Origin of the sequence: Micromonospora sp. MP36, from assembly GCF_008119785.1 — a bacterium.
Taxonomy (GTDB): domain Bacteria; phylum Actinomycetota; class Actinomycetes; order Mycobacteriales; family Micromonosporaceae; genus Micromonospora.
This window is the reverse complement of the sequence record NZ_VSFA01000063.1, coordinates 1-40,881: the sequence shown is the minus strand read 5'-3', so window position 1 is coordinate 40,881 and position 40,881 is coordinate 1. Positions and strand designations below refer to the sequence as shown.

The window sequence follows — 40,881 nt, the reverse complement described above, 5'->3', positions numbered from 1 at the left end:
ATGTGGTGTCGGGGTTGTTCCCGGCGGGTGTGGTGGAGGCGATGTTCTCCGCGTATGTGGGGTTGTTGTCGCGTCTGGTGGCGGGGGATTGGTCGGCTCCGGTGGGTGGTTTGTTGCCGGAGGGTCAGCGTCGGGTGCGGGAGTTGGTGAACGCGACCGAGGGCGTGGTGTCGGGTCGGCTTCTGCATGAGGGGTTCTTCGCTCGTGCGGTGCAGGCTCCGGATCGCCCGGCGGTGTTGTGGGAGTCGGGCTGCCTGTCCTATGGAGAGCTGCGAGCTTCGGCGCTGCGGGTGGCGGGGGCGCTGGTCGCCGCGGGGGTAACCCCGGGAGACACGGTGGCGGTGACCTTGCCGAAGGGCCCGGAGCAGGTGGTCGCGGTACTGGGGGTGCTGGCCGCCGGCGGGGTGTACGTGCCGGTGGGCGTCGACCAGCCACCCGTACGTAGGGAGCGCATCCTCGCCGGGGCACGAGCCGGCTGGGTCCTCACCGATGAGGCCGGCGTCGGCTGGTCATGGCCGGACGGGGTGTCGGTGTTGCCGATCGACCGGGCGGCCGGGAGCCCGCCGTTGGCCGAGCCGGTCCGCGTGGACGACCAGGCGACCGCGTACGTGATTTTCACGTCGGGGTCGACGGGGGAGCCGAAGGGTGTGCAGGTGTCGCATCGGGCGGCGGTGAACACGGTGGAGGATGTGAGTGCCCGGTTCGGGGTGGGGCCGCAGGATCGGGTGTTGGCGGTGTCGGCACTGGATTTCGATCTGTCGGTGTACGACGTATTCGGCCTGTTGGCGGCTGGTGGGGCTCTGGTGGTGGTGCCGGAGTCGGGTCGGCGGGATCCGCTGGTGTGGTTGGGGTTGGCGCGGGCGCATCGGGTGACGGTGTGGAACTCGGTGCCGGCGTTGTTGGACATGGCGTTGACCGCGGCGGGTGAGCAGGGCCTGGGTGAGGGTCTGCGGTTGGTGCTCGTCTCGGGTGACTGGGTGGGTTTGGATCTGCCGGGCCGGGTGCGGGCGGTGGCGCCGGGGTGCCGGTTCGTGGCTCTGGGTGGGGCGACGGAAGCGGCGATCTGGTCGAACGCCTGCGAGGTGGATGAGGTTCCGGCGCAGTGGCGGTCGGTGCCGTATGGGCGGCCGTTGCGGAATCAGCGGTATCGGGTGGTGGATGCCCGAGGCCGGGATTGCCCGGACTGGGTGCCGGGGGAGTTGTGGATCGGTGGATTGGGGGTGGCCGAGGGGTACCGGGGTGCGCCGGAGTTGACGGCACAGCGGTTCGTCGTCCGTGACGGTGTGCGCTGGTATCGGACGGGGGATCTGGGCCGGTACTGGCCGGACGGGACGTTGGAGTTCCTGGGCCGGCGGGATCATCAGGTGAAGATTCGCGGGCACCGGATCGAACTCGGCGAGATCGAAACCGCCCTCACCCAACACCCGCAGGTGTCCCGGGCCGTCGCCGTCCGGCTCGACCTCAGCCCGGCCCGACTCGCCGCCGCCGTGGTGCCCACCGACGGCGCCGACCTCGGCGGTTCGGACGCGCTGACCGTGCTCCGGGAGTGGCTCGCCGACCGGCTGCCCTCGTACATGCTGCCCGACGCGGTGCTGGTGACCGCGGCGCTGCCGCTGACCGCCAACGGCAAGGTCGACCAGGCCGCCCTCACCCGCACGCTCACCGCCACCGTCACCGACCAGGCCGGAGAGTACGAGCCACCACGTGGCGAGATGGAACAGACCGTCGCCCGGCTCTGGGCCGAACTGTTGGAGGCCGAGCGGATCGGCCGCAACGACAGCTTCTTCGCCCTCGGCGGAGACAGCCTGCTCGCCACCCGGCTGATCACCCAGCTGCGGGCCGAGGGCCTGCACGGCGCCGAACTCAGCGCCCTGTTCGCCAATCCGGTGCTGTCCGCCTTCGCCGCCGGGCTCACCCCCGGCCGGGCCGGCGCCGATCCGGAGCAGCCCCGGCTCACCCCCGACCCCGAGCACCGGTACGACCCGTTCCCGCCGACGGACGTGCAGCGCGCGTACTGGATGGGACGCAACGAGGAGTTCACCCTCGGCGGGGTCGGCTGCCACTTCTACACCGAGCTGGACGGCGCACACGTCGACCTCGACCGGCTGGAGGAGGCCTGGAACCAGCTCATCGCCCGGCACGAGATGCTCCGCGCGGTCTTCGACGACGACGGCCGGCAGCGGATCCTGCCCGAGGTGCCCCGGCTGCGAATCCCCGTCACCGACGCCGCCCCCGGCGCCGAGCGGGAAGCCCTGGCCGGGCTGCGCGAGGCCATGTCGCACCAGCTCGTCTCCGCGACCGAGTGGCCGCTGTTCGACGTACGGGCGGTCCGCTACGGCGACCGGGTTCGCATCGGCGTCAGCCTCGACAACATCATCCTGGACGCGCTCAGCTCGATGATCGTCTTCCGGGAGCTGGAGCTGCTCTACGACGACCTCGACGCTGCGCTGCCACCGGTCGGCATGTCCTTCCGCGACTACGTCACCAGCGTCCGGCCGGCGCCGGCCGCGCTCGCCAGAGCACGGGAGTACTGGCGCAACCGCCTCGAGGACCTGCCTCCGGCACCGGCGTTGCCGACCGCCGTCGAGCCGGCCCGGCTCGGCCGGCCCACCTTCGAACGGCACGAGCACCGGCTCAGCCCCCAGGAGTGGGCGGCCCTGGCCGACGCCGCCCGCCGGCACGACCTGACCCCGTCCACCGTGCTCGCCACCGCCTTCGCCGAGGTGCTCTCCGCCTGGAGCGGGCAGCAGGAGCTGACCGTCAACCTCACCCTCTTCGACCGGCGCGACGTGCACCCGGACATCAACAACGTACTCGGAGACTTCACCTCGCTGCTGCTCGTGGCGTACCGGGCCCGGCCGGGGGAGAGCTTCCTGGAGACGGCCCGCCGCCTGCAGGAGCAGGTGTGGCGCGACCTGGAGCACAGCGAGGTCTCCGCAGTGGAGATCCTGCGCGAGTTGGCCCGCCGGCAGGGCTCCGCGGAGGTCTCCATGCCGGTGGTGTTCACCAGCACCCTCGGGGTGACCGAGCGGGCCGCGGTCGGCAGCCCCCACCCGTACGCCGAGCGGGTCTGGGGCATCTCCCAGACGCCGCAGGTGTGGCTGGACCATCAGGTGGTCGAGTTGGGTGGTGGGTTGTTGCTGAATTGGGATGTGGTGTCGGGGTTGTTCCCGGCGGGTGTGGTGGAGGCGATGTTCTCCGCGTATGTGGGGTTGTTGTCGCGTCTGGTGGCGGGGGATTGGTCGGCTCCGGTGGGTGGTTTGTTGCCGGAGGGTCAGCGTCGGGTGCGGGAGTTGGTGAACGCGACCGAGGGCGTGGTGTCGGGTCGGCTTCTGCATGAGGGGTTCTTCGCTCGTGCGGTGCAGGCTCCGGATCGCCCGGCGGTGTTGTGGGAGTCCGGGTGCCTGTCCTATGGGGAGTTGGCCGACGCTGCCCTGAGAGTGGCGGGCGCGTTGGCCCGTGCCGGGCTCACCCCCGGGGACGTGGTGGCCGTGACCTTGCCGAAGGGCCCGGAGCAGGTGGTCGCGGTACTGGGGGTGCTGGCCGCCGGCGGGGTGTACGTGCCGGTGGGCGTCGACCAGCCACCCGTACGTAGGGAGCGCATCCTCGCCGGGGCACGAGCCGGCTGGGTCCTCACCGATGAGGCCGGCGTCGGCTGGTCATGGCCGGACGGGGTGTCGGTGTTGCCGATCGACCGGGCGGCCGGGAGCCCGCCGTTGGCCGAGCCGGTCCGCGTGGACGACCAGGCGACCGCGTACGTGATTTTCACGTCGGGGTCGACGGGGGAGCCGAAGGGTGTGCAGGTGTCGCATCGGGCGGCGGTGAACACGGTGGAGGATGTGAGTGCCCGGTTCGGGGTGGGGCCGCAGGATCGGGTGTTGGCGGTGTCGGCACTGGATTTCGATCTGTCGGTGTACGACGTATTCGGCCTGTTGGCGGCTGGTGGGGCTCTGGTGGTGGTGCCGGAGTCGGGTCGGCGGGATCCGCTGGTGTGGTTGGGGTTGGCGCGGGCGCATCGGGTGACGGTGTGGAACTCGGTGCCGGCGTTGTTGGACATGGCGTTGACCGCGGCGGGTGAGCAGGGCCTGGGTGAGGGTCTGCGGTTGGTGCTCGTCTCGGGTGACTGGGTGGGTTTGGATCTGCCGGGCCGGGTGCGGGCGGTGGCGCCGGGGTGCCGGTTCGTGGCTCTGGGTGGGGCGACGGAAGCGGCGATCTGGTCGAACGCCTGCGAGGTGGATGAGGTTCCGGCGCAGTGGCGGTCGGTGCCGTATGGGCGGCCGTTGCGGAATCAGCGGTATCGGGTGGTGGATGCCCGAGGCCGGGATTGCCCGGACTGGGTGCCGGGGGAGTTGTGGATCGGTGGATTGGGGGTGGCCGAGGGGTACCGGGGTGCGCCGGAGTTGACGGCACAGCGGTTCGTCGTCCGTGACGGTGTGCGCTGGTATCGGACGGGGGATCTGGGCCGGTACTGGCCGGACGGGACGTTGGAGTTCCTGGGCCGGCGGGATCATCAGGTGAAGATTCGCGGGCACCGGATCGAACTCGGCGAGATCGAAACCGCCCTCACCCAACACCCGGACATCGCCGACGCCACCGTGGTCACCGCCGGGGAGAACCGGCAACGCCTCGCGGCCTTCGTCATCCCGGCCGCCGCGCAGGTCGACCTCGAGGCGCTCGGGCCGTTCCTGGCCGACCGGCTGCCGGCGCACGCCCTACCGGCCACCATCGAACCGCTGCCCCGCTGGCCGCTGACCGCCAACGGCAAGGTCGACCGGGCGGAGCTGACCCGACGCGCCGACGAGACCGCCGCGGCCGCCGCGACGGACGACGACGGGCAGCTGCGCGGCGACATCGAGGTGACCCTGGCCAAGATCTGGGCCGAGCTGCTGGACCTGCCCACCGTCGGCCGCGGGCAGAACTTCTTCGCCCTGGGCGGCGACAGCGTCCTGGCCACCCGGCTCGTCGCCCAGGTACGCGACCTGCTCGGCGTCGAGCTGTCCATGCGCCAGGTCTTCGACAGTCCCACCGTCGCCGGGCTCGCCGAGCGGATCGCCGAGCGCCAGGCGGGCGACGACGCATTCGAGGAGGGTGTGCTGTGAGCGTGGCATCGCTGATCGACGAACTGCGCGACGCTGGGATCGAGCTCTGGGAGGAGGACGGCCAGCTGCGGTTCCGCGCTCCGAAGGGCGCGCTGACCCCGCAGCGCCGCGACGCCGTGCGGGAGCACCGGGAGGAGATCCTCGCCCACCTGCGCGCCCGGGCCGTCACCCTCACCCCCGACCCGGACGGCCGGTACCAGCCGTTCCCGCTGACCGACGTGCAGGCCGCCTACCTGGTCGGCCGCCACGACGCGTACGGCTCGGGCGGCACGGCCTGCCAGGTGTACGGCGAGCTTAGCTACCCGGACCTCGACCCGGGCCGGCTGGAGCGGGCCTGGAACACGCTGATCGCCCGGCACGACATGCTCCGCGCCACGGTGCACCCCGAGGGCCACCAGCAGGTCGCCGCCGAGGTCCCGCACTACGCCATTCCCGTCACGGACCTGCGCGACGGCGACGACGACCAACTCGCCGCGGCCGTCGACGCGGTCCGCGCCGAGCTGAGCCACCAGGAGTACGAGCCGGCCCGGTGGCCGCTGTTCGAGCTGCGCGTGACCCGAGGCGCCCGGCGCAGCGTGCTGCACGTCTCGGTCGACTTCCTCATCGCCGACTACCTCAGCATCCAGCGCCTGCTCGTGGAGCTGCACCAGCTCTACGCCGACCCCGCCGCCGTACTGCCCCCACTGGACATCACCTTCCGCGACTACGTGCTCGCCGAGCGGCGGCTCCGCGACGGTGGGCGCTACGAGCGGGACCGGGCGTACTGGTGGAACCGGCTCGACGAGCTGCCGCCCGCCCCGGAGCTGCCCACCCGGCCGGAGGCGGCGAGTGGCCGCTTCGAGCGCCGCCAGTCCATGCTGGACCCGGCGGCCTGGGCCGCATTCCGCCGGCACGCGGCCAGCCGGGGGCTCACCCCGTCCGCGGCGGTGCTCGCCGCGTACGCCGAAGTGATCGGCCGGTGGAGCCGGCAGCCGCAGTTCACCCTCAACCTCACCCTGCTCAACCGGCAACAGCTGCACGAGCAGGTCGAGCACCTGGTCGGCGACTTCACCACGGTCAGCCTGCTCGCCTGCGACACCACGCCCGACGCGCCGTTCCACCGGCGGGCGGCGGCGCTCGCCGCGCAGCTCTTCGACGACATGGACCACCGGCTTTGCTCCGGCGTCACCGTGCTGCGCGAGCTGGCCCGCCGCCGGGGCCGCGAGGCGGCGCTGATGCCGGTGGTCTTCACCAGCACCATCGGCCTCGGCGAGGCCGACGGCGGCGAGTTCGAATACGGCATCAGCCAGACCCCGCAGGTCTGGATCGACTGCCAGGCCGTGGAGCGCGCCGGAGGGCTGGTGCTGACCTGGGACGTCCGGGAGGGCGTCTTCCCGCCCGGCCTGGTGGCCGACGCCTTCGCCGCGCTGACCCGGCTGCTCGCCGACCTCGCCGCCGGCGAGGCCGCCTGGGACGCCGACAGCCCCGTGCCGCTGCACCCCGAACAGCAGCGCCGCCGACAGTCCGCCAACGACACCGACGGGCCGCTGCCCGACGGGCTGCTGCACGCCCCCGTGCTGGCGCAGGCCGCGCGTACCCCGGGCCGCCTCGCGGTGCGCGACGCCCGGGTCGCGCTGACCTACGGCGAGCTGGCCGCGCGGGCCGGCGCGGTGGCCGCGGCGCTGCGCGCGGCCGGCTGCGCGCCCGGCGACCGGGTGGCCGTGGTCATGGACAAGGGCGCGGAACAGGTCGTCGCGGTGCTCGGCGCGCTCTCGGCGGGCGCCGTCTACGTGCCGATCGACACCGTCCAACCGCCTGCGCGGCGGGCCGGCATCATCGCCGACGCCGGCATCCGGCACGTGCTCACCCAGCCGTGGCTGGCCGACGGGCCCTGGCCCGACGTCGTCACCGCCCACCCGGTCGACGCCACCGCCTCCCTCGATGCCGCCGCCGCGGTCGACCCGGGCGAGGCGGCGGCGGCCCCTCCGGGCGTCGGGCCGGACGACCCCGCGTACGTCATCTACACCTCCGGCTCCACCGGCACCCCGAAGGGCGTCGTGATCAGCCACCGGGGGGCGTTGAACACCATCGTCGACATCAACGACCGCTTCCGGGTGGGCGCCGCCGACGGGGTGCTCGGCCTGGCCAACCTCGGTTTCGACCTGTCGGTCTACGACATCTTCGGCCTGCTCGCCGTCGGTGGCGCGCTGGTGCTGCCCGACCCGGCCCGGCGCGGCGACCCGTCGCACTGGGCCGACCTGGTCGCTCGGCACGAGGTCACGGTCTGGAACTCGGTGCCGGCGCAGCTGCAGATGCTCACGCACTACCTCGACGGCGAGCCGGAGGTGTCGCTTCCCACGCTGCGGCTCGCGCTGCTGTCTGGGGACTGGATCCCGGTCCCGCTGCCGGACGCCATCCGGGCCCGGGTGCCCGGACTGGAGGTGGTCAGCCTCGGCGGCGCGACGGAGGCGTCGATCTGGTCCATCCACCACCGCATCGGCGACGTCGACCGGAACCGGCCGAGCATCCCGTACGGCACGCCCCTGACCAACCAGCGGTTCCACGTGCTGGACCACGCCGGGCGGCCCTGCCCGGAGTGGGTGCCCGGTGAGCTGTACATCGGCGGGGCCGGGCTGGCCCTCGGCTACCTCGGCGACCCCTCCCGCACCGCCGAGCGTTTCGTCACCCACCCGGTGACCGGCGAGCGGCTCTACCGCACCGGCGACCTCGGCCGGTACTGGCCCGACGGGTCGCTGGAGTTCCTCGGCCGGGAGGACAACCAGGTCAAGATCCGGGGACACCGGATCGAGCTGGCCGAGATCGAGACGGCGCTGCGCGCCCACCCGGCGGTCGCCGACGCGGTGTGCGAGGCGGTCGGCGAGCGGCTGACCGACCGGCGGCTGGCCGCCTTCGTGCAGCCGGAGCGGATCGCCCCGGACCCGGCCGACGCCGAGTGGGCACGGGACGTGGTCACCGCCGCCCGGGCCGCCGGGGAGCAGGCCCGGTCCGGGGTGGACCCGCGGCGCTTCGTCGAGTTCGCCGGCCTGCTGGACACCGCCGCCCTGGCCTCGATGGCCGCGACCCTGCACCGGCACGGCCTGTTCACCACGCCCGGCGCCGCGCACGACCTGGCCGAGGTGATCGCCGCGACCGGCGCCGCCGAGCAGCTCCACCGGCTGCTGCGGCGCTGGCTGGCTGCGCTGACCGCGGAGGGGCACCTGACCCGCGACGGCGACAGGTACACCGCCACCCGCTCCTTCGACCCGGCCTGGGCCGAGCAGGCGTGGCAGGCGGTCCGCGCGGCCGGCGCGGACGTCGACCAGGCCCCGGTGCTGACCCGGTACTTCGCCGAGAGCGCCGCGCGCCACGGCGAGCTGCTCCGCGACGAGATCGACCCGCTGCGAGCCCTGTTCCCCGAGGGCAGCCTGGACATCGCGGTCTCGGCCTACCGGGACAGCGCGATCAACCGCTACGTCAACGCCGCCGCGACGGAGACGGTCCGCGCGGTGGCCCGGGCGCACGCCGGCCCGGCACCGCTGCGGCTGCTGGAGATCGGCGCCGGGGTGGGCGGGGTCAGCCAGGACGTGATCCCGGCCCTGCGCGGCCTGCCGGTGGAGTACCTGTTCACCGACGTCACGCCGTTCTTCCTGAACGAGGCGCAAGCCCGGTTCGCCGGCGACGACTGGGTCACCTTCGCGCTGTTCGACATGAACCAGGACTACCGCGCCCAGGGTTTGGCGCCCAACTCGCTGGACGTGGTGCTGTGCAACAACGCGCTGCACTACGCCCGCCACCTGCCCCGGCTGTTCGACCGGCTCCGCGAACTGCTCCGGCCCGGCGGCTGGCTGGTCTTCATCGACCAGACCCGAGACAACTACCAGATCATGTCCTCGATGGAGTTCGTCGAGGCGCAGGCGGACTTCGAGGACGAGCGGCGGGGCCGGGCCGAGACGTTCCTGCCCCGGGCGGACTGGCTGCGGCTGCTCGCCGACGCCGACGCCGAGCTGGTCGGCTGCCTGCCGGCACCGGACGACGTGTTCGCCCCGCTGGGCCAGGCGGTCTTCGTGGCCCGGTTCAAGCGGGACCGCAGCCGCATCGACCTCGACGACCTGGGCCGGCACCTGGCCGAGCGGCTGCCCGAGTACATGCTGCCCAGCCAGGTGCAGCAGGTGGACGCGCTGCCGTTGACCGGCAACGGCAAGATCGACCGGGCGGCCCTGCGCGGCTGGCTGCCGCGGGAGGCCGACACCGGCGCCGGCGGCGACGAGCCGCGCGACGAGCTGGAGCAGCGGCTCGCCGCGCTCTGGGCCGAGCTGTTGCAGCGTCCCCGGGTCGGCCGTAACCAGGACTTCTTCCAGTCCGGGGGCGATTCGCTGCTGGTCAGCCAGCTCGCCACCCGGCTGCGCGAGCGGGTGCCCGAGGCGTCCCGCTACTACTTCGACAGCCTGCTGCGGCAGATCCTGCGCGAGCCGACGGTCGCCGCGCTGGCCGAGTTCCTGCGCCGGCCGGTCCCGCAGGGCAGCACCGGCGAGGCCCCGGCCACCCCGGCATCGCCGCTGGTCCCGCTCGGCGGCGACGGGGACGGGCCTTCGTGGGTGCTGGTGCACGATGCCACCGGGACGATGGCCCCGTTCGTGGCCCTGGCCCGGGAGCTGGCCGGCACCGGGCCGGCCTTCGGGCTCGCGGTGACCAAGGTGGACGCGTACCTAGAGGTCGACCGCGCGACCCTCGTCGAGCAGCTCGCGGCCCGGTACGCCGACCTGCTGCTCGCGCACGACCGGCCGGTGCACCTGATCGGGTACGGCAGCGGCGGGCCGCTCGCCGTCGAGGTGGCCCGCAACCTCCTCGAGAGCGGGCACCCGCCGGCCGGGCTGACCCTGCTCGACGGGTACCCGCTGCCGATCCGGGTGACCGACGACCTGCTCGTGGAGTACGAGTTTGCCCGGGTCATGGGCGTCGACCCAGCCCGGCTGGGCTTCACCTCCGACGTCGACGCCGTGCGGCGGGCGATCCGCGCCGCGCTGCCGGACGGCACCGCCGAACTGCCCGCCGGGGCGATCGCCGGGCTGGACGGCAACGCCGCGACCCTGGACGACGACGGGGTGCGCGAGGTCGCCGCGACGTTCCGCAAGCTGGCCGAGGTACCCCAGCCGGAGCGGCTGGGCGCGCTGGCCCGGGCCCTCACGCACACCCGACCGGACCTCGACGCGGAGGGTTTCGTCGGCGCCCAGTACCGGGTCTTCCGGCACAGCCTCGCCGCGTTCGGCGCGCTCGACCCGCAGCCCTACCTGGGGGATCTGACCCTGCTACGGACCACCGCCGGCGACGGCCCGCTGCTCGCCGACGCCCCGGAGACGGCCTGGCGCGACCTGTGCCTGGGCGAGGTGACCGTCGGGGAGATCCCGGGCGAGCACTTCGACTGCCTGCGGGAGCCACACACCGCGGCGGTGGCGCGGGCGCTGCGCGCGGCGGCCCGAGCCGGCGCGGGCCACCCGACCGGTGCGGCGACCCCCGAGGGGGCCCGGTGAGCGGCCGGTCACCGGTGACGGTGGTCGGCGCCACCGGCGCGGTGGGACGCGCCGCCGCCGGATTCCTGCACCGGGCCGGCCTACCGCTGCGGCTGGTCGGGCGCCGGCAGGCGGCGCTGCGGTCGCTGGCCGGGAAACTGGCCGGGCCGGCATACGGGCCGGGGGCCGCGACGGGGAATGGGCCTGCGAGCGGACCGGCGCCCGGGCCGGGGGCCGGGCCTGCCGCCATGCCGGTGGCGGTGGCGGTGGCCGACGTGACCGACTCCGACGCGCTGGCCGGGGCCTGCGCGGGCAGCGGCATCGTGGTCAACTGCGCGGGTCCGGCCACGGCGGTCGGGCCCCGGGTGGCCGTCGCCGCCGACGCGGCCGGGGCCCACTACGTCGACGCGGCCGGGGACGACCTGCTCGACGGGCAGCTGGCGGCGGCCGGGCTGCCCGGCCCAGGGCGGGTGGCGGTGCTGGCCGCCGGGATGAGCCCCGGCCTGACCGGGCTGCTGCCGCGCCTGCTCGCCGGGCCGCCGTTCACCCGGGTCGAGCGGCTGACCGGGTACGCCGGCGGGCGGGACCGGTTCACCCCGGCCGCCGCCACCGACTACCTGGCCAGCCTGACCGACGGGTACGGCCTCGCCGGGGCCGCCTGGCGCGACGGCCGGGTGGTGGCCGGCGCGCTGACCCCCCGGCTCGACGAGCCCGCGCCGTTCTTCCCCGGCCTGGTCAGCGCCTTCCCCTACCTGAGCGGGGAGCTGCGCCGCGCCGCCGCGGACCTGGTGCTGGTCGAGGCGAGCTGGTTCAACGTCTTCGACGGCGAGCACACCCTGGCGCTGCTGGGCCGGCTGCGGACCGGCACCGGCGACGGCACCGGCACCGGCGTCGAGCCCGGCGAGGCAGCCCGGCAGCTCTGCCACGCCGCCGAGCTGGACGCCGCCGGGCTGCGCTCGTACCAGCTGTTCGTGCTGGAGCTGACCGGGGTGACTGACGCCGGGCCGCTGACCCGGACGCTGGTCGCCCGCGCCCCGGACGCGTACCTGCTCAGCGGCGCGGTCGCGGCGCTGGCGGCGCTCGCCGTCGCCGACGGCGAGCTGCCGCCCGGCCGGCACCGCGCGGACGCGGTGCTGCCGCCCGAGCGCACGGTGCGCCGCCTGGGGGACTGGGGCGCGCTGCTGTCGGTGGACGTGTCCGACGTGGCGGTCGCCGCGGCGGCCGAGGTGGAGGAGGGGGTGCTGTGAGCGTGACGACGCGGCCGGCCGGGCCGCGCGGCGGCGGGGACCGGTGGCGGGTGGTGGTGGCCGGCAGCAGGTTCGGCCGGATCTACCTGGCCGGGATCGCCCAGGCCGCCGACCGCTACGAGCTGGCCGGGGTGCTGGCCCGGGGCGGCGAACGGTCCCGCGCCGTCGCCGAGCACTACCGGGTGCCGCTGCTGACCGGCGTCGACGACCTGCCCGACGGCGTCGACATCGCCTGCGTGGTGGTCGGCACGGCGATCAACGGCGGCCCCGGGGCGCAGCTGGCCGAGGCGCTGCTCGACCGGGGTGTGCACGTGCTCCAGGAACATCCCGTGCACCCCGACGAGCTGGCTCGCTGCCTGCGCCAGGCCCGGCGGGCCGGGGTGGCGTACCAGCTCAACACCCACTACCCGCACGTGGCGCCGGTGCGCCGGTTCCTCGACGCGGCGGCCCGGCTGGTGGCCGCCGGCCAGCGTCCCCTGTTCGTCGACGCGATGGCCGGCATCCAGGTCACCTTCAGCCTGCTGGACATCGTCGGCCGGGTGGTCGGCCGGCTGCGCCCGGCCGGGTTCGCCGACCCGGTGGCGCTGCCCGAGGCGGTGCGCCGGATGTCCGAGGTGGACGTGCCGTACCGCAGCCTGGACGGCGTGGTCGGCGGGGTGCCGGTGACCCTGCGGGTGCAGAACCAGCTCGACCCCGCCGACCCGGACAACCACGCCCACCTGCTGCACCGGGTGACGGTGGGCTTCCCCGGCGGCCTGCTGACCCTGACCGGTACGCACGGGCCGGTGCTCTGGTCGCCACGGGCGCACCTGCCCCGATCCGCCGCCAGCCTGGTCGACCTGGCCGCCGCGCCCGAGGACTACCTGGACCTGCCGAGCACCGCGCCGCTCGGCCCGGCGGTCGCCGAGAGCTACCGCGAGATCGTCGGCGGCCTCTGGCCGCAGGCGGTGGCGCGGGCGCTGGACGAGCTGGTCCGGGTCGCCGCCGGCGAGCGAGACGGGCAGGCCGAGGGCCAGTACCACCTCGGCGTCTGCCGGCTCTGGCAAGAGGTGACCCGCCGGCTTGGCCCGCCCGAGCTGCGGGAACGCCCCGAGCCGCGCCCGCTCGCCCTCACCCAGTTGGCCGAACGACAGGAGGTCTCCGCATGAAGCAGTACGGCCCCGGTGGGCTGCTGCGGTGTTTCGACCCGCGTCCGTTGCCGGGATTCCGGCTGGTCTGCTTCCCGCACGCCGGTGGCACAGCTGCCTTCTTCCGCCGCTGGAACGCCGCCCTGCCCGCGTCCGCCGAGCTGTACGCGGCGCAGTACCCGGGCCGGGAGGACCGGCTCGGCGACCCGATCCCGCAGACGCTGGGCGAGCTGGCCGACGCGGCCGCCGAGGCGCTCGTCCCGCTGTCGAACGCCGGGCTGATCCTTTTCGGACACAGCATGGGTGCGGCGCTGGCGTACGAGGTGGCGCAGCGGCTGGAGCGGGCCGGGCGGCGGCCGGAGTTGCTCGTGGTGTCGGGCCGGCCGGCGCCGCACCGGCAGCGGGTGGAGACGGTCCACGTGGGCGGGGACGAGGCGATCCTGGCGGACCTGCGCCGCCTCGGCGGCACCGCCGGGACGGTGCTGGACGACCCGGCGCTGCGGGAACTGGTGCTGCCCAGCCTGCGCGCCGACTACCGGCTGATCGAGAACTACTGGCCGTCCGACCCGCTGCCCACGCTGGGTTGTGCCGTGGCCGGGTTCAGCGCGGCCGACGACACCGAGGCCAGCGACGAGGAGATGCGCGCCTGGGCCGACGTCACCACCGGCCGCTTCGACAGCCGGGTGTTCCCGGGCGACCACTTCTACCTGCGCGACGCCGGCCCGGCGGTGGTCGGCGACATGCTGCGGTTGCTGGGGCACGCGGCGAGCGTCTCGGCCGGCTGGCCGTCGACGCCGTGACGAGCGCCGGTGCCGTGCCGGCGCCGGCCGCCGGGCAGCACACCGAGGCGGCCGGCGCTAGGGGCCGTCAGTCGGATTCGAGGCGGAGGAGTTGGTAGTGCAGGTCACCCTGCGGTGCGGCGCAGCGCACGGCCCGCTGCACGCGTACCCGCCAGCCGTGCCGGTCGGCCAGCTCGGCCAGCCGGTCGGCGTTGCCCAGGTCGGTGAAGCCGAGCAGCAGCTGGCCGCCCGGGTGCAGGCGCTCCCGGGCCCCGGCGAGGTAGCCCTCGTGCGCCCGGTAGCCCGGGTCGAACAGGGCCCGATGCAGGTGATCGCCGTCGGGGGCCGGTTCGTCCGTGTCGACGAAGTTGGAGTTCCAGAAGATGACGTCGAAGTGCTCGCCGGCCGGGATGGGCGCGAAGAGGTCGCCCTGGTAGACGGTGACCCGGTCAGCCACGCCGTGCCGGGCCGCGTTGCGCCGGGTGTTGTCGACCGCCACCGGGCTGAGATCGGTCGCCACCACGGAGGCGCAGCCGTGCCGGGCGGCCAGCACCGACAGGTAGCCGGTGCCGCTGCCGATCTCGCAGAAGGAGCCGCCGACCGGGTAGGGCACCCACTCGGCGTAGAGGGCGGCGGACTGGGTCAGGTGCGGGGCGAAGACCCCGGGCAGCAGGTCCCACTCCAGGTCCAGCAGCCGGAACGTAGTGGGCGAGTCGACCGCGCGGTGCCGCTCGACGAGGCTCGCCGCGGCGAGGGTGGAGGTGCTCATCGGATGGCATCCCTTCGATGGGAGACAGTGCCGGATTGAACAACAGCAGAAGCTAACATATGCCCATAGATTAATCAAATGACGCGAAGCGTGCAATCCAGACTGGAGGGACGGATGACCAACGACCTCGCCAAGACGCGGGCCCGGTACCGCCGCGACGGTCTCGCCCCGAGCCAGGCCGACCCGGACCCGGTCGCGCAGTTCCGCCGGTGGCAGGCCGAGTGGGCAGCCACGAACCCGTACGACCCCGCCGCGGCCGTGCTCGCCACGGTCGCCCCCGACGGCCAGCCCGCCGCCCGACTGGTCGACGTGGTCCGGGTCGACCACGGCTTCGTCTTCCTCACCCGCTACGACAGCCGCAAAGGGCTGGAACTGACCGTCAACCCCCGGGCCGCGCTCTGCTTCGGCTGGCTCGAGGCCGACCGGCAGGTCCGCGTCGAGGGCGACACCGAGCACCTCGACGAGGTGGCCGCCGACAGCTTCTTCGGCCGGCTGCCACGCCCGGTCCAGCTACTGGCCCGCGCCTCCGACCAGTCGGCGACGGTCGACGGCCCGGAGGTCGTCCGCGAGCGGATCGCCGCGCTGGAACGCCGCTACGCCGGCCAGGAGGTGCCGCGCGGGCGGGACTGGGGCGGCTACCGCCTGCTCCCGCGCCGGATGGAGTTCTGGCAGGGCCGCGTCGACGGGGTGCCCGACCGGCTGCGCTACCAGCGCCGCGACGACGGGAGATGGGACCTGGAACGGCTGACCCCCTGACCACCCTCACCGACCCGCCCGAACGAAAGGAGGACGACGTGCTGGAGGGCTGCGTACCCTGGCCCGAGGACCTGGCCGCCCGGTACCGGGCCGCCGGACACTGGCGGGGCGAGCCGCTCGGCGCCCTGCTGCGCGCGGCGGCGCGGGCACACGGCCCGCGTACCGCGCTGGTCGCCGGGGAGACCCGGCTCACCTACGCCGAACTGGACGAGCAGGCCGACCGAGTCGCCGCCGGCCTGCGCCGGCAGGGCATCCGCCCCGGCGAACGCGTGGTGCTGCACCTGCCCAACGTGCCCGAGTTGGTGGTGCTCTGCTTCGCGCTGTTCCGGCTCGGCGCGCTGCCCGTGTTCGCCCTGCCCGCCCACCGTAGGGCCGAGGTGGAGTACCTCTGCCGCACCGGGCAGGCGGCGGCGTACGTCATCCCCGACGTCGCCGGCGGCTTCGACCACCGCGCGCTCGCCGCGCAGCTACGCGCCGAACTGCCCACGCTGCGCACGGTCGTCGTGGTCGGCGACGCCGGCAACACCGACGGGTTCGTCCGGTACGCGGAGCTCACCGAGGCCGAGCCCACCCGGCTACCCGACCCGGACCCCACCGACGTCGCGCTGTTCCTGCTCTCCGGCGGCACCACCGGGGTGCCCAAACTGATCCCGCGCACCCACGACGACTACTGGTACAACATCCGGCTCAGCGCCGCCAACGCGGGGCTGGACGCCGACACCGTCTACCTGGCCGTGCTCCCGGTGGCGCACAACTACGCCCTCGCCTGCCCCGGGGTGCTCGGCACCCTGTCCGTCGGCGGGCGGGTGGTCCTCTGCCCGAACGGCAGCCCCGACGAGGCGTTCCCGCTGATCGCCGCCGAACGGGTCACCGTCACCGGGCTGGTCCCGCCGCTCGGGCTGATCTGGGCCGACGCAGCCGCCACCCGGCCCGCCGACCTGAGCAGCCTGCGCCTGGTCCAGGTCGGCGGCAGCCACGTCACCCCCGAAGCAGCCCGCCGCATGGCGACCGCCCTCGGCTGCCGGCTCCAGCAGTCCTTCGGCATGGCCGAGGGCCTGCTCAGCCAGAGCCGGCTCGACGACCCGGACGAGCTGCTCCTGACCGCCCAGGGTAAACCGCTCTCACCCGACGACGAGATCCGCATCGTGGACGCGGAGGACCAGACCGTCCCCGACGGCGAGACCGGCGAGCTGCTGGTCCGCGGCCCGTACACGTTCCGGGGCTACTACCGGGCACCCGACCACAACGCCCGCGCCTTCACCGCCGACGGCTTCTTCCGCACCGGCGACCTCGCCCGGCAGCTGCCCAGCGGGCACCTGATCATCACCGGCCGGCGCAAGGACGTGATCAACCGGGGCGGCGAGAAGGTCTCGGCCGAGGAGGTCGAGAACCACGTCCTCGCCCACCCTGCGGTGGCGCAGGCCGCCCTGGTAGCGATGCCCGACCGGCTGCTCGGGGAGCGCAGCTGCCTGTTCGTGGTGCCCCGCGGCGAGGCGCCCCGGCTCGGGCAGCTGACCGCATTCCTGCGCGAACGCGGGCTGGCCGCGTACAAGCTGCCCGACCGGCTCCGGGTGCTCGACGCGCTGCCACAGACCGCGGTGGGCAAGGTGGACAAGGCCCGCCTGCGCGAGGAGGCCGCACAAGCGGCCACGCCCTCCGCCCGTACCGTCGGGGCCCGGTCGTGACCGCGCCCCCGGCACCGGTCCTGGTGGTCGGCGCGGGGCCGGTCGGGCTGGCCGCGGCCCTGGCGCTGCGCTCGCGGGGCCTGCCCGCGACGGTGCTAGAGGCCGACCCGGCCGACCGGGTCCGCCCCGGCAGCCGGGCCCTGTACGTGCACGGCGAGACCCTGCACCGGCTGGAACGCGTCGCGCCCGGCCTCGGCACCGAGCTGGCCCGGCACGGGTTGGTCTGGCACACCCGGTCCACCCGGTACGCCGGCCGCGAGGTGTTCCGGCGCAGCTACCCGCCCCGGCACGGGCCGGGCCTGCCCCCGTTCACCAGCCTCCGGCAGGTCGACACCGAGCGGCTGCTCCGGGACGCGGCCAAACGCCTCGACGTGCGCATCCACTGGGACGCCGCCGTCGAAGCGGTCCACGTCGACCCGGACGGCGTCCGGCTGACCACCGCCGACGGCCACACGTTCCGGGCGGCCTACGTCATCGCCGCCGACGGGGCCCGCTCGACCTTCCGCCGAGCCCTGGACATCCCGATCGTCGGCCACCGCTCGCCCCGCTTCCACGTCGTGGTCGACGTCGAGCAGGACCCCGACCGGCCGTACCCCGCCGAGCGCGTGTTCCACTACCACCACCCCGGGATGGGCGGCCGGCACGTACTGGTCATCCCCTTCGCCGGCGGGGTACAGGTCGACCTGCAGTGCCGGGCCGGCGACACGGAGGAGGCCATCGCCGCCCCCGAGCGGGTCCGGCAGTGGCTGCCGCGGGTGCTCGACCCCGGTGCGCCGGAGCGGATCCTCTGGGTGTCGCACTACCACTTCCAGCAGCGGGTCGCGCCGACGTTCACCGACCCGCACCGGCGGGTGCTGCTCGCCGGGGAGGCCGCCCACCTCTTCGCGCCCTTCGGCGCGCGGGGGATGAACAGCGGCATCGCCGACGCCGACGAGGCCGCCGGAGCGGTCGCCGCCGCGCTCCCCGACCCGGCCGGCGCGGCCGCCGCCATCGACCGGTACGACGCGACACGACGCGGAGCGGCCGAACGCAACCGGACCGCCGCCGGCCGAGCCCTGGCCCACCAGCAGGCCGGCTCCGCCGGACGCCTGCGGCAACGGCTCGCGGCCGCCGTCGCCCCGGTCGTGCCCGCCGCCGGCCGCTGGCTCGACGAGGCACCGTACGGCCCGCGCCGTACCGGCGCCTCCGGACGTTACTGAACCGAGAGGAGTGATCGACATGACCGACGACGTGAAGGCCCGCTACCGGCGGTACCTGGAGCAGGCGTGGACGGCCGAGGGCGACCGGCTCGACGCGCTCGCCGCCGAGCTGGTCACCCCGGACTTCGTCATCCACCAGGCCCGCACCGACGGCGCGCCGGCCGAGCAGGTCCGCGGCCCGGCGGCGCTGACCAAACTGATCCGGGAGAGCTGTTCTCTGTTCCGGGACGTGTCCACCGTCATCGAGGTCGGCCCGATCGTCGACGGGGACCTGGTCGCCGCGCACTGGCGGTTCCACGGCACGTATGCGGGCGGGATGCCAGGCGCCACGGCCGAGCCGGGAACGAAGGTCCAGTTCGCCGGCACCGACATTCTGCGCAGCAGCGGCGACCGGTTCGCCGAGTACTGGGTGGTCTCGGAGGGGATGAGCCTGATGGCCCAACTCGGCGTCGGCCAGGGCTGACCGCGCCCCGGAGCCGGCAGTTTCCCGGGCGGGCCCGGGCCGGACCAGCCCGGACCCGCCCAGCCGGCGGATCAGCCGGCCAGCAGCGCGGTGACCTCGCGGGCGCAGCCCCAGGAGAGGGTGACCCCGACCGCGCCGTGGCCGTAGTTGTGCACGCACCGGGCCCCGCCGAGCGGCTCCTCCTCGAGCCGCACCGAGGGGCGCACCGGCCGGAAACCCACCTCGTGGCGCAGCACCCGTGCCCCGGCGAGCCGCGGCTCGACCCCGGCGCAGCGGGCCAGGATCCGCTCCGCCACCGCCGGGTCCGGACTCGGGTCCCGGTCGTCCGGCAGGGCCACCCCGCCCAGCACCACCCGGTCGCCGTGCGGGAAGAAGCCACACCAGAAGTCGCCGACGCCGCCCTCGTAGAAGAACTCCGTCAGGCCGGGGTTGGCGACCACCACGTGCTGCCCCTTCACCGGGCGGACGCTGTCGTCGCCGGTCAGCTCGGCGGCGCCCACGCCGGCGCAGTTGACCACCGCCGGCGCCTCGGCCGCGGCCTCGGCCAGCCTGCGCACCGGCCGCAGCTCCACCCGCCCGCCGGCCGCGGCCAACCGTGCCGCCAGGTACGCCAGGTAGCGCGGCATGTCGGCGAAGGGCAACTCCGCCCAGAACCCGCTGCGGTAGCCGGCCCGCTCCTGTTCGGTGCACAGGGCGAAGCCGGGCAGCCCGGCCGCCCATGGCGGCGGCGCGTCGCCCAGGTCGCTCACCAGCCGGCCGCGCACGAGGTGCACCCCGGAGCCCGGATCCTCGGCGAGCGCGGCGAACTCGGTCTCGCCGACGCGGCCCCAGCGGGTAGCCGGGTCGTCCGGACCGGTGATCGTCGGCCCGCACATCGCACCCGCCACCGCCGAGGTGGTCCGCTCGACCGGGTCAGCGGTGCGGACCAGCACCGCCATGCCGGCCTCGGCCAGGCAGACGGCGGTGGTGAGGCCGATGACGCCGCCACCGACGACCACGACGTCCGGGCGGGGCGTACGTTGCGTCAGATCACCCATCGGGACAGTGCAGCACAGCCGGACACGGTACGCGATGGCAGCGCCGAGCACACCGGCTACGCCGATCGGAGCGTGGACGCCGTGGTCTCGGTCAACAACGTGATGCTCTGGGACGAGCAGGCCGGCCCCGCTGAGGTGTACCGCGTGCTGCGGCCCGGCGGGCGGCTGGCGATTACGGTGCACCGCCACGTGCTGCACACCTCACCCGAGCAGTTGGCCAATGATGTGGAGCGGGCCGGGTTCAGCGACGTCAGCCTCCAGCTCCGTCCGAGGCGTATGAACAGCCCTGCGACCGATCTGGTCGCCCGCCGGCCCGCCGGCTGACCCGCCACCCTGGCTCGAACGTCGCTGGGGGTGAACGGACGGTAGGCGGATTCGCCTCGGTCTCCTGGCCGGCACAGTAGCTCGCCCCGGCTGCGCGGATCCGTCAGCGGTGCGCTGTTGGCGACGTGGTCAGGCGTCAGCAGGCCCCGGACCAGGGCTATTTCCGTCGAAGGGCTAGCGATAGGTGGAAATATTTGACAAGCTGATCTTCACCTGCGTGATCGCGTCATGTGGCGACACGTCCGACGTGAGGGAGCGCCGTGCGTACACCTTCTCGAATCCGATCACTCGCCGTCGCCGGTGCGGCGGTCCTCCTTGCCCTTATGGCGTCTCCTGCCGAGGCGCACGAGCCGTGGGACGACGGTTCCGTTCCGCCGCCCCCGCCGAGCAGCCCGGCCGACGGCTACAGCAAGAACATGCACCTGCTCTCCACCGACGCGCACACCGGTGGCGTCAACTCCGACCTCGCCTTCTCCGGCAACCTCGTCTACGCCGGCCACTACGGCGGCTTCCGCATCATCGACATCTCCGAGCCCGGCGCCCCGGTTGCGCTGGCCGACGTGCACTGCAACGGCCCGCAGGGCGACGTCTCGGTCTGGGGTGACCTGCTGTTCCTGTCCGTGGACACGCCGCAGAGCACGCCAGGCTGCGAAGGGTCCCGCAACGTCACCGCGTCCACCCCGGGCGCCTGGGAAGGGGTACGCGTCTTCGACGTCAGCGACCCGAGGGCGCCGCGGTTTCTGCAGGCGATCCGGACCGACTGCGGCTCGCACACCCACACCCTCGTGCCCCGTGAGGATGGTGGCACGTACATCTACGTCGCGTCGTACCCGCTGAGCGCCAGCAACATCGGGCCGGACTGTCAGGCCCCGTTTGAGCGGGTCTCGGTGATTGACGTACCGGGTGGCGACGCCGCCGCCGGCCTCGCCGCGAAGGTTGTCGCCGAGCCCACCGTCAAGGGGATCGACCTCATGGCCGGCGCGTCCGGCGACTTTTTCGCCTGCCACGACATCCAGGTCCTGACCCCGCGCAAGCTCGCTGCCGCGGCCTGCCTGTCGCAGGGGCAGCTTTGGGACATCGGGAACCCGCTGGCGCCCCGGGTGATCGCCAACGTGGACACGCCGGACGTGGACATCTGGCACAGTGCGGCGTTCACCCACGACGGGAAGTACGTCACCTTCGGCGACGAGTACTTCGGGCCCGCGCAGGAACCGTACGGGGCGCTCTGGACCTACGCCGTCGATGACCTCAGCACGCCGCTGAGCCACCTGCGCATCCCACGCGCCGAGCCGAACACCTACCACAACTTCAACTACGTGCCCGTCGCCGGACGGAACATCCTCGTCTCCTCCGCGTACGGCTCGGGAACCTCGGTGGTCGACCTGACCGACCCGCGCAACCCGAAGGAGATCGGCTACTACGACATGCAGTCCAACCAGTGGTCGACCTACTGGTACAACGGCCTGATCGTCGCCAACGACATCTCCCGCGGCGTGGACGTAATCCGGTACAGCGGCCCGGAGACGGCCGGCGCCAAGAAGCTGCCGATGCTCAACCCGCAGACCCAAACGTTCCTGTTCCGCTGACCATGCTGTAGAAAGCGGGCGGGCGCCGACGGCGCCCGCCCGTTCCGCCGCCTAGGGGATCACCGCCAGATCACGGCCAAGGGGGCCGGGCTCGGCCTGTCCATCGTCCGGTCGGTGGCGGCCACCCACGGTGGGTGGGCCACCGCGACCGCCCGGGAAGACGGCGGCCTCGTCGTCACAGTCACGCTCCCGGCCGGGCCGGATGACGACGGCCTTCGCCGATGAGTACGTACACCCCCTGCCGCAGCCGTGCGGCTCCAGACCGAGGGCGGATCACCATCGGCGGTGTCACCGCCGGGTGATGTAGAAGTGCATGTCGGTGTAGTCGAAGGTGATGGCGAACGGCTTGAAGAACTTATGGGTGAAGTTCGCGATGATGTCAAACCCGAACAGGGCGGACTGACCGGGGCCCGGGAAGCCCGGCCAGGTGGTTGTCACCGCCATTCCGCTTACCTCATGTCCGACCGCCTTCCCGAGGCTGATCCGGTCCGGGGTGATCGGATAGATGGTGCTCCCGTTGAACTCCTGCGGATGGGCGTAGTCCACCTCGATGCCCGCCCGCTCAGCTATCTCCACGGTCGTGTCGACGCCATAGAGCGTGCCGCCCGTGTCCAGGGTGACGATCCGCGGCCCGTAGTCACCCAGGCTGCCCAGCGTGCATGGGTAGTGATCACCCGCCAACCACAGCGGCAACCTGTCAAGCCCCGGATGCCCAACCTGGGCTCGGAAATCACGCAGCTGGGTTGCGGTCTTGCGCCGCAGCACCAGCGCGCGGTTGGCGTAGTCCATCGTGGAGAGCGCGTGGTAGAGCAACGTCGTGCCGATCACGCCCGCCGCCTGCGAGCCGTCGGGAAGGGGCGGCCGCTGGGCGTCGATCCACTGCACCGGGATGTTGCGGAATTCAATGTCCCCGAGCCGGAACGAGTCCATGACGCCCAGGTAGATGGTAACCGGTCCGTTGCTGGCCACCCCTGAGGTGGTGGCCACCGCCCGAAGTCCCGCCTCCTCCGCCACGTCCTGGGACAGGTCGAGCGTCGCATAGGTGTCGAGATAGAACCGCTTGGGATTTCCGCCGTTGACGGAAGCTTGGATGTGCGGCAAGGGGTCGACACCCAGGAACGGGACGCGGGTGCGCTGCGCGCCGCGCACCTGCCACGGCGCGTCGGGCAGATGGGCGTACAACTCGGCAAACGCCTCGTCACGCGGCCGGCCCGTGCTCCGCAACAGCGGGATGGCGCGGGCATGCTGATCCTGGCGAACGAAACACTCCGCGAGCCGCTGCCGTGCGGCAATATCGTCGGGAGCCGAGCTGACAGCCTGGGACAGGTACGTCTCGGCATCGGCGAACCGGTTGGACAGGAGGGCGATGTACCCACGCTGCGCCAGCGCATGCGCATTCCCGGGGTCCTCCCGCAGCAGTCGCGTGTAGCCCCGATCCGCCTCGTCGAACAGGCCCGCCCTGAAGAGTTCGTCGGGGTCGGCACCCGCCGACGGCGGGGTCGAAGCCGGCGCGGCGGAGGCGCCGTCCCAGCCGCCCAGCATGGGAAGAACCGCGACGGCGCCGGCGGTCAGGCCCGCCCGACGCAGAAACGCGCGCCGGCCGACGTTTCCGGGATTACTCCCGTTCACCATGGCAATACTCCTTACGTTGGCGCTGGGTGGTGCCGTAATGGCTCCGGTCGGTCGAGGGAGATACAACCCGGTCGCCTGTTTCCCCGGCGTTTCGTGCCCGGCCGACGCATGCTCATCGTCGGCGAGCAACATCTCCGTCGCGCCCTCGATCAGTACGTCTGCCACTACAACCGACGACGACCGCATCGAGCACTGCAGTTGCAGCCGCCACATGCCGACCGACCCTGCCCTTGCCGAAAAGCTCATCCACCTGGTCGGAGGACTTTCAGACGCTACGGGCCTCGGACTTGGAGGTCGCCGCGATGGTCGAGGGCGCCATCGGCAGACCTCCTCGACGCGGCGCGCGGCAGCGGATAACAAAACCGCGGCGGCGGTGGCACGGCGTACACGTGCTCACCGCGTGCTCGATGCGACGCCCACGAAGCGGACGAGAAGGTCGCGGTCGACCAGTACGGGCAGGTCATCGATGTGCTCGTGTCGGCGCGCCGCGACGCCGGTGCAGCCCGGCGTTTCTTCCGCCGGGCGCTGTCGGTACGCGTGAGCCCTCCGCCGCGTCGTCATGGCCGCAGCCTCCTGCACGACGGATGTCCACACACGACGCTGCTATAGGATTGCGGCATGAGCACCCATGCTGAGCGGGTGCTCTAACCTTGCGTTCTAATCCGGCCTCGGACACCAGTTTTCGGTGAAGATTCACGTTTTGCGTGACCGGTCACCATACCCGCAGGCGGCTGCTTGTGCCGCTTGTTGCGGGAAGTTGAGTTTGACTCCGGGTGCCCCGCGACGATGGTGGACATGTCCATCTCGGCTTCCGCCCTCCGGTGGTGAGCAGATCATCGCTGCCCTGGTGCCGCCCAAGACGATGCGGCCGGCTGTCCGGGCTACGGCGCCGTTGCCGGTGTTGCCGAGGCTGAGTCTGCCTGCCGGTCCCGACGCGGCCGGTCTGGTATTTGGGGATGGCCCGTCCAGTCGGGGCGGCTGTCGGCCCGCGAGTTGCTCGGTGCGTTGGGTTGGGGGCCACAGTCGTAGGTCAACCGAAACAAGTACCCGATGAGCCGATGTCTGATCATGCTGAGCCAGGTTCGGGCCTGCGGCTTCTGCGCGAAGAGGTGGTCCGTGACGAGCGTGGGGCATCGGCAACGCCTGGACGGCCGCCTGCTGGCCTGTCGGGGTCGGCCGGGTCGGGGCTGGCCCGCCGCGGGGACGCCTCGTAGGAGATGAACTCGAGCAGGCTTCCATCAGGATCGCGAAAGTAGACGCTTGTCCCTGTCCCGCCGGCACCGAATCGCCGAACAGGTCCTGTTTCCACCTCGACGTTGTGTTGTCGCAGGTGTGCCACCGCCTCCTCGATCGGCCCCTCCCAGACGAAGCAGATGTCACTGTTCCCCGGGCGGACGGGGAGACGGGCAACGTTGTCCGCAAGGTCGACACCCGGCCCATGAACGCTCAACTGGTTGGGACCGACTCGGAACGCAACGCGGTCGCCGCCAACGCTGATCACCTCAGCACCGACGACATCACGATAGAAGTCGGTGGAGACCCGCCAATCCGAGACAGCAATGACGGCGTGGTCCAGCCGAGTCACGGGCACCATCTCACGACCTTACTTCGCGAGGTCGCGCCCACGGTCGTCCGGATCTGCCATTGCGACACGAGGTCGCACATTGCGAGAGAGTTGGCTGATTGGAGGACCGAGGCGATGTTGGTGGTGTAGCTCCGGGCTTGTGCTCATGGCCTGGCCCCGCCCTTGGCGTGCGCTGCTGGTAACGGCAGGGTGCGAAGCCCGAGGGGAAAGCCGAAGGGTCTCCTGTTCCACCTGGGAGGTCACGGGTGAGGGGCAGACCGGACGGGTGAATCGCGTGAACCTTCGTTGATGCCTCGTAAAACGGAGCCCCGTCGGTGGGATGTGGCAGCGGGGTGTAGGGACGTGCCGTTGTGAAGCGGCAGGCGCTGGCCGGGCACGGCATCCGGTCAGGGGAGCACCGCCGTTCCCCGGGTTGAACCGAGTTCGGTTCGGCTGCTCTGAGCAGCAGTACGCGACCCTGGTGGCGCACCGGCGGGGTGAGTCCGACCTGGTGCACCGTGACGGCAAGTGGTTCCTGTACGCCACGTGCGACATCCCTGATGTGGAGATGAAGGAGTCCGACGGGTTCCTCGGTGTGGACCTGGGTATCGCGAACATCGCCACCACCGACGACGCCACCCGGCACTCCGGCAAGGGTTTGAACCGGGTGCGGCATCGTAACCAGCGGTTGCGGGCCAAGCTTCAGCGCATCGGCACCAAGTCGGCGAAGCGGCTGTTGAAGGCCCGCCGGCGTAAGGAGGCCCGGTTCGCGGCCGACGTCAACCATCGCATCGCCAAGCAGATCGTGACCGAGGCCGAACGCACCGGCCGCGGCATTGCCCTTCAGCCGGATCAGTCGCCGAGGAGCGCGTCGCCCCGCGCGGTGCGCACGTAGAAGACCAGACGACCGGCTCGCTGCCGAGTGACCAGGCCCGCGGTCACGAGCCGCGAGAGGTGGGCCGAGACTCCGCTCGGGGTCAGCCCGGTGCGGCGGGCCAGCGACGTCGTCGTCGACGGAGTCGTCAGCTCGACCAGCAGGGTCGCGCGAGCCTGGCCGATCACCGGGGCGAGATCGGCCGCGGGTGGGTCGCTGTGCCACATCGAGCCCACGCCTCGAGTGGGATATCGCAGCACCGGAGCCCACGGCTCGGACGCCTTGACGAAGACGTTCGGCCACGCGAACAGCGACGGCACGAGCACCAGGCCGCGACCGCCGAGTTCGTAGTCCCGGTCCAGATTGGGCCGGTCCACCGACAGGACGTCGTCCGACCATGAGACCGCGGGATCGAGTTCGGGGAACATCCGGTGCGGGCCGTCGTCCGCCAGCCGCCGCGCCCGAAACATCACGTCGGCCTCCAGAATCCCGCGTATCCGCCCCCAGTACGGCGCCAGCGTGAGGCCCCAGTAGGTCCGCATCTGGCCCACGATCATCGGCAGGGTACGGCGCGGCGCGCGGCGCAGGTCCGACAGCGAGGCCGGCAGCCGGTCGCCGTACACCGTCTCCAGTTCCTCGCGTACGACCGCCGCTGGCGTCTCCCGCACCGCCGTGAACTCCGCCTCGGGCTCGGCGACGGGTGAGTGCGGCGCCGGCGCGAGGAAACCCGGCAGGTGCCGCTCGGGTGCCATCACCAGGTCGCGCAGCTGACGCAGGTCGGGTGAGGCCAGCACCCTGGCCCGGTGCCGGGTCACCCATGGCAGGTGCACGGCGTGCGCACCGGGATCGCGGAGTACGCGCAGGCTCGCGACGACCCCCCAGGCGGGGGAGATCGCGAACCTGACACTGGCGAGATCGGCCAGGGTCAACGACATTCGCAGCATCAGATGGGCTCCACGAGGATTCACCGTAGTCTGAATCGTTGGCGCGCGGGGGCGGCCGACGCCGAACGTTTGGGCATGTCGATCCAGCACGCCTCTCGTCGTGGGCACGACGCCGCCCGGGCCCTGCCCCGCGACTTCGCTCGCTACCTCGTCGCCGCGGTGGCGGCGAAATGGGGTTTCAACATCGCCAAGGTGGCCATTCCGCTCGTCGCGATCACGTCGCTCGGCGCTGGTCCGGGCGCGGCGGGTTCGCTGGCCGCTGCGGGCACCGCTCCATTCCTGCTGCTCGGGCTGCCGGCCGGTGCATGGCTGGACCGGGTTGCTCGTCGCCCGGTCATGATCGCCATGGATCTGGCCCGGTTCGTGCTGATCGGCTCGATACCGATCGCCGCCGCAGCATCCGCTCTGACCATGACCCAGCTTTGGGCGGTGGTGTTCCTCAACGGCGTCGCGACCGTCTTCTTCGACGTCGCAATGCAGAGCCACCTGCCGGACCTTGTCGGCGGTGGGGACGGCAGGCGCCTGGTCGCGGCCAATGGGCGCCTCGGCATCGTGGACCAGATGGCGTTGATCGGCGGACCCGCGCTGGCCGGCTGGCTGGTCGGCCTGTCGACAGCGGCGGCGGTTCTGGTCGCGACGGCACTGGGCTACCTGTGGTCGGCGCTGTGGATTCGACGGATCGAGCGGCCGGAGCCGCGCCGGGTTGACGTCGTACGACGCTCGCTCGCGGCCGAGGTGCGGGAAGGGCTATCGTTCGTCCGGCGCAGCCACACCCTGCGTGCGATCGCCGTCGCCGGCGCGCTCGTGAACTTCGCGACCGCAGGCACGGTCGCGATGCTGCCGCTTCTCCTGGTTCAGGAACTGCACTGGTCGGAAAGCCAACTGGGCCTCTTCCTCGGTGCCGGTGGAACCGGTGGCCTGCTCGGGGCGTTCTGTGGGCAGCGGTTGTCGAGGCTCCTCGGCGCTGGCCGCTCGGTGCTTGCGATCGGGCTGGCCATCGCCCCGGTCTCGCTCGTGCTGCCGCTGGTCGGTCAGCCCGTTCCTGGGCTGGTCGCCGCGCTCGCGTGGGCGCTGGTGATCTTCAAGGTCGGCTTCGACAGCGTGGTCCTGATGTCGTTCCGCCAGCACGTCACGCCGTCACGGCTCCTGGGACGCGTCAACGGCACCCTGCGCGTGATGTTCAGTGGCGCGCTCACACTCGGCGCGGCGATGGCGGCAATCGTCGGTGACTACGCCGGTCCACGCGCTGCCACCTGGGTTGCCTGCGTCGCGCTTGCGCTGGTGTGGGTGCCGATCCTGCGCTCCCCGATGCGCCGGCAAACCCTCGACGCATCCTGAAAACGGCAAACTCGCCCAGCCATAGAGCAAGATCGAGTGCACTCTTCTGCTGCTCCGGGTGGGCTGGCGTTCATCGCCGCTGGTGACGCACGGGTGATGTATGGCTGCCTCTCCTGCTTCGGCTTCCAGTGTCGTACCTTCGTTCACCTCGTTGTGCGCGTGCGGTGTCCGCCTTCTTGGCCCGTTACCGTGGCCAGACTCGCGTCCATACCGAGTCGAACCTGCGAGTCTTCCTGCGCAGTTGCGGTGCCGCGCGGGGATCGGAGTCGACTGCCTTCGCGAGCACGTGGGCGCCGCCGATCCGCAGTTCTGGGTCTTCGTCGGCGGCGAGCGTGAGCAGGGCGTCGACCGCGGTCGGCCCGCCGACCGAGCCGAGGGCGTCCCGGGCGTTCTCGCGGACGTGCGAGTCGGGGTCGTCGAGGAGCCGCAGCAGGGCCGGGGTCGCCTCGCGGTTGCCGAGCTGCCCGAGTGCGTACGCGACCATGGAGACGAGATGAGTGCCCACTCAGAGTGTCACGCGCTAATCGGCCTCCTCCGTGCCGTTGCGGGTCGCTGGGATCAGGCGATCCGGTAGCCGACTCCCGGCGTCGTTGCGATGATTGATGGGTTGCCGAGTTTGCGTCGTAACCGGCTCACGGTCACGGTGACGGTGTTGGTGAACGGGTCGGCGTTCTCGTCCCAGACCTGTTCGAGCAGGTCCTCCGTGCTCAAAAAGCCTGGGCTGGCCCGGAGCAGCGCCTGCAGCACGGCGAACTCCTTCACCGAGAGGTTGAGTTGCCGCCCGTCGCGAACGGCGGTCCGGCGTACCGGGTCCAGTGCGACGCCGGCTGCCTGAAGTGTCCGGGGTCGCGCGTCTGGCTTGCGACGTGCGAGGGCCTGGATACGCAGGATCAGCTCGGGGAAGTGGAAGGGCTTGGCGAGATAGTCGTCCGCGCCGAGGGTCAGCCCGCTGACCCGGTCGCCTGGTGCGCTCGCTGCGGTCAGCATCAGCACCATCGGCCGGTTTGCCCGCTCGGTGATCATCTGGCACAGCGTGTCGCCGTGGAGGCCGGGCAGGTCTCGGTCCAGCACTACCACGTCGTGCGTGGTGAGGTCGAGCTTGGCGCCGGCGGTCAGCCCATCGTGTGCGAGGTCGACGGCCATGCCCTGGTCGCGTAGTCCTTCGGCGATGACCTCGGCGAGGGCGTGATCGTCTTCGACGACGAGGATCCTCATGCCGCCACCGGCATCTTCGCGACCGGAAGCGTGATCGACACGCGCAGACCGCCTTCCGGCCGGGCGAGTAGGGCGAGCCGGCCGCCGTGGGCTGCGGCCACGGCGGCCACAATGGATAGCCCGAGTCCGGAGGAGCCGGTGCGCTCGCCGCCAAGCCGCTCGAAGGGCTGCGCCAGCCGGTCGACCTCCCGTTGGTCGAGAACTCGACCACCGGTTTCGGCGACCAGCTCCGTCTCCTCCTTGCTCTCGGATCCGGTGATTCCGATCCATCCGCCGTGCTCGTTGTGTGTCACCGCGTTGTCGATGACGTTGGCCACCAGCCGCGCCAGCAGCGCGGGGCTGCCCTGGGTCGCCGTTCCCGGTGGTACGTCCACCGTCACGCTCAGCCGCTTTGTCTTCACGTCGGCGGCCCGTTCGTCTAGGGCCGTGGCGATGAGGTCGCCGAGGTCGACCGTGGTGGCGTCGGCCAGCGTGCCGTGCTGTGCTCGGGCCAGCACGAGGAATCCGTCGAGCAGGTGATCGACCCGGTCCAGCTGTCTACGCAGACGGTCCGCGAGCGCCACCGTCGAGGGGGCCGGATCGGGCTTGGCGACCGCGACGTCCAGCGACGCCCGTATCGTCGCCAGCGGCGTACGCAGCTCATGGGATGCGTTGGCGACGAAGCGGCGCTGTGCGGCGAACGATGCTTCGAGTCGTTCGAGCAGTTCGTCGATGGTGTCGGCGAGGTCCTTCACCTCGTCGGCCGGGCCATCTACCGCCAGCCGCCGATCCAGGCTCTCGGCGGAAATGCGCCGGGTGGCGCTGGTGATGAGCCGCAGCGGCCGCAGCACACGTTTGGCCAGCACCCGACCGAGCAGGAGTGACACGACCGCCATCACGATCAGCGCCACCACCGAGCCGGCCAGCAGCTGGCGGGACTGCTGCGTGTGCACCGTGGCCAGCTGGTCCTCCAGCTGCCGAATACGCTGCTGCGCCGCAGCAGGGCTGCCCTGCGTGGGGAGATTTCCGGCGGGGGCGACGCTGCTGATGCCGCCGCCGGAGAGCAGAAAGGCCAGGCCCAGCAGCCCGATACCGGACACGAGGAACACAACAGCATAGAGGAGCGTGAACCTTACCCGCACGGTCCCGCTGGGCAGCCTGATCATGCCTCCAGCATGCCCCAGGCCACCTAACAACAGCATGACAGAGCCGGTTCAGGCCGCGTTACGCGCCGATCCGTAGAACCGACGGCATGTCGACCACCGAACTCCTCCGGCGGGAATGGTCCGCGTTCCGCAGCCCGGGCCGCCTGACCGCGCTGGCCGCCGCGGCCCTCACCATCATCGCCCTGGGCCTGCTGTACGCCTTCGGCAACCACTCGTCCTGCCCCGGGCCGTGCCCGGTCGCTCCCGTGGCCAGCGGCGGCGCTACCGTCAGCGACAGGTTCTGGTTCCTGCATCGCGACCTGGGCCGCGAGGGCAGCATCACGGTCCGGATGACCTCGATGACCGGGACCATCACCTACCCTCCGCCGAACCATGACCAGATCGTGTCCGGGCTGGTGCCGTGGGCGAAGGCCGGGATCATCGTCAAGGACGACGTGCGGCAGGGCTCGCGGTACGCGGCGGTCATGATGACCGGCAGCCACGGCGTGCGCTTCCAGTACGACTACAGGCACGACGTCGCCGGAAGCGCAGGCGGCGTCTCGGAGCAGTCCCCCCGCTGGCTGCGCCTGAGCCGCTCGGGCGACACCATCACCGGCTCGGAGTCGGCCGACGGCAAGCAGTGGCACACCGTCGGGGCGGCGAAGCTCGACGGGCTGCCGGACACCGTGCAGGTCGGCCTCTTCGCCACCTCCCCCGGCGACCTCACGCTCCGCAAGGTCGGCCTCGGCGGCGCAATCGAGGAGGTCCGGTTCACCCAGGCCGTCGGCGTATTCGACAACGTCACCGTCGAGGGCGGCGCCACCGACGTGTGGGACAGCGACCCGGTCGGCGAAATGAACCACACCGACTGGGAGAAGTACCACAACGCCTCGGGAGCCGCCGAGAGGAACGGCGTCATCACGATCAGCGGCACCGGCGACATCGGGCCGCTCGGCGAGGAGGGCGCGCGTACCGTCGAGAAGACCCTGCCCGGCCTGGCGGTCGCGCTGATCATCGCGCTCATCGTCGCGGCCCGCTACGGCGCCCGCACAGCTCCCGAGACGGCCTCCCGGCAGGTGATCGCCGCCCGAGCGGCCGTCGTCGGGGCGGCCACCTTCGTCGCCGGCCTGGTCGCCGTCGGCGTCGTCCTCCCGGCGGGCACGGCGATCCTGAAGGGCAACGGCATCGCGGTGCAGCCGATGCCGATACTGACCGGCGCTCGGGTGATCGTCGGCGTCCCGGCGGTGCTCGCACTCTGCGCCGTCCTCGCGTACGGGGTCGGCGTGTGGCTGCGCCGCGGCTGGGCGGCGATCATCATCGGGCTGTCGCTGGTCGCCCTGCCCTATGCCATCACGGCGTTCCCGCTACTGCCCGACACGGTCTCCGAGTGGCTGCTGCGGCTCACCCCGGCCGCCGGCTTCGCCGTCCAACAGACGATGGAGGAGTATCCGCAGGTCACCGCGCATTACGCGCCGTCGGCCGGGTACTTCCCACTTCCTTGGTGGGCCGGACTCGCCGTGCTCTGCGTGTACGCCATGATCGTGATGCGAATGGTCGTCAGAGGCCAGCAGGCTGCGGAAACGGACTGGCGATAGCGGATGGTGCGAGGGCAATGCCCCCGCACCGCCTCCGACTACCGCCGAGGACGACGCCGTCGGCATCGGCGAGGTGCATCAAAGGCGGGAATGAACCGACCAGCGACTGATCCGTGCGCGGCCATCCAAGTGGCTTGGCGGCGGTGGCCGGTTGTCCGACTCCGGCTGATGGGTGACACGGCGGCTTCACCTGATGGGTGACACGATCAGCCGGACAGGGCCAGCGCGTAACCGTCCGTGACCAGATGCGCCGAACTGACAACCGCGTCCGGCGTTCACGTCGCTTCCACTTCCGGCCGGTGTGCGGACGGCTAGGATTTCAGGGAGCGACCGGCGACCCGGAGGCGGTGCAGAGCGTGCGCCGGCGGGCCGCGACTTCATCCCTGCGGCGTGAGGTTACCGCTGTCCGAGGGTTCCGACGATTGCTGCAGCCCACCGGAAAGAGCATCATGAGCGAGCCGACGACCAATGCCCTGCCGATCGTGCTGATCCACGGGCTTTGGATGACCGCCCGAAGCTGGGACCGCTGGGTGGAGCACTACCGGGCGAAGGGCCATGAGGTCTTCGTGCCGACGTACCCGGGATTCGAGATCGAGGTAGAGGCGTTGCGGGAAAGACCCGAGGTCATCGCCGAGGCCTCCGTTCCCGCAACGCTCGACCATCTCAGCGAGGTGGTCGAGAGCCTGGACCGCCCGCCGATCATCATGGGCCACTCCTTCGGGGGAACCTTCACCCAGCTCTTAGTGAACCGCGGGTTGGGCGCCGCCGCCGTGGTGATCGACTCGGCGCCACCCGAGGGTGTCCGGGTGAACCCGCCGGCCCAGATCAAGTCCCTGTTCCCAGTCCTCAAGAACCCGGCCAACCGGCACCGCGCGGTGGGATTCACCAAGGAGCAGTTCCACTACGCCTTCGCCAACACGGTCAGCCGGGAGGAGTCCGACGCCGCGTACGACCGCCTCCACATTCCGGCGCCCGGCAGCTGGGTCTGGGCCTATGGCCTGACAGCCAACTGGAAGCCGGGCCACCAGGAGACCTGGGTCGACTACGACCTGGACGACCGTGCTCCGCTGTTGTTCATCATGGGCGGCAAAGACCACCTGATGCCGCCCTCGGTGATCCGCTCGAACGCGAAGAAATACCGCAACTCCGAGGCGACGACTGAGATCTACGAGTTTCCGGACCGCTCACACTTCACCGGTGTCGAGCCTGGCTGGGAGCAGGTGGCCGACTACGCGCTCGAGTGGGCGACGAGCCACGCGCGAGCGTGACAGGGCTGACCAACCGCTGCTCGGGCGCAGCCCCGCCATCCGGGTGCCGACCAGTGCGACGGAGTGGGCGTCGGTGGCGTCGGTTTTCGCTGCCCTGCCCGGTGGCGAACACCCGACCGCTGGTCCTGCGTGACGTATGGGTCGGGCTCACCCGGTTCGAGCAGCTCCAAGCCGACCTCGGGATCTCGCGCAAGGTCCTGACTGAGCGGCTGAACCACCTCGTCAACCAGGGCGTGCTCGAGCGCCGCCCCTACGACCGGCGACCGCGCTACGAGTACGTCCTGACAGAGAAGGGCGCCGAGCTGGTCGACCTGCTCATGGTCATGGCCGGTTGGGGAGACAAATGGCTCGCGGGCGAGGCCGGCCCGCCAGTGCTCTACCGTCACCACGCCTGCGGCGAGATCAGCGATGTCGACCTGCGCTGCGCCCACTGCGGCGAACCGATGCACGCAAACGACGTCGACCCGCTGCCAGGCCCCGGCGCAGCCGCCTGACCGAGACGAGCCCCCAGCCCCTGGGCAGCCTTGGCCACCCAAAGCCATCCACGACCGCCGTCGGACGCGCTCCCAATCCCAACGCGGCGAGCGCCAGCCCGCAGTGGAGCCACCAGAGTGGTTTCAATCGGATCCCCCCTCGGGCACAAACCATGACCCCATCTCAGCGGCTCGCCTTCGCGACCAGCGGGATGCCCTCGCGGTAGGTCGGCACCGCCGGAGCCCAGCCCAGCTCGCGCTTGGCCTTGGCGTTGGAGACGCGCATCGAGGTGGTCATCATCGCGTGGGCGTACGGGATGGGCCGCAGCATCCAGCTCGGGACCCGCCACGGCGAGCGCGCCCCGAACTCGGCCGCGAGCGTGTCCAGGTAATCCCCCCAGCGCACCGGCTCGTCGTCGACGATGTTGTACGCCTGTCCGGCGCGCCCCTTCTCCAGCGCGGCCACGGTCGCCGCGGCGGCGTCCTCCAGGTAGATGAAGTTGGCGAAGCCAGCGGACGAGGGCACCGGCAACCGGCGCTTGCGCACCAGGTTGACGATCATGTTGGTCATGCTGTCTTGTCCGTAGAAGAACCCGTAGCGCAGCGCGATGCCCTCCATCTCGTCGGCCGAGAACACCTGCTCCTCGGTGGAGCGGATGGCCGCGACGGCCTCTCCGAGCTTGCCGCTCACGGGTTCGGCGAACGGGTCCTTCTCGGTGATCACGTGCGGGCCGTGGTCGCGGTAGCCGTACCCGAGCACGATCGACTGGGTGAGGAATCGGTGGGCGCCGACCGCCCGGGCGGCCACGAGGAGGTTGGCGGTTCCGGTGGTACGCAGGCTGTTCGTGCCCTGAAGCGCGTCCCGCATGCTCGTGGTGCCCAACGCGGTCAACTCGTGGATGACCGCGTCGGCCCGCACGCCCCGCACGGCGGCGAGCAGGTTCTCGCGGTCCATCACGTCGGCCACCACGGCCTCGGCTCCAGCGTTGCGCAGCCGCTCGGCGTTGGTCTGGCTGCGGCTGATGCCGACGACCTGGTGGCCGGCGGCGATGACTTGGCGGGTGAGGGGCGTACCGACGGCGCCCGAGGCACCGGCGAGCAGGACTCTCATGGCGGTTCCTCTCTGCAGGTCTCACCCCGGTAGACGGGGTACCGGTTGGGTGTGTGATGACCTGTCGGTGTGTTGTCTCGCACAGCCGGCGTCGTCCCTGGCTCGTGACGGGCAACGTGCCCCATGAGAATGCGTCGGCTCGGTGCTGGACCAACAGCCGGCGGCAGAGCTTCGCCAACGACCTGAGCCACCCGCAGTTGATCGCCGTGACCGACAACGTTAACCAGGCTAAGGGGGACCAGGACCCGTCCACCTGGCAGCCGCCGCTGTCGTCGTACCGGTGCACCTACAGCAAGATGTGGATCACCGTGAAGTACAGCTGGGGGTCTGACCCTGCAGTCGTCGGAGAAGTCCGCCCTGCAAAGCATGCTGAACACCTGCAGCTCCTGACGCCCCACGGAGCCCGCACGCTCATAGCCTGCGAGGTTGCCGCTCGGCGTGTTGATACCAAGGACGCGCAGCTGCAAGCGCCGTCACTGGCTTGTTCACCGCGATGCGCGAGTGGTCGGACACCCTGAAGGGCGGCCGTCAACTGGTCCAAGCCCAGCGAACCCAGCTCCAACGCCCGACGATGAAATGTGCGCCGGTCGCCGGGGGAAGGACGAGAGGCCTGCCAGCCACACGCGCTCACCCGCCTTGTAGGCCAGCGCCTGCCCTGGCCGGCCCAGGTAACGCGCGAGTTCGGCGGACGCATACGGCCCCCTGGTGACAGCGGTTCCGCAGCAGTTCCAGCGCATCCGGCGTCGACAAGTCTCTGTCTCCTGACCGCATCGGCAGTCGCAGGTGCAGGCCGATGTCGAGCAGCACCCGTGCCGACCGCACGTCGCGCCTCCCGGAGCGACAGTCCCACGGCGGTGGCGCCGTCAACGAGCCAGGGTGTCGGGTTTCCGAGCTGCTGTCATTGTCTGGTGCCGCCCGGCAGCTTTCCCCGAGCATCGGGCGGGCGGCCGGCTGGCCGCCCGCCCGATGAACCCGGGTCAGCAGGCGGGTAGGCGGAAGCTGGCGATGCGGGTCTGCCAGCCGTTGCCGTTGGGCGCCTGAGCCGCCCCGGCCTGGGTGTAGTACTCGTTGACGTACCAGAAGGTGCAGTCATCGACCGGGTCGACGTTCATCGAGCTGTAGTCGCCCCAACGCGAGTTGAGGCTGGTCTGCGCGGCCGTGCCGTTGACAACGGTGGCCTCGCCCAGGGTGAGCTCGCCGCGCCGGTCACCGACCAGCCGGCCGGTGTAGCGGATGCCGGGGTAGACATCGGTCCCGTTGACCACGCTGTAGCCGAGGGCGATGTTGCCCTTGCGGTCCTGGGCGATGCTGCCCATCCAGCGGTTGACGGTGTCATTGGGAGCGAAGGTGCCTTCCTGGTGGATGGCGTAGTTGCCGCGCTTGTCACGGCGCAGCTCCCACCAGCGGACACCGGCCTGCCCGGGCAACGCCTCAACAGACTGGTTGGTGACCATGGACTCGTACGAGCCGAACGTCCGGTAGGCCAGCCGCCAGGTGGGCCGCTGCCGGTACGAGAGCACGTCGAGGTACTGGTCCCGGTTGGTGATGCCAGGTTGGGGCAGGCAGTCACGAGCGGTCGGCTGGCAGGGGAAGACCGAGTCGAACCCGGCGGTCGGCAGCTGGGTCTTGAGCCCGATCGAGGCGGCGGGGGCCGCGTTCCACGTGACCTTGAACTCCCAGACGTTCACGGCGTCGAAGGTCGCGCCGTAGCCGGCGCCGTCGTCCTGGGTGCCGACGATCGGCGCGGGCGAACCGGCCGGCGGCGCCTTCGGTCCGTCAGCGTCGGCGGGAAGCAGCCCGTCGCCGATGAGGTTCAACGGAACCTTGCCGTCCTGGAGCAGGAAGCTCACCGCCCGGGCGTTCGGGTCGCCGGCGATCATCCGGTCCCGTTCGAGGCCGTAGACCCCGATCCCGTAGACGGACGGATCGACGGTGCCGAACTCGCGCGTTGTGATCAGGTAGGAGTCGCCCCAGATCCCGTACTTCGGGTAGTCCGGGAAGTTGTAGCCGGTGTTGAACGCGTACCGGTAGTAGGAGCCGGTCGGGTCGCCGGTGGTGGAGATGGCGATGCAGTTGTAGAAGAGGTTGGCCGGCTCGTTCGGGTAGTCCGAGCCGCGGGTGGTGAACTGGGTGAGGATCCAGCGGTCGGCCCGCTGGTCGTAGAGCACGACCGGATCGCCGGAGTGCTCGGTGCACTCGTCGACCGGGAAGCCGGCCCACAGATCCCCGAGCGCGAGCGGACCGAGCAGCAGCCGGCCGGTCTTGGAGTAGACGCCGAAGACGAGGTTGACCATCTCGACGTAGTGGTTCGGGCCGACGTCGCCGACCGGGTCGGGCGGGTTGACCCGGCCGCCCAGCACGTTGAAGTTGTCCTGGTTGCTGAGGCCTTCGAAGTTCGCGGTGGTGCCGCCGATCGTGCGGGCCGGCTTCGTGGCCTGGACCGCCGCGTCGGGGGTGTGGCCGCGGTCGCTCAGCCGCGGGCCGCGTTCCTCGGGCAACTGCGGTGGCGTGGGCGCCACCGATCGCCGGGCAGTGCGGGCGACGTCGCGCAGCGGTGCGGTGACGTCGAAGGCGGCGGGCTTGCTGAAGGTCGGCTTGCCCGCCGCGGGCGCCGGATCCGGTTGCGCCTGGGCGGTGTGGGTGGGCGTGAGCAGGCTGGCCAGGAGAATGCCGACTCCCAGGGCCGCGAGGCGTCGGATCCGTCGTCGTTGACTTCCGTCGATCACGTGGTCCTCCCGTTGATCCACTTTGGTAGATCTTTTGGAGAACCCTATGAGGTGATCGGCGTCAGCCGCTCACGTGAACCGCGTCTGGAGCTTGGTGCGGGAAGTGACATTCCGCCAGTAACCAGGGTGATCAGCGCGCGCTGTACACGGACAGCGCGTGATCGGCAGGGCAGCCGGCGGGGCACTGGGCGGTAGTCCCGGTGACGGTCGCCGTGCTGCCCGCGCGGAGGGTTTCGGCCCGCCGGCCGAGCAGCGCCCAGGTGGCATTGTCGGTGCGGAGCAAAATCCACTCGCCGGTGCGCTCGACAGTGCCGGTGACGGTCCGGCGCCCAGGGACGAGATCGCCGGTCCGGTCATCGACAGGCGGGTTCGTCGGCTCGGCCTTCCTCGTGCTGTCCGATCCGGGCGCCTCGCTGACGCCGGGGGTCGATGGCCGGCTCGCCTGCTCTGCCGCCGCGCCCGCGGTTATCGCGGCGGGTGACGCGGTCGTGGTGCCCGAGGCTGCGACCGCGGTCGAGGCAGGCCCGCTGCTCGGGTCGCGGTCGCCGGCACAACCGGCGATGGCGAGGGCGGCCGTCGCGATGGCTGCGGTGAGCAGGGCCTGCGCGCGGGTCATGGTGTTTCGACGATACGCCCGCGGCACCGGTTCCGGGTGGCGACAGGCCCGCCCGACCGGGTCGGGCGGGCCTGTCCGGTGCCGTCGTTACAGCGACTTCAGCGGGGTCTTCCAGATGCCGCGCCCGTGGGTGGCGGCGTAGAGGTTGCCGTCGCCGCTGACGTGCAGGTCGAACACGGCGGTCAGCGGCAGGGCGTACTTGGAGGCGCCGGAGTTCGCGCCGACGCGCCGCCAGGTGATGCGATCGGGGGTGGCGCGTCGGTCGGCGACGAGGACGCCGAGGTCGGTGCCGACGACGAGCTTGTCGCCGACCACGACCACGTCCGTGGCGGGCACGTCCGGGAACCCGACGGACAGGTCCGTCCAGGCGACCGAGACGCCGGTGGCGGTCTTGGTGAGCTGGCCCCGGTAGACGTGCTTGACGCCGGCGCCCGGTCCCTCGATGAAGCGCCGGTTGAAGCCGTTGAACACGAGGTAGATGGTGGAGTTGGTGGGGTCGTTCGGGTCGAAGGTCACCGCGTTGGGGTAGCGGTTGGGCAGGCCGGTCATGTCGAGCTCGGTCCAGCTGCCGCCCCAGTTGGTGGCCACGCCTCGGGTGAAGCCGGCGCTGTTGCAGTTGGCCTGGCCACACCAGGCCGCCAGGTAGGTGTCCTTGGCCGGGTCCGCCGGTGCGGCCGGGTCGGCGACGGCGTCCATGCCGACGATGAGCCGGGCGCCGGTGCTGTCCAGCGTGTAGAGCGGCTGCCAGCCGTTGGCGTCGTCGGCGGCGGCCTCCGCCGGGGTGTAGGCGAACGCCAGGTCGTGCCGCCAGAAGGAGTTGCCGCCGGCCACCCACCGCTCGCTCGCCCCGTCGCGGACGTTCTTCGAGCCGCGGATCGCGCGGAACGGCGCGGTGAAGCGGGCGTTGATGTCCGGCACGGTGACGTCGAAGATCGCCCTGGTGGAGCCGTCGCTCTGCCCGCAGTTGGTGGTCAGCCACAACGCCAGGAAGACGTACTCGTCGAGGATCTGGCAGCCGTTGCGCGAGTTGACGATGATGTCGCCCCCGTCGCCGCCGAACGGGCTGACCATCTTCCGCGCCCCGCCGCGCAGCAGCGACCCGCCGTTGTCCTGCAGGCCGCCCGCCACGGCCCAGCCGCGACCGTTCGGGTCACGCCCGGTGCCGACCGAGTAGTACTGCAGCGTGCGCAGGGTGGCGTTGTGGTTGGTCCAGTCGGTGGCGTGCCTGGCCGAGTCCTCCTTGCTGGCCGCCGGGGCGAGCGGCCGGGAGTAGACACCGCCGTCGTTACCGACCAGGACGGTGCCGCCGGAGATGGCGATGGAGTGCTGGTCGGCGTGCGTGGTGGACGGGCAGCCGCCCGACGGGATCGACGGGTCGTAGCAGGGGAACCCGAAGTTCCAGTACGGGCCGATCGTCTTCCACGTCGCGCCGGCGTCTTCGGTCTCGTAGACCTCCTCGAGCCCGACGTAGACGTGCCGGGGGTTGGTCGCGTCGACCTCGACGAAGTTGTTGTACCAGGCCTGCACACCCGGCGGGTAATCCATGAAGGCGCCGATCGCCGATCCGGAGTTCTCCAGCTTGACGGAGTCCGCGATGCGGGTCCACGGGCCGAGCACGCCGTTGGTGGAGTGGTAGACACCGGCCAGGGCGCTCGCGCCGGCGGCGAGCCCGGCCGGGCTCGACTGCACCAGGTAGAGGTGTTCGCCGTCGGCCGAGGTGGCGAACTCGGCGTTGCCGACGTCGGCGTTGTTGATGTCGCCGGTCAGGGTGACCCGGGTGAAGCTGCCCGGCTGGCCGCCACTGGTGGACAGGTAGTAGCCGTTGTAGGCCGCGCCCGAACGCCACGCGGCGTTGATCAGCACGGTCTTGCCGTGCGTGCCGGGCTGGATGAGCACGTCGTTGATGATGTTGTCGTACGGCCTGGTGATGTCCGTGTCGGAGGCGGGGTTGGGCAGGAACAGCAGCTGCCACCGTTCGCTGTGCCGCTTCGGGTCGGTCGAGTGCCGCCACAGGCCACGGCTGGTCGCCGCATACACCCACCCGGCACCGTCGAACTTCAGCTGGTTGATGCTGCGCGACTCCAGCTCATCCCCGCCGACCCGGTCCGCTTGGGAAAAGCCGCGCGCGGTGCTGGCCTTTCGCAGCCGGTACACCCCGGCACCGGCGTAGCTGGTAGCGCCGGTGTTCGCCTCACCCGTCGCGTACCAGAGCGTGTCGGCCTTGGCGTCGTAGACGAGGTCACCGGTAGACAGGGCGAGGATGCCGTCGGAGATCGGCTGCCACGTCCCGCCGTTGCCGAGCTTCTTGCGGAACACGCCCCCGTTCGCGCCACCGGCGAACGTCCAGCCGTTCCCGGCCGCCAGGCCGGTGACCCGGCCCGCCACCACCCCGGCGCCGCCGCCGGAGTTGGAGAACTCCGGGTCGCGGTAGTTCGGGTCGTCGGCGTCGTACGCCTTGTCGGTCACCTCGTACCAGCGCGAGTCCGTGCCGCGTAGACCCTTCAGGTCGGCCAGGGCGTCGCTGTACTCGCCCGCCGCCACCGCCCCGTACGGCGCCATCCGCGCCGCCGCCTCCTGAGAGGCGAAGGTCTTGATCCCCGCCTGACCGGCGTGCACCCCGGCCACCGGCTTCGGGCGCTTGACCGGCCGATCGTCCGCGTATGCCGGAACACCCGCCGCCACCGTGACCAGCGCCGCGAACCCGGCGACCGCGGCACGTCCCACACCACCCCGCCGACGTTGCCCAACGACCATGTCTGATCCTTCCCGGATGGGTCCACCGGCGCCGTCATTGGCGCCAGTCCATGTCGGACGGTAGCCGTCGAGGTGAACTCAGAAAAGCCT

Annotated in this window: 29 protein-coding genes and 2 pseudogenes; 19 read left to right on the top strand and 12 right to left on the bottom strand. The window is 71.8% G+C overall.

Features of this window, described 5'->3' with window-relative positions; genetic code table 11:
• Nucleotides 1-134: 134 nt before the first annotated feature.
• Genes FXF52_RS43910 through FXF52_RS28860 form a run of 5 tightly spaced genes read left to right on the top strand, consistent with a single transcriptional unit; the run spans nucleotide 135 to nucleotide 13,759 of the window.
• Entirely contained in the window at nucleotides 135-5,099 is a 4,965-nt protein-coding gene (locus FXF52_RS43910; RefSeq protein WP_305069363.1) for a non-ribosomal peptide synthetase, read from the top strand.
• Entirely contained in the window at nucleotides 5,096-10,606 is a 5,511-nt protein-coding gene (locus tag FXF52_RS28875) for a non-ribosomal peptide synthetase (protein WP_148801486.1), read from the top strand. The genes FXF52_RS43910 and FXF52_RS28875 overlap by 4 nt, the downstream gene beginning before the upstream one ends.
• Nucleotides 10,603-11,832: a saccharopine dehydrogenase NADP-binding domain-containing protein gene (locus FXF52_RS28870; RefSeq protein ID WP_187413765.1), complete on the top strand. Its 1,230-nt coding sequence runs from the start codon at nucleotides 10,603-10,605 to the stop codon at nucleotides 11,830-11,832. The genes FXF52_RS28875 and FXF52_RS28870 overlap by 4 nt, the downstream gene beginning before the upstream one ends.
• Entirely contained in the window at nucleotides 11,829-12,980 is a 1,152-nt protein-coding gene (locus FXF52_RS28865) for a Gfo/Idh/MocA family oxidoreductase (protein WP_222870730.1), read from the top strand. The genes FXF52_RS28870 and FXF52_RS28865 overlap by 4 nt, the downstream gene beginning before the upstream one ends.
• The gene (locus FXF52_RS28860; protein WP_148801484.1) at nucleotides 12,977-13,759 is read left to right on the top strand and encodes a thioesterase II family protein; all 783 of its coding nucleotides are present in this window, start codon (nucleotides 12,977-12,979) and stop codon (nucleotides 13,757-13,759) included. Before FXF52_RS28865 ends, FXF52_RS28860 begins: the two co-directional genes overlap by 4 nt.
• A gap of 67 nt (nucleotides 13,760-13,826) precedes the next feature.
• Here FXF52_RS28860 and FXF52_RS28855 read toward each other — a convergent pair whose 3' ends face one another.
• Nucleotides 13,827-14,507, bottom strand: a complete 681-nt coding sequence (locus tag FXF52_RS28855) for a class I SAM-dependent methyltransferase (protein ID WP_148801483.1) — start codon at nucleotides 14,505-14,507, stop codon at nucleotides 13,827-13,829.
• 114 nt (nucleotides 14,508-14,621) lie between these two features.
• Between FXF52_RS28855 and pdxH the strand changes: the two genes are divergently transcribed.
• From pdxH to FXF52_RS28835, 4 genes are read left to right on the top strand one after another with little or no spacing between them, the layout of a single operon-like run.
• Nucleotides 14,622-15,263 (top strand): pyridoxamine 5'-phosphate oxidase, encoded by a 642-nt coding sequence (gene pdxH, locus FXF52_RS28850; RefSeq protein WP_148801482.1) that lies wholly within the window; start codon nucleotides 14,622-14,624, stop codon nucleotides 15,261-15,263.
• Nucleotides 15,236-16,948, top strand: coding sequence for a (2,3-dihydroxybenzoyl)adenylate synthase (locus FXF52_RS28845; RefSeq protein WP_148801481.1), 1,713 nt, complete (start codon nucleotides 15,236-15,238; stop codon nucleotides 16,946-16,948). Before pdxH ends, FXF52_RS28845 begins: the two co-directional genes overlap by 28 nt.
• Nucleotides 16,945-18,147: an FAD-dependent monooxygenase gene (locus FXF52_RS28840; RefSeq protein ID WP_148801480.1), complete on the top strand. Its 1,203-nt coding sequence runs from the start codon at nucleotides 16,945-16,947 to the stop codon at nucleotides 18,145-18,147. Before FXF52_RS28845 ends, FXF52_RS28840 begins: the two co-directional genes overlap by 4 nt.
• Nucleotides 18,148-18,166: 19 nt before the next feature.
• Complete coding sequence (locus tag FXF52_RS28835) at nucleotides 18,167-18,610, top strand: ester cyclase (RefSeq protein ID WP_148801479.1); 444 nt, start codon at nucleotides 18,167-18,169, stop codon at nucleotides 18,608-18,610.
• 71 nt (nucleotides 18,611-18,681) lie between these two features.
• On the opposite strand, the gene FXF52_RS28830 is transcribed toward FXF52_RS28835, so the two are convergent.
• Nucleotides 18,682-19,647 (bottom strand): FAD-dependent oxidoreductase, encoded by a 966-nt coding sequence (locus FXF52_RS28830; protein ID WP_148801478.1) that lies wholly within the window; start codon nucleotides 19,645-19,647, stop codon nucleotides 18,682-18,684.
• On the opposite strand from FXF52_RS28830, the gene FXF52_RS28825 reads away from it, so the two are divergent.
• From FXF52_RS28825 to FXF52_RS28815, 3 genes and pseudogenes are all read left to right on the top strand, one after another.
• Nucleotides 19,630-19,971 (top strand): class I SAM-dependent methyltransferase, encoded by a 342-nt coding sequence (locus FXF52_RS28825; protein WP_148801477.1) that lies wholly within the window; start codon nucleotides 19,630-19,632, stop codon nucleotides 19,969-19,971. The genes FXF52_RS28830 and FXF52_RS28825 overlap by 18 nt on opposite strands.
• Before the next feature lie 323 nt (nucleotides 19,972-20,294).
• Nucleotides 20,295-21,557 carry an LVIVD repeat-containing protein gene (locus FXF52_RS28820; protein ID WP_148801476.1) on the top strand — a complete coding sequence of 421 codons (1,263 nt, stop codon included), beginning with the start codon at nucleotides 20,295-20,297 and terminating at the stop codon, nucleotides 21,555-21,557.
• A gap of 51 nt (nucleotides 21,558-21,608) precedes the next feature.
• A pseudogene (locus FXF52_RS28815) lies at nucleotides 21,609-21,782 on the top strand (ATP-binding protein); the annotation flags it as partial.
• A 63-nt stretch (nucleotides 21,783-21,845) separates the two neighbouring features.
• Here the strand turns inward: FXF52_RS28815 and FXF52_RS28810 are convergent.
• The gene (locus FXF52_RS28810) at nucleotides 21,846-23,402 is read right to left on the bottom strand and encodes an aspartyl protease family protein (protein WP_222870729.1); all 1,557 of its coding nucleotides are present in this window, start codon (nucleotides 23,400-23,402) and stop codon (nucleotides 21,846-21,848) included.
• A 255-nt stretch (nucleotides 23,403-23,657) separates the two neighbouring features.
• Here FXF52_RS28810 and FXF52_RS44195 point away from each other — a divergent pair, with 255 nt between their 5' ends.
• Nucleotides 23,658-23,798: a hypothetical protein gene (locus FXF52_RS44195; RefSeq protein ID WP_370518034.1), complete on the top strand. Its 141-nt coding sequence runs from the start codon at nucleotides 23,658-23,660 to the stop codon at nucleotides 23,796-23,798.
• A 457-nt stretch (nucleotides 23,799-24,255) separates the two neighbouring features.
• On the opposite strand, the gene FXF52_RS28795 is transcribed toward FXF52_RS44195, so the two are convergent.
• Complete coding sequence (locus tag FXF52_RS28795) at nucleotides 24,256-24,783, bottom strand: VOC family protein (RefSeq protein ID WP_148801474.1); 528 nt, start codon at nucleotides 24,781-24,783, stop codon at nucleotides 24,256-24,258.
• A 403-nt stretch (nucleotides 24,784-25,186) separates the two neighbouring features.
• Here FXF52_RS28795 and FXF52_RS28790 point away from each other — a divergent pair, with 403 nt between their 5' ends.
• Nucleotides 25,187-25,648, top strand: a complete 462-nt coding sequence (locus FXF52_RS28790; RefSeq protein WP_222870728.1) for a hypothetical protein — start codon at nucleotides 25,187-25,189, stop codon at nucleotides 25,646-25,648.
• On the opposite strand, the gene FXF52_RS28785 is transcribed toward FXF52_RS28790, so the two are convergent.
• Nucleotides 25,606-26,562, bottom strand: a complete 957-nt coding sequence (locus FXF52_RS28785) for a DUF5937 family protein (RefSeq protein WP_187413763.1) — start codon at nucleotides 26,560-26,562, stop codon at nucleotides 25,606-25,608. The genes FXF52_RS28790 and FXF52_RS28785 overlap by 43 nt on opposite strands.
• Nucleotides 26,563-26,646: 84 nt before the next feature.
• Here FXF52_RS28785 and FXF52_RS28780 point away from each other — a divergent pair, with 84 nt between their 5' ends.
• The gene (locus FXF52_RS28780; RefSeq protein ID WP_187413762.1) at nucleotides 26,647-27,909 is read left to right on the top strand and encodes an MFS transporter; all 1,263 of its coding nucleotides are present in this window, start codon (nucleotides 26,647-26,649) and stop codon (nucleotides 27,907-27,909) included.
• Nucleotides 27,910-28,093: 184 nt separating this feature from the next.
• Here FXF52_RS28780 and FXF52_RS28775 read toward each other — a convergent pair whose 3' ends face one another.
• The 3 genes from FXF52_RS28775 to FXF52_RS28765 are packed head-to-tail and all read right to left on the bottom strand — an operon-like array spanning nucleotide 28,094 to nucleotide 30,269.
• Nucleotides 28,094-28,414 (bottom strand): HEAT repeat domain-containing protein, encoded by a 321-nt coding sequence (locus FXF52_RS28775; protein WP_148801471.1) that lies wholly within the window; start codon nucleotides 28,412-28,414, stop codon nucleotides 28,094-28,096.
• Between the two features lie 53 nt (nucleotides 28,415-28,467).
• Nucleotides 28,468-29,124: a response regulator transcription factor gene (locus FXF52_RS28770; protein WP_148801470.1), complete on the bottom strand. Its 657-nt coding sequence runs from the start codon at nucleotides 29,122-29,124 to the stop codon at nucleotides 28,468-28,470.
• A complete protein-coding gene (locus FXF52_RS28765; protein ID WP_187413761.1) occupies nucleotides 29,121-30,269 on the bottom strand; it encodes a HAMP domain-containing sensor histidine kinase in 1,149 nt (382 codons plus the stop codon). Before FXF52_RS28765 ends, FXF52_RS28770 begins: the two co-directional genes overlap by 4 nt.
• Nucleotides 30,270-30,355: 86 nt before the next feature.
• Between FXF52_RS28765 and FXF52_RS28760 the strand changes: the two genes are divergently transcribed.
• The 3 genes from FXF52_RS28760 to FXF52_RS28745 all read left to right on the top strand — a co-directional run bounded on the left by FXF52_RS28760 (nucleotide 30,356) and on the right by FXF52_RS28745 (nucleotide 33,605).
• Nucleotides 30,356-31,843, top strand: a complete 1,488-nt coding sequence (locus tag FXF52_RS28760; RefSeq protein WP_148801468.1) for a DUF1349 domain-containing protein — start codon at nucleotides 30,356-30,358, stop codon at nucleotides 31,841-31,843.
• A 347-nt stretch (nucleotides 31,844-32,190) separates the two neighbouring features.
• Nucleotides 32,191-33,111, top strand: a complete 921-nt coding sequence (locus FXF52_RS28755; protein ID WP_255472440.1) for an alpha/beta hydrolase — start codon at nucleotides 32,191-32,193, stop codon at nucleotides 33,109-33,111.
• Nucleotides 33,112-33,212: 101 nt separating this feature from the next.
• Nucleotides 33,213-33,605 (top strand): helix-turn-helix domain-containing protein, encoded by a 393-nt coding sequence (locus FXF52_RS28745; protein ID WP_148801467.1) that lies wholly within the window; start codon nucleotides 33,213-33,215, stop codon nucleotides 33,603-33,605.
• Between the two features lie 163 nt (nucleotides 33,606-33,768).
• Here FXF52_RS28745 and FXF52_RS28740 read toward each other — a convergent pair whose 3' ends face one another.
• Nucleotides 33,769-34,695 carry an NAD(P)-dependent oxidoreductase gene (locus tag FXF52_RS28740; RefSeq protein WP_148801466.1) on the bottom strand — a complete coding sequence of 309 codons (927 nt, stop codon included), beginning with the start codon at nucleotides 34,693-34,695 and terminating at the stop codon, nucleotides 33,769-33,771.
• Between the two features lie 131 nt (nucleotides 34,696-34,826).
• On the opposite strand from FXF52_RS28740, the pseudogene FXF52_RS44190 reads away from it, so the two are divergent.
• Nucleotides 34,827-35,085 (top strand): annotated as a pseudogene (locus FXF52_RS44190) (hypothetical protein); the annotation flags it as partial.
• 587 nt (nucleotides 35,086-35,672) lie between these two features.
• Here FXF52_RS44190 and FXF52_RS28720 read toward each other — a convergent pair.
• From FXF52_RS28720 to FXF52_RS28710, 3 genes are all read right to left on the bottom strand, one after another.
• Complete coding sequence (locus tag FXF52_RS28720) at nucleotides 35,673-37,421, bottom strand: hypothetical protein (protein ID WP_148801464.1); 1,749 nt, start codon at nucleotides 37,419-37,421, stop codon at nucleotides 35,673-35,675.
• 130 nt (nucleotides 37,422-37,551) lie between these two features.
• Entirely contained in the window at nucleotides 37,552-38,037 is a 486-nt protein-coding gene (locus FXF52_RS28715; RefSeq protein ID WP_148801463.1) for a hypothetical protein, read from the bottom strand.
• A gap of 87 nt (nucleotides 38,038-38,124) precedes the next feature.
• The gene (locus FXF52_RS28710) at nucleotides 38,125-40,791 is read right to left on the bottom strand and encodes a glycosyl hydrolase (protein ID WP_148801462.1); all 2,667 of its coding nucleotides are present in this window, start codon (nucleotides 40,789-40,791) and stop codon (nucleotides 38,125-38,127) included.
• Nucleotides 40,792-40,881 lie beyond the last annotated feature (90 nt).

Coding starts and splice junctions, on each gene's coding strand:
- FXF52_RS28795 (WP_148801474.1), bottom strand. CDS start 24,783: ATGGTGCCCGTGACTCGGCTGGACCACGCCGTCATTGCTGTCTCGGAT.
- FXF52_RS28860 (WP_148801484.1), top strand. CDS start 12,977: ATGAAGCAGTACGGCCCCGGTGGGCTGCTGCGGTGTTTCGACCCGCGT.
- FXF52_RS28770 (WP_148801470.1), bottom strand. CDS start 29,124: ATGAGGATCCTCGTCGTCGAAGACGATCACGCCCTCGCCGAGGTCATC.
- FXF52_RS28785 (WP_187413763.1), bottom strand. CDS start 26,562: ATGTCGTTGACCCTGGCCGATCTCGCCAGTGTCAGGTTCGCGATCTCC.
- FXF52_RS28855 (WP_148801483.1), bottom strand. CDS start 14,507: ATGAGCACCTCCACCCTCGCCGCGGCGAGCCTCGTCGAGCGGCACCGC.
- FXF52_RS28845 (WP_148801481.1), top strand. CDS start 15,236: ATGGGACCTGGAACGGCTGACCCCCTGACCACCCTCACCGACCCGCCC.
- FXF52_RS28780 (WP_187413762.1), top strand. CDS start 26,647: ATGTCGATCCAGCACGCCTCTCGTCGTGGGCACGACGCCGCCCGGGCC.
- FXF52_RS28710 (WP_148801462.1), bottom strand. CDS start 40,791: ATGGTCGTTGGGCAACGTCGGCGGGGTGGTGTGGGACGTGCCGCGGTC.
- FXF52_RS28760 (WP_148801468.1), top strand. CDS start 30,356: ATGTCGACCACCGAACTCCTCCGGCGGGAATGGTCCGCGTTCCGCAGC.
- FXF52_RS28740 (WP_148801466.1), bottom strand. CDS start 34,695: ATGAGAGTCCTGCTCGCCGGTGCCTCGGGCGCCGTCGGTACGCCCCTC.
- FXF52_RS28820 (WP_148801476.1), top strand. CDS start 20,295: ATGGCGTCTCCTGCCGAGGCGCACGAGCCGTGGGACGACGGTTCCGTT.
- FXF52_RS28715 (WP_148801463.1), bottom strand. CDS start 38,037: ATGACCCGCGCGCAGGCCCTGCTCACCGCAGCCATCGCGACGGCCGCC.
- FXF52_RS28830 (WP_148801478.1), bottom strand. CDS start 19,647: ATGGGTGATCTGACGCAACGTACGCCCCGCCCGGACGTCGTGGTCGTC.
- FXF52_RS28835 (WP_148801479.1), top strand. CDS start 18,167: ATGACCGACGACGTGAAGGCCCGCTACCGGCGGTACCTGGAGCAGGCG.
- FXF52_RS28810 (WP_222870729.1), bottom strand. CDS start 23,402: ATGTGGCGGCTGCAACTGCAGTGCTCGATGCGGTCGTCGTCGGTTGTA.
- pdxH (WP_148801482.1), top strand. CDS start 14,622: ATGACCAACGACCTCGCCAAGACGCGGGCCCGGTACCGCCGCGACGGT.
- FXF52_RS28765 (WP_187413761.1), bottom strand. CDS start 30,269: ATGATCAGGCTGCCCAGCGGGACCGTGCGGGTAAGGTTCACGCTCCTC.